Source organism: Streptomyces sp. NPDC029151, from assembly GCF_055564315.1.
In genome coordinates this window covers 55,756-111,269 of the sequence record NZ_JBVHWQ010000002.1, presented here as the reverse complement: position 1 = coordinate 111,269, position 55,514 = coordinate 55,756, and the positions used below count along the sequence as shown (strand labels likewise).

The following is a 55,514-nucleotide window of genomic DNA, read 5'->3' as shown; positions in this document are numbered from 1 at the left end:
ACCACCAGGGCGGTCACATACAGCCGCGCGTTGCGGTCGCGCAGCACGCGGAACAGGGTCGGCGAAGTCGTCATGCCCGGTCATCGTGGGTCTAAGGCGGGGGCCCGCGGATCGGGCGGATGCCCTATGCGCGCGCGGTCGTCGCGTGCGGGGGAGCGAGGGGTACGAGCGATGTGACGGACGGTGGGCGGCGGGCGCGGCGGCGACAATCCGTCGGAACCTGGCACCGAGGCCCCTGGGGCGCCCGGGCCCGGAACCCTACCGTCGGCCGCATGCGCTACCTCGCCCCCCTTCTCGTCGGCCTGCTCTACGTCACCCTCATGTCCCTCGTCCCGGAACGCCACCGGCGCCGCCTCAACGCGGTCATGGTGGCCGGAGCCGGAGCCGCCTACCTCAGTGGCGGCGGCCTCGGCGGCTGGGAGTTCGCGTTCACGGCGGTCGCCACCTGCGTCGCCTACAAGGGCCTGGACTCCTGGGCGTTCATCGGCCTCGGCTGGCTGCTGCACACCGCGTGGGACGTCGTCCACCACCTCAAGGGCCATCCGATCATCCCCTTCGCGCACGACGCGTCGTTCGGCTGCGCGCTGTGCGACCCGGTGATCGCCGTCTGGTGCCTCGGCGGCGGCCGTGCGCCGTGGGAGCGGGCGCGCCGCACCGATGAGTTTCCGGGCGCCGGCCGGTCAGCCCTTGGTACGCGGAGCACGACCCCGAAGGAGTGAGCATGACCATGATCGACCTCGGCCCGCAGACCAGGATCGTGGGCCGGCTCGCCGAGTCCGTGACCGACGCGCAGCTGACGGCCGCGACACCGTGCCGGGACCAGGCGGTGCGCCAGCTGCTGGGCCATCTGCTGATGCTGTCCGTGGCCTTCCGGGACGCCGCCCGCAAGGACCTCGGCACGACGACCGACACCAGCCCGAACGTGGACGACGTCCCCTGGGAGCTCGGCCCCGGCTGGCGCGAGGAGCTACCGAAGGCGCTGGACGAGCTGGCCGACGCCTGGCGCGACCCGGCCGCCTGGACCGGCGACACCCGCGCCGGCGGAGTGGACCTTCCGGGCGCGGTCGCGGGCGCCGTCGTGGCCGACGAGCTGGTGGTCCACGGCTGGGACCTGGCCCGCGCCACCGGCCAGGCCTACACCCCGGACCCGGCCGCCCTCGACTCGGCCCTCGCCTTCCTCCGCGCCGCGGCCGACGACCCGAACCGCCGCGACGGCCTCTTCGGCCCGGTCGTCCCGGTCCCGCCGGAGGCGCCCCCGCTGGACCGGGCGGTGGCGCTGAGCGGGCGGGACCCGGAGTGGGGGGAGCGGGAGAACGCCTGAGGGGCGGGGCACGGGCGGTGCCCGGGGGCTGAGGGACTGAGGGGGCCGACGGGGCTCGGGCGGCGCCGGGAGGCCTAGGGGCCGGTGGGGGTCGGCGGCGCCTGCCTGCCCGTAGGGGGCCGGGCGGCAAGGTCCGGGTGGTGCCGGAGGGGGTGGCATGGCGGCGGGGCCCGCGCGGTGCCGGAGGGTGGGATCCGGCGGCGCCGGCGTGTGCCGGGGCGGCCCCCGGCGGCCCCCGTACGCGCCTGGTTCACCCCGGCGGGTGCCCCGGTGCCCGCGGCCGTAGGCGGGCCGGGGTCTGAGTAGCCGAGCGGCCTGCGGATGAGTAGTTCGGCCGGTGTGCCGGGCCCTCCGCCCCCGGTTCACTGGCCGTATGACGACCTCGCACATCGCGCCGCCCGCGCCCGCTCCCGGCAGGGGAGGACGGGACCCCCGGGGCTGGGTGGCCCCGGCGATCGCCACGGCCCTGATGGTTCCGCTCGGCGCCCTCGCCCTCCTCTTCGGCGGACTGTCCGTGATGGCCACGGACAGTTGCGGCCCCGACCACTGCCCGGCCGCTCTGGACACGGCGCTGGCCTGGATCGACGGCATGATGCGCATCGGCGGCCCGCTCTCCGGCGTGGCCCTGTTCACCGCGTGGCTGCTGCCCTGGACCCGCCGCTGGGCGGCGTTGCGCGTGTGGCTGGCCCTCGGTGCGCTGGTCCCGCCGCTGGCCGTGCTGTACCTGGCGCTCACGCTGCCCGCGCCCTGACCACCCCCCGGCCGAGGACCGGCCCCGTACGGCCGGACCCTGGGCCGACCGGCGGTCGCCGGGCGGCGGGAGCGGCGCATCCGGCCTACGGTGCCCCTGAGAGGGGGGCTGTCCGATCGGGTACGGAGGAGACCACCATGCAGGAGCACTACGTGTGGGTGACGACGCGCCGCCTTCAGCCGGGCACGCTCGAGGACTTCGAGAGGGCGTGGCGGCCGGAACCCGCGCCGCGGGGCCTGCAGCGGGCCTACGCCTACTGGTCCGAGGACGGACAGGAGATCACCGGGGTCTCCTTCTGGGACTCCCGGGAGGCGTGCGACGCATGGCGGACCTCCGAGCCGGAGCAGCGGCGGCGCGCGGCCATGGCCCCGTACGTCGCCGAGGAGCGCGAGGGCTTCTACCGCGGCCGTGAACTCGCCCTGCCCAGCGCCACCCGCGGGTGAACGCGGCGCCCCGGGTCACCGCGCCCACGGTGGAGACATGAGCGAGATCGTCGTCGTGTACGAGTTCGAACGGCCCGTGGCCGCACGCACCCCCGCGGACGGACCGCCCGACGCGGAACCGCTCCCCCGCAGGGTGCACGCGGCGCCCGCCGCCCCCGGCAGGCCCGACGCCGTCGGCCCGCGGACCTTGTGCGGCAAGGACACCTTCGCCATGACCCGAGCCCCCCGGCCGCCTTCCCCGCGCCCCGGCGAGCCGTGGTACCCCGGCGAGCACGCGTCCCGGGTCTGCCCGGACTGCGACGCGGTGATGGAGATCTGACCTGACCCGGGCCCCTCGCGTCGTACGCTCCTTCCCATGCCGCTCACCCTCACCGTCCTCGGCACCGCCTCACCCCACCCCGGCCCCGACCGGCCCTGCTCCGGGTATCTGCTGTCCGGCGGGGGCGCCGAGGTGTGGGTGGACGCGGGGCCGGGGACGTTCGCCGCGTTGCAGCGGCACACGGATCCGGCGCGCCTCACCGCGATCTGGATCTCCCATCTGCACGCCGACCACAGCGCCGATCTGCTCGCCGCCGCCTACGCGTTCGCCCACGGCGGGATGACCCCGCCCGCGCCGGTCCCGGTGTACGCGCCGGAGGGCTGCGCACGCCGGCTGGCCGGCTTCCTCGGCCGGGCGGACGTCGACTTCCTCAAGGGCGTCCTCGACTTCCGTGACCTGTACGACGGCCACGACGTCCGGCACTGGAACCTCCGCCTGACCGCCCGCGCCGTCGCCCACGGCACCGAGGCCTACGGGCTGCGCGCCGAATGCCAGGGCAGCGTGTTCGCGTACTCCGGGGACAGCGGCCCCTGCCCCGCGCTCACCGAACTCGCCGCCCGTGCGGACCTGTTCCTGTGCGAGGCCGACATCGACGTCCATCGCGACGGCGAACAGGTCCACCTGACACCGGAGGACGCCGGCCGCATCGCCGGCGAGGCCCGGGTGCGCGAGCTGCTCGTCACCCACGTCGGCCCCACCCTCAGCCGTGAGTCGGCCACCGCGCGCGCCGCCACCGCATCCGGCCAGCCCACGTTCGCCGCCGTCGAGGGCCACCTCCACAGCGTCTGAGTACGACCGGCTTCCTTTGTCAGAAGCATTGACGAAAGCCGGGCCCCCTCCTACCTTCAACGCGTCGTACTTCGTACGTCATATATGAGACGCGATATGTGAGATCCGAGAGGGCCGCATGACCTCTGTGCCCACCCCGATCCCCTCCCGCACGCAGTACGTGCTGGACGCGATCAAACACCGCATCCTCACCGGACAGCTGACCCCCGGCCGGCCCCTGGTCGAGGCCGAGCTGGCCGCGCAGTTCGGGGTGTCCAAGACCCCGGTGCGGGAGGCGCTGAAGACCCTCGCCGGGACCGGCCTGGTCGTGATGAGCCAGTACAAGGGCGTCACGGTGCGCATGGTGGACGCGGACATGGCGCGCGAGGTCTACGACGTACGCCTGCTGCTCGAACCCGAGGCCCTGCGCCGGGCCGTCGGGCGAGGCGCCTCCCTCGACGCCGCCCGGTCCGCGCTGGCCCGCGCCGACACCGCCACCGACACCGCCGAACGCTCCCTCGCCAACCGGGACTTCCACCGCGCCCTCTACCTGCCGTGCGGCAACCCGCTGCTCGGCCGGATGCTGGACGAGGTCCGCGACCAGGCCGCCCTCGTCGCCGCCGTCGCCTGGTCCGCCGACCCCTCCTGGGAGCGGGAGGCCGAGGAGCACCGGGAGATCCTGCGGCTCGCGCTGGACGGCGACGCGGACGGCGCCGCGAGCGCCCTGCACGCCCACATCGCGTCCTTCGTACGCCGTGCGTTCCCCGAGCCCCTCCCCGAGGAAGGCCAGTGATGAGCAGCGTGACGTTCGAGACCCAACGGGCGGCCCTGGCCGACGTGGTGGCCATCCCGGTGACCCCCTTCGCCGAGGACGGCTCCGTCGACACCGGCACCCACCGGGCCCTGCTGCGCCGCCTGCTCGACGGCGGGATCAGGACCCTCACCCCGAACGGCAACACCGGCGAGTTCTACGCCCTCACCCCCGAGGAGCGCCGCCTGGTCGCCGAGCTGACCGCCGAGGAGGCCGGCGACCGCGCCGCCCTGCTCGTCGGCGTCGGACACGACCTGCCCACCGCGATCGCCTCCGCCCGGCACGCCCGCGACGTCGGCGCCCGGATGGTGATGGTCCACCAGCCGGTGCACCCGTACGTCTCGGCGGCCGGCTGGGTCGACTACCACCGCGCCATCGCCGAGGCCGTCCCGGAGCTGGGCGTGGTGCCGTACCTGCGCAACGCCCGGCTCCCGGGCGCCCGGCTCGCCGAACTCGCCGACCACTGCCCGAACGTGATCGGCGTCAAGTACGCCGTCCCGGACGCCGCCCGGTTCGCGGCCTTCGCCCGGGACGCGGGCCTGGACCGCTTCGTCTGGGTCGCCGGCCTCGCCGAACCGTACGCACCCTCCTACTTCTCCGCCGGCGCCACCGGCTTCACCTCCGGACTCGTGAACGTCTCCCCGGCCGTCTCGCTGAACATGATCGAAGCGCTTCGATCCGGTGACTACCCGGCCGCCATGAAGGTCTGGGAGCAGATCCGCCGCTTCGAGGAGCTGCGCGCCGTGCACGGCAACGCCGACAACGTCACCGTCGTCAAGGAGGCCCTCGCCGCGCTCGGCCTGTGCCGCCGGGACGTCCGGCCGCCGAGCAGGCCGCTGCCGGAGGACGAGCGCGCCGAGGTCGCCGCCATCGCCGCCGGGTGGGCCATATGAACGCACCCCGCAGGAAGCCCGGGGAACTGCGCAGCCACCAGTGGTACGGCACCGACGGGCTCCGCTCCTTCAGCCACCGCGCCCGCACCCGCCAGCTCGGCTACCTGCCGGAGGAGCACCTCGGCAAGCCGGTCATCGCGATCCTCAACACCTGGTCCGACATCAACCCCTGCCACGTCCACCTGCGCGACCGAGCCCAGGCCGTCAAGCGCGGGGTGTGGCAGGCGGGGGGCTTCCCGCTGGAGTTCCCGGTCTCCACCCTCAGCGAGACCTTCCAGAAGCCGACCCCCATGCTCTACCGCAACCTGCTCGCCATGGAGACCGAGGAGCTGCTGCGCTCCTACCCGGTCGACGGCGCGGTGCTCATGGGCGGCTGCGACAAGTCCACGCCCGCGCTGCTGATGGGCGCCGCCTCCGTGGACCTGCCGGCCGTCTTCGTCCCGGCCGGCCCGATGCTGCCGGGCCACTGGCGCGGCGAGGTGCTCGGTTCCGGCACCGACATGTGGAAGTACTGGGACGACAAGCGGGCCGGCCTCATCGGCGACTGCGAGATGGCCGAGCTGGAGAGCGGCCTGGCCCGCTCGCCGGGCCACTGCATGACGATGGGCACGGCGTCCACGCTCACCGCCGCGGCCGAGGCGCTGGGGGTGACCGTGCCGGGAGCGTCCAGCATCCCGGCGGTGGACTCCGGGCACGATCGGATGGCGGCACGATCCGGCATGAGGATCGTTGAACAAGTCCACATGGGGCGCAGGCTCTCCGACATCCTCACCCGCGAGGCCTTCGAGGACGCCGTCACCACCGTGCTCGGCCTCGGCGGCTCCACCAACGCCGTGATCCACCTGATCGCCATGGCCGGCCGCGCGGGCGTCCGGCTCACCCTGGACGACTTCGACCGCGTCGCCCGCACGGTCCCGGTCCTCGCCAACGTCCGCCCCGGCGGCCGGACGTACCTGATGGAGGACTTCCACTTCGCCGGCGGCCTGCCCGGCTTCCTCTCCCGGATCACCGACCTGCTCCACCTGGACCGGCCGACGGTGTCGTACGACACCCTGCGCGAGCAGCTCACCGGCGCGCGGGTCCACGACGACGACGTCATCCGCACCCGGGACGACCCGGTCGCGAGCGAGGGCGGGGTCGCCGTACTGCGCGGCAACCTCTGCCCGGACGGCGCCGTCATCAAGCACATCGCCGCCGAGCCGCACCTGCTCAGGCACACCGGCCCGGCCGTCGTCTTCGACGACTACCGGACGATGCAGCGCACCATCGACGACCCCTCGCTCGGCATCACCGCCGACAGCGTGCTGGTGCTGCGCAACGCCGGCCCCAAGGGCGGCCCCGGCATGCCCGAGTACGGCATGCTGCCCATCCCCGGCCACCTGCTGAAGCAGGGTGTGCGGGACATGGTCAGGATCTCCGACGCCCGGATGAGCGGCACGAGTTACGGCGCCTGCGTGCTGCACGTCGCCCCGGAGTCGTACGTCGGCGGCCCCCTGGCACTCGTCCGCACCGGGGACCTCATCACCCTGGACGTCGAGGCCCGCAGCCTGCGGCTGCACGTGGACGACGCGGAGCTGGACCGCAGGCGTGCCGCGTGGACGCCGCCGCCCGCCCGGTACGAGCGCGGCTACGGCGCCCTCTACAACGAGCAGATCACCCAGGCCGACACCGGCTGCGACTTCGCGTTCCTGGCCCGCCCGGGCACCGTGCCGGACCCGTACGCCGGCTGAACCGCCCCCGCCCACCGGCCGCCGAAGCGCTTCAGGCATGTGGAGGGAGCAAGCGCTTCCTGTACTCGCTGTAACCGTCCGCCCGTCACCCGCCCACCGCCCCTCACGGACGCCCTGCGGGCGGCACCTGCCCACTGCGAAACGGAGAACAGTCATGGCCCGAGCCGCAGCCGTGGCGAAACCGCCCGCGCCACCCCGGCGGCGCCGTGCCTCCGCGACCCCGCGCAGGCTGCCGTACGTGCTGATCGCCCCGGCGGTCCTGCTGATGCTGGGCTTCATCGCCTACCCGGTGCTCAGCGTCTTCTACTACAGCCTGCAGCACTACAACCCCACCAAACCGTGGCGGAACGGCTTCGCGGGCCTCGACAACTTCACCCAGGTCTTCGCCCACGACCCGCAGTTCCGGGACACGCTGGCCTTCAGCGCCAAGTGGGTCGTGGTCGAGGTCGGGCTGCAACTGCTCTTCGGCCTGGCGCTGGCGCTCATCGTCAACCAGACCTTCGCCGGCCGGGCACTGGGCCGCGCGCTGGTCTTCTCGCCCTGGGCCGTCTCCGGCGTGCTGACCTCGGCGATCTGGGTGCTGCTCTACAACTCCCAGACGGGCGTCACCCGTTACCTGGCGGACGCCGGCATCGGCTCCTACGGCACCAGCTGGCTGTCGGACCCCTCGACGGTCTTCCCGGCGGCGGTGCTCGCCGACCTCTGGCGGGGCGTTCCCTTCTTCGCCATCCTCATCCTCGCCGACCTCCAGTCCGTCTCCAAGGACCTGTACGAGGCCGCCGAGGTCGACGGGGCGAGCCGGCTCAAGCGGTTCCGGCACATCACCCTGCCCCACCTGAAGGACGCCATCGTGCTCTCCACGCTGCTGCGCGCGGTGTGGGAGTTCAACAACGTCGACCTGCTCTACACGCTGACCGGCGGCGGCCCGGCCGGGGAGACCACGACCCTTCCCCTCTACATCGCCAACACCAGCGTGGACGCCCACAACTTCGGCTACGCCTCCGCCCTGACCACGGTGGCGTTCGTGATCCTTCTCTTCTGCTCGATCGTCTACCTGCGGCTGAGCAAGTTCGGAGGCGACTCCAAGTGATCACCGAGATCGCTCCCGCACCCCGGGAGGAGGCGGCCGAGCCCGCCACGACCCTCACGGGGCGCCGCGCCCGGGACGAGGTCCCGCGCTGGCAGATCTACGTCCCCCTGACGGTCTACTTCCTGTTCACCCTGGTCCCCTTCTACTGGATCCTGCTCTTCGCGCTCCGCCCGGCCGGCTCCACCTCGCTGGTCCCCTGGCCCGTGACCTCCGAGCACTTCCGGAAGGTGTGGACCGAGCGCGGCTTCGGCACCTACTTCACCAACAGCGTCTACGTCGGTCTCGCCACCCTGGTGCTGACCACCGTGGTCGCCCTGGCCGGCGGGTACGCCCTCGCCCGGTTCGACTTCCGGCTCAAGCGCGGTTTCCTGCTGGCCCTGCTGTGCTCCCAGTTCGTGCCGGGCGCGCTGCTGCTCGTGCCGCTGTTCCAGATCTTCGCCAGGCTGTCGATGATCAACTCCCTGGGCAGTGTCGTCGTCGCCGAGACCGTCTTCCAGCTGCCGCTGTCGATGATCCTGATCAGCGGGTTCATCCGGAACGTGCCGTACTCCCTGGAGGAGGCCGCCTGGGTGGACGGCTGCAACCGGTTCACCGCCTTCCGGATCGTCGTGCTGCCGCTGCTGCGGCCCGGCCTGATCGCCGTCGGCTCCTTCGCCTTCGTGCACGCCTGGAACCACTTCCTGTTCGCCCTGATGTTCCTCTCCGACCCGGGCAAGCAGACCATCCCGGTCGGTCTCAACACCCTGATGAGCGCGGACAGCGTCGACCTGGGCGCCCTGGCGGCCGGCGGCATCGTCGCGGCCGTACCCGTGGTGGTCGTGTTCGCCTTCATCCAGAAGTGGCTGATCACCGGCTTCAGCGCGGGGGCGGTGAAGGGATGAGCGTCGACGTCGTCCTCGCCGGCGCGCGCGGCCACGGCCGCCGGCACCTGGACAACCTCCGCCGGCTCCAGGGCGCGGGCCTGGTCCGGCTGGCCGGAATCTGCGAGCTGACCCCGCTGACCGGGCAGGAGATCCCGGACGGGCTCGGCACGCCCGAGCAGTCCGCCGACCTCGGCGCGCTCCTGGACTCCACCGGCGCGCGGATCGCCGTGGTCTGCACGCCGATCCCCACCCACACCGACCTGGCCCTCACCGCCGCCGCACGCGGGGTGCACCTGCTGCTGGAGAAGCCGCCGGCGCCCTCGTACGCCGAGTTCCGCCGCATGGCCGACGGGGTCGCCGGGGCCGGGGTGGCCTGCCAGATCGGTTTCCAGTCGCTCGGCTCGCACGCGGTCCCCGCGATCCGGCGGCTCGTCGCCGAGGGCGCGATCGGCGAGGTCGTCGGGGTCGGCGGGGCCGGGGCCTGGGCCCGGGACGAGGGCTACTACCGGCGGGCGCCCTGGGCGGGCCGGCGCCGGCTGAACGGGGCCGACGTGGTCGACGGGGTCCTCACCAACCCCCTCGCGCACGCCGTCGCCACCGGTCTCGCCCTGCTCGGCACGGTCCGCGCCGACGACGTCACCGGCATCGAGACCGAGCTGCTGCGCGCGAACGCCATCCAGTCCGACGACACCTCCTGCGTCCGCGTCCGCACCCCCCGCGGGCCCGTCACGGTCGCGGCGACCCTGTGCGCCGAACACCCCGGGGAGCCGTACCTGCTGGTGCACGGCAGAAGCGGCCGGATCACCTTCTGGTACAAGCAGGACCGGGTGCTGCTCCAGCGCACCGGTCACGGCCCGGAGGAGACCGAGTACGGGCGCACCGACCTGCTGGAGAACCTCGTCGGGCACCTGGAGCACGGCACGCCGCTGCTGGTCCCGCCGGACGACACCGGCGCCTTCATGAGGGTCGTCGAGGCCGTCCGCACGGCCCCCGACCCGGCACCGCTGCCCGAGCACGCCTGGCGGCTGCTGCCCGCCGAGCACCGCCGGATCGTGCCCGGCATCGACGGCCTGGTCGCCGCGGCCGCCGCCACCCTCTCCCTCTACTCCGAACTGGGCGCTCCCTGGACGCCCGACAGCCCCCCGCCGAACGAGGTGAGCACCTGATGACGTCCCCCGACAGCCTGGTCCTGCGGGCCGCGGGCCGCCCGGTCGGCCGCTACGTCACCCGGCCCGAGCTGCCCGCCCGGCTCTCCCCGCGCCCCTACCTGCACCCCGTCACCACCCTGACCGGCACGGTGGTCACCGAGGCGGGCCCCGCCGACCACGCACACCACCTCGGCGTCGGTGTCGCCGTTCCCGACGTCGAGGGGCACAACTTCTGGGGCGGCCGGACCTTCGTCCGCGACCGGGGCCCGACCGAACTGGACGACCACGGCGCCCAGCGGCACACCGCCTTCCAGCTCCGCGACCCCGACGGCTTCGTGGAGGAGCTGCGCTGGGTGGCCGCCGGAGCAGCGCTGCTGCGCGAGCGCCGTACGGTCGCGGCCACCGGGCTCACGGACACCGCCTGGGCGCTGGACTTCACCTTCTCCCTCACCAACGTGACCACCGCGCTGCTGTCGATCGGCAGCCCCGCCACCAACGGCCGGCCCGGCGCGGCCTACGGCGGCTTCTTCTGGCGGGCCCGCAAGGAGTCCCGCGCCCCGGAGGTCTTCACCGCCGACCGTGACGGCGAGGAGGAGACGCACGGCACCCGGGCCGACTGGCTCGCGCTGGCGGGCGGGGGCTGGACGCTGGTGTTCACCGGGGCCACCGAGGACACCCGCCGGGACCCGTGGTTCGTCCGGGCCGCCGAGTACCCCGGCGTGGGCTCCTCCCTCGCGCACACCGAGCGGCTGGCCGTCCCGCCCGGCGCGACCGTCGTACGCCGGGTGGTCACGGTCGTCGCCGACGGCACCCTGACCCGGGGCGAGGCCGCGGCCCTGGCCCGCACGGCGGTGAGCCGGTGACCGGCGGGAACGGCGACGCTCACCCGGTTCCGGATCGTTCCCGACGCCTGATCTCCCACGCCTCACCCCCCGTTGGATCCAGAAGAAGAGAGCCGACCATGACCACGAGCAGCATCCGCATCCGCAGAAGCAGGCGCGCCGCCCTGGCCGTCGCCCTGGGCTCCGTGCTCGCCCTGACCGCCACCGCCTGCGGCGACGACGGCAGCGGCAGCGCGGGGGAGAAGGGGGACGAGGGCTCGGGCAAGGGCACGATCACCTTCTGGGACACCAACGGCGGTGTGCGCACCGACGTCTGGAAGCGGATCATCGCCGACTTCGAGAACGCGTACCCGGACATCAAGGTCAGGTACGTCGGCATCCCGGCGGCCGGCGCCCAGTCCAAGTACGACACCGCCATCCAGGGCGGCGGCCTGCCGGACGTCGGCGGCGTGGGCACCGCGATGCTCGCCGAGGTCGCGGTCCAGGGCGCGCTGGAGCCGCTGGACGGCCGGCTGGAGAAGAGCCCGCTGAACGGGAGGCTGAGCCGGAACCTGATCGACGTGAGCAGGGCGGCGGGCGGCGGGGGCGCGCTGTACCAGGTGCCGACCTCCGCGAACAACGGCACGCTGTGGTACCGGACCGACCTGTTCAAGAAGGCCGGCCTGGACGCGCCGACCACCTGGCCGAAGTTCTACGAGGCCGCCGACAGGCTCACGGACAAGGGGAAGAACCGGTTCGGCTTCACCATCCGCGGCGGCGAGGGCGCCATCGCGCCGGCCCTCGACGCGATGTACGGCCAGACCGGCATCACGTCGTTCTGGAACGGCGACAAGACCACCGTCGACGACCCCAGGAACGTCGCCGCTCTGGAGAAGTACGTCGCGCTCTACAAGAAGGACACCCCGTCCGCCGACGTGAACAACGACTTCACCAAGATGGTCGCCCAGTGGGACAGCGGCACGATCGGCATGCTGAGCCACAACCTGGGCTCGTACCAGGACCACCTGAAGGCGCTGGGCAAGGAGAGGTTCCGGGGCGTTCCGAACCCCACGCTGGACGACGGTACCCGGGTGCAGGTCTCCAACCCGGTGGACGGACTCGGCCTGTTCAAGTCGAGCGAGAACAAGGCGGCGGCCTGGAAGTTCATCGAGTTCGCCGTCTCCGCCAAGGAGAACTCCAAGTTCAACGAGTCGGCGGGGCAGGTCCCGGCGAACACGGACGCGGCCGGGGACGCGTGGATCCGGCGGGCCGAGCCGACGAAGCTGGCGGCCGAGGCGCTGAACGGGGGCGACACGAAGATCGTGCAGCTGCCGTACTACCTGCCCGACTGGAACACGATCTCCAAGGCGGACAACGAGCCGAACTTCCAGAAGGTGCTGCTCGGGAGGATGAGCGCGAAGGAGTTCCTGGGCACCCTGGCCGACCAGCTGAACAAGGCGCAGGCCGACTGGAAGAAGAACCACTGACCGCCCGCGTGGTAGCGGTTGCGGGGGGACGGCGGGCGCCTCGTGGCCGGCCGCGCGGTTCCCCGCGCCCCTGGGCAGGCCGCGTTCTTTCGGATCGAAGAGCACAGGCCGTGTCCCGCTTCGGTCCGCCGGGCGCGATCGCCGTGGCCCGGCTCGTGGCGCAGGAGCTGCTGCGCACCCGGGTGCTCGCCCGGCACGACGTCGTACGGCTGCACGAGGACGTTCCGGCGTCCTGGACCATCTGGCCGCCCGCACCCGCATCCTGACCTTCGTCATCGAGGAGAGCCCCACCGTGCGTACACCGAAATGTCATGGACTTGTCATAGCTGCCCTGGTGGGCGGCACGGCTATCGCCGCCACCGGCACCGCTCCCGCTTCGGCTTCCGTCACGGCTCCCGTGCGGCCGTCCCACCGCACCGCCCTCGACCGGCAGGTGCTGCCCGCCGGGGACGGCTGGGCGGCGTACGGCACCGGGACGACCGGCGGGGCCGCCGCCGACTCCGCGCACGTGTACACCGTGACCACCTGGGACCAGTTCAGGGCGGCCCTGGCGGACGGCGGCAGCGCGCCGAGGATCGTCCGGGTCAAGGGCGTGATCGACGCCGACGGACCGGACTGCGCGTCCTTCGCCGCGCCCGGGTACGACTTCGACGCGTACCTGAAGACCTACGACCCGGCGGTGTGGGGCCGTACCAGGAACCTCGACGCCGAACCCGACGACAGCCCCGAGGGCCTGCGCCGCGCCTCCGCCGTCCGGCAGGACGCGTTCGTCAAGGCCGCCGTCCCGCCCGACACGACCATCGTCGGCATCGGCCGCGACGCCGGTTTCAAGGGCGCCAGCCTGCAGATCAAGGGCGTCGACAACGTCATCGTCCGCAACCTGACCCTGGAGAGCCCCCTCGACTGCTTCCCGCAGTGGGACCCGACCGATACCGCCGACGGCAACTGGAACGCCGAGTACGACAGCGCCGTCGTCCACGGCTCGACCCACGTGTGGATGGACCACGACACGTTCACCGACGGCGACCACCCGGACGGCACCCTGCCCTCGTACTACGGCCGGATCTACCAGCAGCACGACGGCGAGCTGGACATCGTCAAGGGCGCCGACCACGTCACCGTCTCGTGGAACGTCTTCGAGGACCACGACAAGACGATCCTCGTCGGCAACAGCGACAGCGCGTCCACGGCCGCCGTCGACCGCGGGCACCTGAAGGTCACCTTCCACCACAACCTGTTCCGGAACCTGGTGGAGCGCGCCCCGCGGGTCCGGTTCGGGCAGGTCGACTCGTACAACAACCACTTCGTCGCCGGTGAGGACTACTCCTACAGCTACGGCATCGGAATGGAGTCGCAACTGGTCGCCGAGCACAACGCGTTCACGCTGCCGGCGGGCGCCAAGGCCGGTGCGGTGCTGAAGAAGTGGAAGGAGGCGCCGGTCACCGCCGGCGACAACCACGTCAACGGCCGGCCCACGGACCTCATCGCCGTCCACAACGCGCAGGTGCCCGGCGAGATCCTCCGGTCCGGGGCCGGCTGGACGCCGGTCCTGCGCACCAGGGTGGACCGGCCGCAGGCCGTCCCCGCCGTCGTCGACCACCGCGCGGGCGCCGGACACCTGCGCTGACCCCCAAAGGGGGCCGGGCCCCGGCCCCCTCTCCACCCGAAGGAGTACAGCCGTGCCCCTCTCCCGACGGGGAATCCTCACCACGGGCACCGCGGCCGCCGCGCTCGCCCTGACGCCCGCCCCCGTACACGCCCTCACCGCCCGCCCGTTCGGCCGCTACGGCTCCCCGGCCCGCCGCCTCACCCCCGGCACCCTCTACGTCGACCCGTACGGCCGCGGCGACTTCACCACCGTCCAGGCCGCGGTGACCGCCGCCACCGGCAGCGGCCGGACCCTCGTGATCGCCCCCGGCCGCTACCGGGAGACGGTCACCGTCGACGCCGGCCGCACGGAGATGACCTGGATCGGTGCCTCCGAGAACCCGGAGGACGCGGTCGTCGTCCACGACCGCGCGGCCGGCACCCCCAAGCCCGGCGGCGGCACCCACGGCACCACCGGTTCGGCGACCGCCACCGTCCAGGCCGACGGGTTCACCGCCCGCTGGATCACCTTCGCCAACGACTGGCTGCGCGCCGACCACCCGGGGACCGACGGCACCCAGGCCGTCGCCCTGAAGGCGCAGGGCGACCGCGGCGCCTTCCTGCACTGCCGCTTCCTCGGCCACCAGGACACCCTGTACGCCGACTCCATGGCCCTCGGTGTCCTCGCCCGCCAGTACTACGCGCACTGCCACATCGAGGGAGACGTCGACTTCGTCTTCGGCCGGGCGACGGCGGTGTACGAACACTGCCACTTCCGCGCCCTGAACCGCACGGACCTGGCCGCGGCACCCTACGGCTTCGTCTTCGCGCCCTCCACGGCCGCCGCCGACCCGCACGGCTACCTCGTCATCCGCAGCAGGGTCGGCAGCGGGGCCCCGGACGCCTTCTACAAGCTGGCCCGCCCCTGGGTCCCCGGCTCCGACCCCACCGCCCGCCCGATGCTCACCGTCCGCGACACCCGGCTCGGCCCCGGCATCGACGCGGCCGCCCCCTACACCGACATGTCGGCCGCCCACCCCTGGCAGAACCAGCGGTTCGCCGAGTACCGCAACACCGGCCCCGGCGCGGTGATCACCGACCCCGCCGACCGCCCCCAGCTCACCCCGTCCGAGGCCGCGCGGCACACCCCGGCGGCATACCTGGGCGACTGGGCCCCCCGCTGAACCGGGCCCTCACAGGGGGTGTCACCGCACCGGCACGGTGACACGGTCCGGTTCCGGCAGTCCGGCCGGAGCGGTGTCGCCCCACCACGAGAACTCCAGGGCCGAGAGTCCGCCGTCGCTCACCCAGACGAGCAGTTCGCCGACCATGTCCCCGGCATCGTCCGTGACCGTGCCGGTGGCCGGGACGACGCCGTCCTCGACGTGTGCCTCCCGGACACCGCGTGGCACCTCCAGATCGACGCTCGGGGACTCGGGGCCCCAGTGGCGAGGACGCGCTGTTCGAGGGGGAGAGCGGTCTGGCCGCCGGCCCGGTCGCGACGGCCGCCGTCAGTAGTAGTCCTCCGGTTTCCGCACATGCCCCGTGGGCTCGATCTCGTCGCGCAGGAATGTGTACACCTCCTCCGCTCCGTCGAGCATCACGGCGTAGGCGGCGGGAGCCGCTCGGCCGGGCGGTTCCGAGACACCGAGGACGCACCCGAGTCTCCCCGCCGGCCCGGGGTGGCCGGAGGCACGGAGCACCCGCACCTCCGCGAAGAAGGGCAGCCCGGGCGCCGGGTCCGCGAGGGGGCGGAACGCGGCGAGGGCTGCGGCCAGGTCGGACCGGACCGGGTCCTTCGGAGGGAGGGCGCGACCCAGGTCCTCCGCCGCGCGGAGCACCGCGGAGGCGAATTCCGCGGCCGTCGTCCGGCCGACGGCTCCTTCCTCGCCGGCGACCGACAGCCCGTCCTCCGTCCGTCGTACGACAAGACGGAACGAGCTGTCGGCACCGGTGAAGCGGAACACGCGGTCGGCGCTTCGCAGAAAGTCACCCAGGCCGTCCAGCAACTGCACGGCCGACAGGTGGATCATCATCCCCTGGTCGGGGACGTGACCGGCCGAGTCGGCCACCCCCAGGTCCCCGGTGACGGCCATGTCGCCCAGGTCGAAACCGCCGGCGTCGCCCTGGCCGGGCCGTACGGTGAACCGCACGGTGATCACGGCCGCCTCGCAGCGCGGCCCGGGCTTGCCCACACGGCCTGCAGATCCTCACACCGGACGGTGATCGACGCGTCGGTGAGCGCGATCTCGTGCAGGCAGCCGCCGTCGGGGCCGGGGAGGATCTCGTCGAGGAGCACGGTGTCCACGCCCATCCAGTCGATGGAGTGTTCGTAGTCGACGGAGAAGTGCGTCACGCGCGAGTAGCCGATGCGCAGGCCGGCGTCGTGCTTGAACGCGTTGGGCGCGAAGTCCAGGACCAGTCCGCCGCTCTTGTCCGCGGCGAGGTGGATGCCGGCCAGTTCGAGATCCTTCACACAGCGGGTGGCGCCCGCGATGTCGTAGTGGCCGGGGTCGGTGGCGAAGGAACGGGCGCCCGGGGGCAGAGCCGCGCGCAGACGCGGCAGTTCGGCCAGATAGGCGGTGGGATCCACCAGGAACCCGACCTCGTCCCAGACGGCCGTGACGTACTTCATTCCCCCGCCTTCGGTACCTGACTTCCGGGGCATCGATGCCGTCCTCATTGAACCAGCCCGGAGGTCCGGGCCGTCGCGTCAAGCGGACGCCGGGCGGAGGCACTTGGAGGGCGCTGCTCCGGGCCGGGGTGCCGCACGACGTGCGTATCGATCGGATAACGGGGCTCGCCCTGCGTGTGTGATGCGCGTAGACAATCTGTGACCTGCTACCTCACTCTCATCCACCAGATCCGGAGAACTTATGCGGAAGTCCCTCAAGGCGGTCGCGACCGGTGCCGCCTGCCTCGTCGCCGGCGGCGCGCTGTACGGCGCGGGCGCGGCCACGGCCGGTCAGTCGACGGCGAACTCCACCCACGAGCCGTACAACATAGGCGTCCTGGTGAAGGACATCGACACCTACTACGGCACCACCGCCGACGGCAACGGCGTCTACCAGGCGTCGCCGGACAGCCCGTACGCCGAGGACCTGGCGCGCATCGACGCCGACGCCAGGCGCTACATCGACAAGGCGGCCCGCAAGGCGCACCGGCACGGCGAGAAGCCGGCCGTCGTCTTCGACATCGACGACACGCTGCTGCTCAGCCTGGACTACGAGAAGCGCACCAACTACACGTACAACGGCACCACGTGGAACGACTACGTGAACAAGGCCGACCGCCCCGCCGTCTTCGGCAGCCCCGAGCTGGTCCGGTACGCCGAGTCCAAGGGCGTCGAGGTCTTCTACAACTCCGGTCTGAGCGAGGCGCAGCGCGCCGCCGCGGTCGCCAACCTGAAGAAGGTCGGCGCCGACGTGAACCTCGACGCCGACCACATGTTCCTGAAGGACAAGGCCAACCCGCCGGCCTACCTGAAGGACTGCGCCACCGCGGCCGCCTGGAACTGCACGACGGTGCAGTACAAGTCCGGGACGCGCCGGCACATCGAGGACGACCTGGGCTACGAGGTCATCGCCAACTTCGGCGACCAGTACTCGGACCTGGACGGCGGGTACGCCGACCGCACGTACAAGCTGCCCAACCCGACGTACTTCGTCGGCTGAACCCCGTCCGTACGTCCTGAGCAGCCGCTCGTACGCGGCCCCCGTCACCGGCAGCACCGTGCCGTGGCGGGGGCTCGCCGGCAGCGCGTGGTCCGAGGAGGGGGGCCACTTCCCGGACGCGGGCCCCGTCCGCGGACCTACGAGTCCCCGGCCGAGCCGCCTCGCGCGTGCACGGCGAAGTCTCCGGTCACCGCGTACGTACGGCCCCCGGCCTTCCCGGTCATGACGTACCGGTCGTCTCCCGCGTCGCGGCCCCCACGCGCATGGTCGTACTGCCCCGCGAACACCCACTCGCCCGCCGGTACCGTACGCCCCTCCTTCAGCGTCCACGTGTAGACGACGAACCCGTCCTTCTCCGTGACGTTCTGGTCGAAGTCCCCCTCCGGCAGCGAACGCCACCCCCCCGTCGACCTGACCCCGCCGGTCTGGGCGACCTTCAGCTCGACGGTCAGGGAGGACAGCGGCTGGGAGGTCTTCAGGGTCAGATCGCTCTGCGCCCAGTAGTCGTTGCTGTGCGGGTCCACCGAGCCGTCCGACCACAGGGGGCCGTCCTGCTCGGTGCGCGCCGCCGGCGGCTCGGCCGGGGCGGTGGTCTCCGGGGTGCCGGACGGGGAGGGACCGGGCGTGCGGGACGGCCGGCCGGCACCCCCCTTGGTGGGCGCCGGATCCGCGGAGTGAGCGGGGGGACGCGTCGTCGGCGCGGACGGCCCGGAGGGCGTCGGCGACACCGCCACCGTCTCCCGGGCCGGCGGGTCGTCCTGCCGCACCGCGGACGCCACCGCGTAACCCCCGACCGCGAGCACACCGGCCACCGCGGCCGTCGCGGTGACCACCCGGATCCAGCCGGACACCGGCGGGCGTCCGGCCCGGTGGCCGGCGCGGGAGCCCGCCGTCATGCCGCGCTCCACCCGGGCCAGGATGCGCGCGCGGTCGGGTTCGTGGGCGTCGGCCGCCTCGTGCAGCCGGGCGCGCAGCTCGTCGTGCACGTCCTGCTGCCTCATCGGTTCCTTCCTCCGCTCTCGCCGGCCCGGGCCGCCATCGCCGCGTGCACCCGCCTCGGGTCGCCCTGCGGGCCGAGCAGCCGCTGCAGTTCGGCCATGCCCTTGGACGTCTGGCTCTTCACCGTACCCACCGAGATCCCGAGCGCGAGCGCGGTGTCCTTCTCCGACAGGTCGAACGCGTGCCGGAGCACCACGCACGCCCGTTTCCGGAACGGCAGTCGGCGCAGCGCCTCCTGGACGTCCACCGCGCCGGCGACGTCCGGGCCCTCGGTCCGCTCCTCGCCCCGCGACCAGAACAGCGCGATGCGCCGCCGCTCGCGCACCGCGCTGCGGATCCGGGTGCGGGCCAGGTTGGCGACCACGCCCCGTGCGTACGCCACCGGGTGGTCGGCCGCGCGCACCCGGTCCCAGCGGTGCCACAGGGCCAGCAGGGCGTCCGCCGCCAGGTCGTCGGCGGCGTCCGGCTCGCCGGTCAGCAGGTGGGCGAGGCGGGCGAGTTCGGCGTAGTGCCGTTCGAAGAAGGCATGGAACTCCACGGAGGCTGCGTCGTCGACGACTGTGCCCACGGGTGACCTCTTCCCGATACACGCTCTGTGAGTGTCATGTAAATGACATGCGAGGGTCCGGGGGAGGGCCCGGACGGAGATCCGGAAGCGTAGCAGTGATCGTTTCGTGCCCTCGTCCGGGGGGTCGGACGTCGTATGGCGGACCGAACCCCGCGCGGACGCGTTCGCCGGCGCCCGGGACGTGCCCGGCGCGGGGATGCCCTACTTCAGCGCCGCCTGCATCATCGCCTTGGCCACCGGTGCCGCCAGGCCGTTGCCGCTCACCTCCGAGCGGGCCGCGTCCGACTGCTCCACCATCACCGCGACCGCCACCTCCTTGCCGTTGCTGTCGGACTTGGCGTAGGAGGTGAACCAGGCGTACGGCGTCTTGCTGTTGTTCTCGCCGTGCTGGGCGGTACCGGTCTTGCCGCCGACGGTCGCGCCGTCGATCAGCGCGTTCGTGCCGGTGCCGTCCTTCACCACCGTCCGCATCGCCGACTGGAGCTGCTCGGCGGTGGTGGAGCTGACGACCTCCTCGGTGTCCGTGTCGTCGTCGTAGTCCTTCAGCACGTCACCGCCGCTGTCGGTGATCTGCGCCACCATGTGCGGCGACACCTGCTTGCCGCCGTTGGCGATGGTCGCGGACACCAGGGCCATTTGCAGGGGCGTGGCCGTGACGTCGAACTGGCCGATGCCGGTCAGGGCGGTCTGCGCCTTGTCCATGCCGGACGGGTACACGCTGGGGTAGGCCCGCACCGGCACGTCCTGTGCCGCGTCGTTGAAGCCGAACTTCTCGGCCATGGCCTTCACCTTGTCCTGGCCGAGGTCGACGGCCATCTTGCCGAATACGTTGTTGCAGGAGTACTGGAGGCCCACGCGGATCGAGGCGTTCTCGCAGGGCGCGGACTTGTTCTCGTTGGACAGCGGGCGCACCGTGCCGGGCAGGGTGTACGGGTCGGGACTGTCGGTGTGCTGGTCCACGTCGTGGTACAGCCCGTCCTCCAGCGCGGCGGCCGCGACGACCAGCTTGAACGTCGAGCCCGGCGGCAGCGGCTGGCGCAGCGCGCGGTTGGTGAGCGGCTTGTCCTCGTCCGCGTTGAGTGACTTCCAGGCCTTGCCCGCCGTGTTGGCGTCGGTGAGCGAGGACGGGTCGTACGACGGCGTCGACACCGCCGCGAGGATCCTGCCGGTCTTCGGGTCGATCGCGATGGCGCCGCCCTTCTTGTCACCCAGCGCGCGGTAGGCCGCCTTCTGCACGGCCGGGTCGAGCGTGGTGAGCACGTTGCCCGGTTCGGCGCGCTCCCCGGTGACCGTGTCCATCACGGTCTTCAGCCGGTTGTCCGTGCCGTTCAGCAGGTCCTTGTAGATGCCCTCCAGCTGGGTGGGGGCGTAGGCCTGCGAGGCGTAGCCCGTCACCGCGGCGTACAGCTCGCCGTCCCTGTACGTCCGCTTGTACGCGAGGTCGCTTCCCTTCGTCCGGGCGGAGCCGGTGACGGCGTCTCCGGCCACGATGATGTTCCCGAGGGGCCGCGAGTAGGTCGCGATCGCGTTCCGCCGGTTGTCGTTGTCGTCCGCGAGGGCCTTGCCGTCGTAGTACTGCAGCCATGTCGCCCTGACCAGCAGGGAGAGCACCAGCAACAGCGCGAAGACGGACGCCCGCCTGATCGTCTTGTTCATCCCGCCGGGAAGACGAGCGGGAGCGGGGCAATCGTTCCCGTACGACCGGATTTCTCATCCGGGGTTCATCTCGTCCGGTGTCTCACCAAGCCTCCAGGATCAGCACGACCTCCTCGATCTCCCGGCCCCGCGCGCCGGCGTACCCGTGCGCCCGGGCCGTCTCGCGGAAACCGCACTTGTCCAGGACGCGCAGCGAACCGGCGTTGTCGGCCGCCGCCCTCGCGTACAGCGGCCGTTCGGGCACCTCGGCGAGCAGGGCCCCCAGCGCGGCCGTCGCCACGCCCCGCCCCCAGTACGCGCGGTCGATCCAGTACGTCACCTCGCGCTCGCCGGCCACGCCGTAGACGGACGCGGTGCCGACCACCTCCCCGTCGGCGAGCACCGTGCGCAGCACCGTGGAGCACTCCCGCAGGCGCCGCCAGTGGGTCGCGAAGGCCTCCGGGTCGTACGGGTCCTCCGGGCCGAACGCGGCCATCCGCGTGGCCTCCGGGTCGGTCATCAGCCGGTGGAACACCGGCAGGTCACTGTCCCGTACGGCCCGCAGCGCGATCTCCATGGAGCCGAGCCTACGGCCCCGGGTCTCAGAGCCGGCGGGTGGCGAGCGTCAGCCGGTCCCGCGCGTCGAACAGCGCGTCCTTGATCATCTGCTCGTGGGCGGGGGTCAGCCGGGCCACCGGCACCGAGCAGCTGATGGCGTCACGCGCCGGCGTGCGGTACGGGACCGCCACGCCGAAGCAGCGCAGGCCGAGGGTGTTCTCCTCGCGGTCGACCGCGAAACCCTGTTCCCGGATCCGGTGCAGCTCCTCGATGAGCAGCTCCCGGTCGGTGAGGGTGTTCTCGGTGAGCGCGGGCAGCGTCTCCGGCAGGAGCCCCCGGACCTGCTCGTCGGTGTAGGTGGCGAGGATCGCCTTGCCGAGGGAGGTGGAGTGGGCCGGGAGGCGGCGGCCGACGCGGGTGAAGGGGCGCAGGTAGTGCTGGGACTGGCGGGTGGCCAGGTAGACCACGTTGGTGCCGTCGAGCCGGGCCAGGTGGATGGTTTCCGTGGTGTCGTCGGAGAGCCGGTCCAGGGTCGGGCGGGCGGCGGCCACCACCTCGTCGCCGTCGATGTAGGAGGTGCCGACCAGCAGCGCCCGCACCCCGATGCCGTACCGCGTGCCCGTCGCGTCCGTCTCCACCCAGCCCAGCTCCACGAGCGTGCGCAACAGCATGTACAGGCTGGACTTGGGATATCCCACGGCCTCCTGGACGGCCGCGAGGGAGTGCATACCGGGCCGGCCGGCGAAGTATTCCAGCAGCTCAACGGTCCGTACCGCGGACTTGACCTGCGCCCCGCCCCCTGTGTCGCCTGCCGTCATCGCCCTTGACCCCTTCGTTCGACGAGGACCGAGTTATATAGTCTCCGAACAGCGAATTCATCATCAGAGACAGTGTTCAGTATATCGAACGCGGCTGATGGGTGAGCCTGGAACGTCGTAGTTGATGCGGCCTTTACTGGGAGGGACCCGCGGTGGCAGCAGCACCAGTCTGGAGTGTCGACCCGCGCACCGGGAAGCAGCGCGAACAGGTCGCGGTGGAGGCCACGGCCCAGGAGGTGGACGCGGCCGTCCGGGCGGCCCACGCCGCCCGCGGCTCCCTCGCCGACCGCGCGGTCCGCGCCGCCTTCCTGCGCTCCGCCGCCGCGGGCCTGGACGCGGCCGGGGACGGCCTGGTCGGGACCGCCGACGCGGAGACCGCGCTCGGCCCGGCCCGGCTGACCGGCGAACTGGCCCGCACCTGCTACCAGTTGCGGGCCTTCGCCGACATCGTCGACGAGGGCGCCTTCCTCGACGTCATCATCGACCACCCCGACGACACCGCCACCCCGCCCGTCCCGGACCTGCGCCGCTACAAGGTGCCCCTCGGCGTCGTCGCCGTCTACTCCGCCTCCAACTTCCCCTTCGCCTTCTCCGTCGCCGGCGGTGACACCGCGAGCGCGCTCGCCGCGGGCTGCCCGGTCGTCGTCAAGGCCCACCCCGACCACCCGGCCCTGTCCGAACTGGTCGCCGAGGTGCTGCGCCGGGCCGCCGCCGAACACGGCGTCCCCGAAGGCGTCGTTGGTCTCGTGCACGGCTTCGAGGCGGGCGTCGAGCTGATCAAGCACCCGCTGGTCGCCGCGGCCGGCTTCACCGGATCGGTACGGGGCGGCCGGGCGCTCTTCGACGCCGCCGCCGCGCGTCCGGTGCCGATCCCGTTCCACGGCGAGCTGGGTTCGCTCAACCCCGTCCTGGTCACCGAGGCCGCCGCGGCCGAGCGGGCCGAGGAGATCGGCGGCGGGCTCGCCGGCTCGATGACCCTCGGCGTCGGCCAGTTCTGCGTCAAGCCCGGCCTGGTGCTGGTGCCGTCCGGAGCCGCCGGTGACCGGCTGGTGAAGTCCCTGACCGACGCCGTCGGCGACACCGAGGCCGGGGTGCTGCTCGACCACCGCATGCGCGACAACTTCCTCGCCGGGGTGGCCGAGCGCACCCGGCTCCCCGACGTGGACGCGCCGGTCACCCCCGGCGCGGGCGGCGAACACTCGGTCAGCGCCGGGTTCCTCACCGTGCCGGCCGGGAGGCTGGCCGAGGAGGGGGCGTACGACCTGCTGCTGGAGGAGTGCTTCGGGCCGGTCACCGTGGTCGCCCGCTACGCCTCCGAGGCCGAGGCCACGGCCGTGCTGTCGCGGCTGCCGGGCAACCTCACGGCGACCGTCCAGGTGTCCTCCGAGGAGGCGGCCGGACGCGGGCGGGGGCCGGAGCTGCTCGCCGGGCTGACGCCGCTGGCCGGGCGCGTGCTGGTCAACGGCTGGCCGACCGGGGTCGCGGTGGCGCCCGCGCAGCACCACGGGGGGCCCTACCCGGCCACGACGTCCACGTCCACCTCGGTGGGCGGGACCGCCGTCGAGCGCTGGCTGCGGCCGGTCGTCTACCAGAACGCGCCGGAGGCGTTGCTGCCGGACGAGCTGAAGGACGCCAACCCCCTGGGGCTTCCCCGGAGGTTCAACGGGGTGCTGGAGCGGTAGCGCCGATGGAGTGGGCACTTCCCGGGCTGCCTTTCCCCCTGCGGGCCTACGGACCGGACGGCGACTGGTCGTACGAGGACGGCGTGCTCACCGGGCGGGCCGGATCCCGGCAGGACCGGTTCGTGCCGCCCACCGGGGAGGCGCTGGAGCCCGCCTCCGACGCACCCCGCCTGCTCGGGGCACCCGAAGGGGACTTCCGGTTGGCCGCGCGGGTCCGTGTGGGGTTCCGTGACGCCTTCGACGCCGGGGCCCTGTACGTCCACGTGGGCGAGCGGGCCTGGGCCAAGCTCTGTCTGGAGTACTCCCCGGACGTGCCCACCGTCTGCACGGTGGTCACCCGGGGGCACTCCGACGACGCCAACTCCTTCACGGTGGACGGGGAGTCGGTGTGGCTGCGGGTCAGCCGCACCGGGCGGGCCTTCGCCTTCCACGCCTCCCCGGACGGTGAGCGGTGGACCTTCGTGCGGTTCTTCACCCTGGGCGGGGAGAAGGAGACCGGGGCCGCGCTGGTCGGGTTCATGGCCCAGTCGCCGGTGGGGGAGGGGTGCGCGGTGGCGTACGACCGCATCAGGTTTTGGGCCGGCGCGCCGAGCGACCTGCGGGACGGCAGCTGAGGGTTTCCGCGCCCGCCCCGGCCCGCCGGTTCCGCTCCGCGCCCGCCCGGCCCGCCGCGCCGCCTCACCCCGAGCGCGTGCCGCCGCCCGGTTCGGCCGGCCCGGAACCGGGCGGCGGACGGCCGCGTCCTCCGCTGCATGATCAGTGACCGCGCCGACGGCGCCCTCGTGATCCGGACCGCCCTGCCCGCCGAGGCGCAGACCATCGCAGACCTGCACTTCCGGGCCCGTTCCACGTACTATCCGGACGGCGTTCCCCAGGCTGACGTCGACTGGACCGAGGCCTGGCTCGGCTCCATCGAGCGCCCCGACGGCCAGGTGCTGTGCGCCGTCTGGCGGGGCCGGATCGCCGGCATCGCCTCCTTCCGCACCCCGGACGGCGCCCCCGCGGAAACGGTCAAGCTCTTCCAGTTCCACGTCGACCCCGACCGCTGGCGCTCCGGCATCGGCACGGCCCTGCACACGGCCTGCGTGGAGCAGTGGCGCGCCGACGGCAGGCGCTCGGCCGTCCTCGACGTCCACGTGGACAACCTGCGCGCCCAGGCCTTCTACGCCCGCCAGGGCTGGGTCCCCGACCCCGGCAACCCGCCCGCGGACGGCGACCACCACCTCTTCCTGCGCTTCTCCGTGCCGGCCGGGGAAAGCGGGGGTATCCGGGGAATCCAAGGGTCCGGGGAATGACCACGGCTGTTTGAACGTTCACGTACCGGGTGGGGAGAGTCCCCGTGCCCGTACGACCCGGAGAGAGCCGAAGACATGCGCGTCGAGATCTGGAGCGACATCGCCTGCCCCTGGTGCTACGTGGGCAAGGCCCGCTTCGAGAAGGCGCTGGCTGCCTTCCCGCACCGTGACGAGGTCGAGGTGGTGCACCGCTCCTTCGAGCTGGACCCGGGCCGCGCCAAGGGCGATGTGCAGCCGGTCGTCACCATGCTGACCGGGAAGTACGGCATGAGCGAGGCGCAGGCCCAGGCCGGCGAGGACAACCTGGGCGCCCAGGCCGCCGCCGAGGGCCTGGACTACCGCACCCGGGACCGCGACCACGGCAACACCTTCGACATGCACCGCCTGCTGCACCTCGCCAAGGAGCACGGCAGGCAGGACCGGCTCATCCAGATCCTGTACCGGGCCAACTTCGCCGAGGAGCGGTCCGTCTTCACCGAGGGCGACGAACGGCTCGTGGAGCTGGCCGTGGAGGCCGGTCTGGACGCCGAGGCCGTGCGCGCGGTGCTCGCCGACCCGTCCGCGTACGCCGACGAGGTCCGCGCCGACGAGCGGGAGGCGGCCCAGCTCGGCGCCACCGGTGTGCCGTTCTTCGTCCTCGACCGGAAGTACGGCGTCTCCGGCGCCCAGCCCGCCGAGGTCTTCACCCAGGCGCTGGCCCAGGCCTGGGGCGAGCGCGCCCCGCTGAAGCCGGTCGGCCAGGGCGGCCACGGGGACGCGGCGGCCTGCGGTCCGGACGGGTGCGCGGTCCCGCAGCACTGAGAAACACGCAGGTCGGAGCCGTCGTATAAGGGCCGCTAAGAGCATCCACGGAAAAGTTCGCAATGGACGGGCAGTTCCGTGGGACGCAGAGTGGACCCATGGAGACCACGGAGACCACGGAGACGTTCGACCGCCTCGTCCGCGCCGAGTTCCGTCCGAAGACCAGCTACCTCAACACCGCGAGCAGCGGCCTGCTGCCCGCCCGCACCGTCACCGCCCTCCAGGAGGCCGCCCTGCTGCGGGCGGAGGGCCGGCCGCTGCTGCCGCTGTACGAGGAGGTGGAGGTGTGCCGGGCCGCGTTCGCCCGGCTCGCCGGTGTCCCGGCCGGCCGGGTCGCGGCGGGCGCCTCGGTCGCCGCGCACACCGGAGTGATCGCCGCCTCGCTCCCGGCGGGCGCCGAAGTCCTCACCGCCGAGGACGATTTCACCTCCGTCCTCACCCCCTTCCACGTCCGCGGCGACCTCAAGGTCCGCACGGTCCCGCTGGAGCGGATCGCCGAGTCCGTCCGGCCGGGCACCGCGCTCGTCGCGGTCAGCGCCGCCCAGTCCGCCGACGGGCGGGTCGCCGACCTGGCCGCCCTGCGCGAGGCCGCCCGCGCCCACGGCGCCCGCACCTACGTCGACTTCTCGCAGGCCGCCGGCTGGCTGCCGCTGGAGGCGGACGCCTACGACTTCACGGCCAGCGTCTCCTTCAAGTGGCTGATGGGCCCGCACGGCGCAGCCTTCCTCACCGTCCCGGAGGACCTCGGCGGACTGACGCCGGTGCTCGCGGGCTGGGTCGCGGCCGAACACCCGTGGGACAGCTGCTACGGCCCGGTGGCCGAACTGGCCCGCTCCGCCCGGCGGTTCGACCTCACCCACGCCCTGTTCACCTTCGCCGGCCTGCGCCGCTCCCTCGAACTGATCGAGGAGCTCGGCGTGGCGGCGATCCACGCCCACGACCTCGCCCTCGCCGACCGCTTCCGCGCCGGTCTCGCCCGCCTCGGCCACGAGCCCCTGCCCGCCCCCGGCTCGGCGATCGTCTCGGTGCCCGGACTCGGCTCCCGGCAGCCCGCGCTGAGCGAGGCCGGCATCGAGGTCTCGGACCGCGCGGGCAACCTGCGCGTGGCCTTCCACCTCTACAACACCGCCGCGGAGGTGGACCGGCTGCTGGACGCGCTGTCCGGCTGACACGACATGACATGACCGGGCCGGGCCTCCCGTCCCACACGAGGAGGCCCGGCCCGGTGGTCCCACCAGGGGCGCGCTACGTCACCGGAGCGGAGCGGCGGCCGCTGGACCGCGGCTCACCGGACCGGCGTGAAGTCACGCGCCCCGATGAACTCGGGCCGGCGCACGGGGGCCGCGAACGGCTCGACCGCGGTGTTCTCCACGCTGTTGAACACGATGAACACGTTGCTGCGGGGGAACGGGGTGATGTTGTCGCCCGAACCGTGCATGCAGTTGCAGTCGAACCAGGTCGCCGAGCCGGCCTTCCCGGTGAACAGCCGGATGCCGTGCTCGCTCGCCAGCGAGGTCAGCGCCTCGTCCGACGGCGTGCCCGCGTCCTGCATCTGCAGGGACTTCTTGTAGTTGTCCTTCGGCGTGGCGCCCGCACAGCCCAGGAAGGTCCTGTGCGAACCGGGCATGATCATGAGCCCGCCGTTGGTGTCGTGGTTCTCGGTCAGCGCGATCGAGACGGACACCGTGCGCATGTTCGGCAGGCCGTCCTCGGCGTGCCAGGTCTCGAAGTCGGAGTGCCAGTAGAAGCCGCTCGCGCCGAAGCCGGGCTTGACGTTGATGCGGGACTGGTGGACGTACACGTCGGAGCCGAGGATCTGCCGGGCCCGGCCGACGACCCGCTCGTCCCGCACCAGGTTCGCGAACACCTCGCTGATCCGGTGCACCTCGAAGACCGAGCGGATCTCCTTCGACCGCGGCTCCACGATGGACCGCTCGTCGGCGCGGATCGCCGGGTCGGTCACCAGCCGGTCCAGCTCGCGCTTGTAGACCGCGACCTCGTCCGGGGTGATGAGCTGGTCGACGGCGAGGAAGCCGTCCCGCTCGTACCGCTGGAGATCGGTCGCGGCGATCGGGCCCGGGGTGTCCGGGGCGCCCCAGACGACGGGGTCCTGGCGGGGGACGGTCACCTCGGCGGTGCCGCGGGTGGGGTAGAGGTCCTTCACGGTGACGGTGGTCATGGCTCTCAGACCTCCTCGGGCTCGGTGAGCAGCGGGTAGACGCCGTTCTCGTCGTGGTCCTCCCGTCCGGTGACCGGCGGGTTGAACACGCAGATGCAGTGGAAGTCCTCCTTGACGCGCAGCGTGTGCCGCTCGTGCCCGTCGAGGAGGTACATGGTGCCGGGGGTGATCGTGTACGTCTTCCCGGCCTCGTGGTCGGTCAGTTCGGCCTCGCCCCGGGTGCAGACGACGGCCTCGACGTGGTTGGCGTACCACATCGACGTCTCCGTCCCGGCGTACAGGATCGTCTCGTGCAGGGAGAAGCCGACCCGCTCCTTGGCGAGGACGATCCTCTTGCTCTCCCAGGTGCCGGACGCCGCCTTCACATGACGGTCGGTGCCTTCGATGTCCTTGAACGATCGGACGATCACGGGGTGCGATTCCTCCTAGCTGGTCAGGCGGTTTCCCGGACGGCGCGGGCGAGGACGCTGAGGCCCTCGTCCAGCTCGTCGGGGGTGATGGTGAGGGCGGGCAGCAGCTTGACGACCTCGCTCTCGGGGCCGGACGTCTCGACGAGCAGCCCGAGTTCGAAGGCGCGCCGCGCGACCCGGGAGGCCCGGTCCTTGGCGTGGAACTCCAGGCCCCACACCAGTCCGCGTCCGCGGTACTCCTTGACGTCGGCGAGGTTCTCCTCGGTGATGGAGATCAGCGCCTGCTCGACCTGCTCCCCGCGGGTGCGGGTCTGCTTCTCCATCGCGGAGCCGTCGGTCCAGTACGTTTCCAGGGCGGCGGTGGCGGTGACGAAGGCGGGGTTGTTGCCGCGGAAGGTGCCGTTGTGCTCGCCCGGCTCCCACACGTCGAGCTCCGGCTTGAACAGGCACAGGGACATGGGGAGTCCGTAGCCGCTGATCGACTTCGACACGGTGACGATGTCCGGGACGACGCCGGCCTCCTCGAAGGAGAAGAAGGCGCCGGTACGGCCGCAGCCCATCTGGATGTCGTCGACGATCAGCAGCATGTCCTGCCGTTCGCACAGCTCCTTCAGCGCCCGCAGCCACTCGGGCCGGGCGACGTTGATCCCGCCCTCGCCCTGCACGGTCTCCACGATCACCGCGGCCGGCTTGTTCAGCCCCGAGCCCTGGTCCTCCAGCAGCCGCTCGAACCACAGGAAGTCCGGGACGGTGCCGTCGAAGTAGTTGTCGAACGGCATCGGCGTGCCGTGCACCAGCGGGACGCCGGCACCGGCCCGCTTGAAGGCGTTGCCGGTCACCGCCAGCGACCCCAGCGACATGCCGTGGAAGGCGTTGGTGAACGACACGATCGCCTCGCGTCCCTTCACCTTCCGCGCCAGCTTCAGCGCCGACTCCACGGCGTTGGTGCCGGTCGGACCCGGGAACATCACCTTGTACGGCAGGTCACGCGGGCGCAGCACCAGGTCCTGGAAGGTCCGCAGGAACGACCGCTTGGCCGTGGTCGACATGTCCAGGCCGTGGGTGACGCCGTCCCGTTCCAGATAGTCGATCAACGCCCGTTTCAGGACCGGGTTGTTGTGGCCGTAGTTGAGCGAGCCGGCGCCCGCGAAGAAGTCGAGGTACGCACGGCCGTCCTCGTCGTACATCCGGCTGCCCTGCGCGCGGTCGAAGACGGCGGGCCAGCTGCGGCAGTAGCTGCGCACCTCGGACTCCACGGTCTCGAAGACGCTGAGGTCGGGCTGGGTGATGGTCACGTGAATCGCTCCTCAGTGGGGGGTGGAGGCGGTCAGCGGGCCGATGCGGTGGAGGACTTCGGGGTCGTGCGGGCCGTCCGGGAACAGGTCGGCGGGGAACAGCAGCTCGCGGCTCACCCGTGCGCCGTGCCGCTCGGCGAACGCGGTGAACAGCCGCTCCGAGGCGGTGTTGCCGGGCGTGATCGTGGTCTCCAGCTCGGTGATCCCGCGTTCGGCGGTGAGCCGGGCGGCCAGCCCGTCCAGCAGCCTGGCGGCGATGCCGCGGCCCCGGTGGGCGGGGTCCACGGCCACCTGCCAGACGAGCAGGGTGCGGGGCCGGTCCGGCCGCAGGTATCCGGTGACGAAGCCGACCGGCTCCCCGTCCGCTCCGCGCGCCACGGCCGAGGTGGCGGCGAAGTCCCGGCACCACAGCACATAGCTGTAGGACGAGTTCAGGTCGAGGGTTTTCGAGTCCTTGGCGAGACGCCAGAGCGCGGCTCCGTCGGTCGGCGCCGGTCGTTCGATGAGCAGGTCTGCGGATGCGGCAGTCATGCGGCACGAATTTAGCGAGGCGAATTCGAAAATGCACGGGAGTGACTCCCGGCGCCGTCGGCCGCCTCGGTGGAATGTCGGAAATGTCCCGTTGCAAACCAGGGCATAACGCCCTGGTTGTGGATTGAGTCACAGCGTGGAAACCACCGGAAACCCGCCTGCAAAGTCCCCTGTTTAGCTCTGCAAAAAGAGGGCAGAAGAAGACGGGAAGCTATCGTCCGGGGAATTGGCGGGAATTGTGAAAGCGAATTGAATTCGAGGGGGAATCGTGGGGGATTCGAAGGGGAGGCCCGCCGGGGGCGACTACTGCCAGGCCTTCTCCACCGCCCGGCGGGCGGCGTTCGGGTCCACCGGCAGGCCCTGCTCCGCGAGCGCCGCGCCCAGCGCCGCCAGGCAGCTGTGCACCACGCCCGGGGCCGCGTCGGGGCCGTAGTGGTTGACGCGGATCATCTCCCTCGCCAGCGCGCCGCCGCCGGCCGCCAGCGGCAGCGTCGGATCCGTCGCCAGGGCGCGGGCCACCAGCTCCGAGGCCACCACCCCGGACGGCACCCGCAGGGTCGTGGCGACCGGCGCCGCGTCCCGCTCCTCGTACACGTACGGCTCCAGGCCCCCGCCCAGCGCCACCGCCCCGGCCCGCGACGCCAGCGCGGCGCGCCGGTGCCGGGCCATCACCGTCTCCAGGCCGTCCGACTCGATCCGCTCCAGACAGGCCTCGAGCGCGAGCATCTCCAGCTGCGCCGGAGCGTGCGGCAGCGCCGTGCGGCCGGCGTCGATCCAGCGCTCCTTCCAGTCCAGCAGGGAGAGGTAGGAGCGGCGCGGGGCGTTCGGGTTGGCGGCCATCCGGGCCCACGCCCGCTCGCTCACCGAGATCGCCGACACCCCCGCCGGGCCGCCCATCGCCTTCTGTGCCCCGATCACGCACAGGTCCACGCCCCAGGCGTCCGGCAGCACCGGCTCGGCGCCCACCGAGGCCACCGCGTCCAGGTAGAAGAGGGCGCCCTGCTCCCGGACCGCCTCGCCGATCTCCGCGACCGGGTTGGTGTTGCCGGTCGCCGCCTCGGCGTGCACCAGCGACACGAAGTCGATCTCCGGGTGCGCGGCGAACGCCTCCCGGACCTGACCGGCGGTCACCGCCGTGTGGAAGGGGACGGGGAGGTCGTACACCGTGGCGCCGGCGTCCCGCAGCCAGTTGCCGAAGGTCTGGCCGTACGGGCCGGTGATCACGTTCAGGGCCACGGTGCCCGGACCGGCCGCCGCGCGGATCGCGCCCTCCAGCGGCAGCAGCGCCTCGCCCTGGGTGATCAGGACGTCCTGCCGGGTGTCCAGCAGCCGGGCCACGCCGTCCTCGATGGCGGCGAAGCGCGCGGCACTCAGCGGGGGCAGGTCGAGGAAGGGGTGGGTCACGGCGGTGCTCTCTTCGCTCTCGGGGGTAGGTCTGGGACGTCGACTCCATCGATCTTAGGTCGAAAGCCTTCGTCACCATGGGTTTGATTTGAGAGACTCAAACCCTTCCTTATAATCGGAAGCCACCGTTCCCCACAGGAGATCTCCCCATGAAAACGCTCGCAGGGCGCCGGACCCGCCTCCTGGCCGCCACCGCCGCGACCGCCGCACTCGCGCTCGCCGTGGCCGGCTGCTCCTCCAGCGACTCGGGGAGCGGCAAGACCACGGTCAAGGGCGTCCACCTGGCCAAGGCCGGCCGGCTCACCACCTGCACCCACCTGCCCTACCCGCCGTTCCAGTCGGAGATCGACGGCAAGGTGCAGGGCTTCGACGTCTCCCTGATCGACCTCGTGGCCAAGGACCTCGGCGTCAAGCAGCAGATCCTCGACACGCCCTTCGAGAACTTCAAGACCGGCGCCTTCCTGAACTCCGGCGAGTGCGACCTGGCCGCCGCCGGCATGACCATCACCGACGAGCGCAAGAAGAACGTCGACTTCTCCGACCCGTACTTCGAGGCCACCCAGGCCGTCCTGGTCGCCAAGAGCAGCGGCCTCACCTCGCTCGCCGACGTCAAGGCCAAGGGCAAGAAGCTCGGCGCCCAGGCGCAGACCACCGGCGAGGACTACGTCAAGGGCAAGGGATACGACCCGATCTCCTTCGAGTCCTCCGACGCCGTCCTCAACGGCCTGCGCACCGGCCAGGTCCAGGCGGTCGTCATCGACTACCCCGTGGTCCAGGGCTGGCTGAAGGACAAGGCCAACGCGGACAAGTTCAAGGTCGTCGACAACCTCAAGACCGGTGAGCAGTACGGCTTCACCGTCAAGAAGGGCAACAAGGCGCTGCTCGACGCCGTCAACAAGGCGATCCGGACCGCCAAGTCCGACGGCACCTACAAGAAGATCTACGAGCAGTGGATCGGCCCCTACGACGCCTCCGTCGCCTCTCCCGCCGCCTCATGACCGATACGGACACAGCTCTCCAGCCGAAGAAAAAGGGACTGACCCGGCGTCGGAAGCGCAGCCTCTCGCGCGGCATCCAGTACGCCGTCTTCGCCGCCGCCGTGATCGCCTTCGCGGTCACGGCGGACTGGGGCCGGCTGCGGAACCAGTTCGCCCAGGCGGACATCGCCAGGCAGATGTTCCCCGACGTCATCACGCTGGCGCTGAAGAACACCGTCCTCTACACGCTGTCCGGCTTCGTCGTCGGCCTCGTCCTCGGCATGGTCATCGCGCTGATGCGGCTGTCCTCCGTGGGCCCCTACCGCTGGCTGGCCGGCGTGTACATCGAGATCTTCCGGGGCCTGCCCGCCCTGCTGATCTTCATCTTCGTCGGCGTGGCCGTCCCGCTCGCCTTCCCCGGCACGGAGATCCCCGGCGGCACCTACGGCAAGGTCGCCCTCGCGCTCGGCCTGGTCTCGGCCGCGTACATGGCGGAGACCATCCGCGCCGGCATCCAGGCGGTGCCCAAGGGACAGATGGAGGCGGCCCGCTCGCTCGGCTTCTCGCCCGCGAAGGCCATGGTCTCCATCATCGTCCCGCAGGCCTTCCGGATCATCCTGCCGCCGCTCACCAACGAACTCGTCTTGCTCTTCAAGGACTCCTCGCTGGTGCTGTTCCTCGGCGTCACCCTGGAGGAGCGGGAACTGTCCAAGTTCGGCCGCGACCTCGCCAGCACCACCGCCAACTCCACGCCGATCCTGGTCGCCGGCCTGTGCTACCTGCTGGTCACCATCCCGCTCAGCTTCGTCGTCCGCCGTATGGAATCCAAGGCCCAGGAGGCGATCCGGTGAGCCGCCCGGAGATCGAGGTCCGCGGACTGCACAAGTCCTTCGGCGACAACGAGGTGCTGCGCGGCATCGACCTGGAGATCGGCCAGGGCGAGGTGGTCTGCGTCATCGGCCCCTCCGGCTCCGGCAAGTCGACGCTGCTGCGCTGCGTGAACCTGCTGGAGGAGCCCACCCGGGGCCAGGTCTTCGTCGGCGGCACCGAGGTGACCGACCCCGACGTCGACATCGACGCCGTACGCCGCCGCATCGGCATGGTCTTCCAGCAGTTCAACCTCTTCCCGCACCTGAACGTCACCGAGAACCTCACGCTGCCGCAGCGCCGGGTCCTCGGGCGGGACAAGGAGACGGCCGCGCGCGTCGCCGCCGAGAACCTCGCCCGCGTCGGCCTCTCCGAGAAGGCGGACGCCTACCCGTCCTCCCTCTCCGGCGGCCAGCAGCAGCGCGTCGCCATCGCCCGCGCGCTCGCCATGGGCCCCGAGGTGATGCTCTTCGACGAGCCGACCTCCGCGCTCGACCCGGAGCTGGTCGGCGACGTCCTCGCCGTCATGCGCCGGCTCGCGCGGGAGGGCATGACGATGATGGTCGTCACCCACGAGATGACCTTCGCCCGCGAGGTCGCCGACCGGGTCGTCTTCATGGACGGCGGCGTGATCGTCGAGGACGGCAGCCCGGAGCGGGTGATCGGCGATCCGCAGCACGAGCGCACCCGGCACTTCCTGTCCCGTCTGCTCGACCCGGCGATGGCCGAGGTGGAGGAGGAGATCTCCGACCAGGTGGGGAAGTTGGAGCCGTAGGTCGTTAAGGTGCGGTGCATGAGCGATGGTGCCGTGCTGCACGTGAAGGGCCGGGTCCTGGCGGGGCCGGACGACGTCCGCGACGAGCTGTGGGTCGTCGGGGGCCGGATCTCCTACGACCGCCCCGCCGGCGCCCGTGACGTGCGGACCGTCACGGGCTGGGCGCTGCCCGGCCTGGTCGACGCGCACTGCCATGTCGGCCTCGACGCGCACGGCCCGGTCGACGCGGGCACCGCCGAGAAGCAGGCGCTCACCGACCGGGACGCGGGCACCCTGCTGATCCGCGACGCGGGCTCGCCTTCGGACACCCGCTGGATCGACGACCGGGCCGACCTGCCGAAGATCATCCGGGCGGGCCGGCACATCGCCCGCACCCGCCGCTACATCCGCAACTACGCCTGGGAGGTCGAGCCGGAGGACCTGGTCGCCTACGTCCGCCAGGAGGCCCGGCGCGGTGACGGCTGGGTCAAGCTGGTCGGCGACTGGATCGACCGCGACCTCGGCGACCTGGCGCCCTGCTGGCCCCGCGAGGCGGTGGAGGCGGCCATCGCCGAGGCCCACCGGCTCGGCGCCCGGGTCACCGCCCACTGCTTCGCCGAGAACTCCCTGCGCGACCTGGTCGAGGCCGGCATCGACTGCATCGAGCACGCGACCGGCCTCACCGAGGACCTGGTCCCGCTGTTCGCCGAGCGGGGTGTCGCGATCGTCCCGACCCTCGTCAACATCGCCACCTTCCCCCAGCTCGCCGACGGCGGCGACAAGAAGTTCCCGCGGTGGTCCGCCCACATGCGCCGGCTGCACGAACGGCGCTACGACACCGTCCGCGCCGCCCACGACGCCGGCATCCCGGTCTTCGTCGGCACGGACGCCGGCGGCTCACTGGCCCACGGGCTCGTCGCCGAGGAGGTCGCCGAGCTGGTCACCGCCGGCATCCCGCCGGTCGAGGCCCTCGCCGCCGGCAGCTGGGCCGCCCGCGCCTGGCTCGGCCGGCCCGGCCTGGAGGAGGGCGCCCCGGCCGACCTCGTGGTGTACGAGGCCGATCCGCGGGCCGACGTACGGGTGCTCGCGGCGCCGCGCCGGGTGGTGCTGAACGGCCGGGTCGTCGAGTAGGTGTGCGCGCCGCACGCCCCCCATTCGAATCGGCGAGCGAGGGATCCACGTTTGGGTGAAGTGGCCCTGGATCGCTGACCGTTCACCCACACCGGGGACAAGGTTGACGGGTCCCAAGCTTGTCCCGTCTGGGGGTCCCACCGCCTTGAACAGCAACAGCTTCCGCATGCCCGCACGCCGTCTCGCCGCGCTCGCGACCGCGACGGCCCTCGCCTCGGCGCCCGTGCTCCTGGGGGGCGCGGGCGCCGCGCACGCGACCGACGCGCACGGTCGCGCCTCCGCCGTCGTGCTCCGCACCGGCCTCGACGTGTCCCTGCTCGACAAGACCGTGAACGTCCCGCTCGCGGTCTCCCTCAACGAGGTCCAGGCCCCTCGGAGCGCCGACCGGACGGCCCTGTCCGCCCGGCTCGACGGCGTCGACGGCGGCCGGCCGTTCACCGTGCTCGGCGCGGACGTCGCCGAGGCGAAGGCCACGGTAACCGCGCGGCGCGCCGAGGGCTCGGTCCGCGTCGCCCACGCCAGGCTGCACGTCCCCGGCCTGCCCCTGCTGTCCCTGATCGAGGCCGACGCGATCACCGCCAGGGCGACCTGCGAGGTCGGCAGGGCACCGGCCGCCTCCGCGAGCGTCCCCGGCGCCGTCACCGTCCTCGGCAAGCGCGTCACCCTGACCGCGGGCGGCCCGACCGAGGTGAAGGTCCCCGGCGTCGGCGAGGTCCGCCTCGACCTCTCCCAGCGGCGCACCACGACCCGCACGGCCGCCGCGACCGCCCTCGAACTCAAGGTCTCCGTCAACCCGTCGAAGCTCAACGTGGCCGACGTGGAGGGCACGCTCACCCTGGCCAAGGCCACCTGCGAGTCGCCGGTGGCCCCGCCCACCGGAAAGCCGGTCCCCGGCCACGACCCGGCCGCCCCCCGCCCCCAGGGCGGAACCACCGCGGCCGGCCTCGCCGAGACGGGCGGCAACCCGGCCACCCCGTACCTCGCGGGCGGCGCACTCGTGCTGCTGCTGGCCGGCGGGGGAGCGGTGGCGGTGGCCCGCCGCCGGAAGAACTGACCGGCCCCCGGCCGCTCCCCGCCCCGCGGGTCACCCCGGGTGGGGAGCGGCCTCCCGGCCCGCTCCGGCGGTGTCGGCGAGCGCGGCCGACAGCGCCGTGAGGAAGCCGTTCGTCGTCGCCCGGTCCCGCACCGCGACCCGCACCCACTCCTCGCCGAGCCCGGGGAACGTGTCCCCCCGCCGCACCGCGTAGCCGAGGTCGCGCAACCGGCGCCGCACCCCGGCCGCCCCCGGCATCCGCACCAGCACGAACGGAGCCTCCGCGGGCTGCGCCACCCCGACCCCGAGGGAGGCGAGCGAGGCCAGCCCGGCCACCAGATGCGCCCGGTCCGCCGCGATGCGATGCGCCGCGTGCCCCGCCTCCGCCAGCGCGCGGGGCGCCACGCAGGCCCGCGCGGCCGCCAGCGCCGGCGTCGACACCGGCCACAGCGGCTGGGCCCGCTCCAGCTCGGCGACGATCTCCGGGGGAGCCAGCACATAGCCGATGCGCAGCCCGGCCAGCCCCCAGGTCTTGGTGAGGCTGCGCAACACCACGAGCCCCGGTACGTCGGTCCGCCCGGCCAGCGTCTGACGCTCACCGGGCACCGCGTCCATGAACGCCTCGTCCACCACCAGCGTCCGGCCCGGGCGGGCGAGGCGGACGATCGCCTCCGCCGGGTGCAGCACCGACGTCGGATTGGTGGGATTGCCGATCACCACCAGGTCGGCGCCCTCCGGCACGGCCGCCGGATCCAGCCGGAACCCGTCCTCCGCCCGCAGCAGCACCCGGTCCACGCTGTGCCCGGCGTCGCGCAGCGCGGCCTCCGGCTCCGTGAACTGCGGGTGGACCACGACCGGCCGGCGGACCTTCAGCGCGCGGGCGAGCAGCACGAACGCCTCCGCCGCCCCCGCCGTCAGCAGCACCCGCTCCACCGGCAGCCCGTGCCGCCGCGCCACCGCCGCCCGCGCGGCCCGCCCGTCCGGGTAGGCCGCGAGGGACGACAGCGAGCCGGCGATCTCCTCCCGCAGCCACCCCGGAGGCGTGTCCGCGCGGACGTTGACGGCGAGGTCGACCAACCCGGCGCCGTCGTCCCGCACCTCGGCGTCCCCGTGGTGCCGCAGATCGGGCCCCGTCCCACCGGACCGCTCAGTGCGCATGGCTGTGCGAGTGCCCGCCGTGGTGGTGATGCCCGTGCCCGTGGTGGTGGCCGTCGTCGTCCGGATGGAAGTGCGGCTGCTGCGGCAGCCCCACCTTGTCCTCGAAGCCCGGCAGCGCGATCCGGTACACGCACGAGTCGCAGTTCATGCGGAGATCACCCTTGACGGCCTCCTCGTACCGCTCCATCACCAGGTCCAGCAGCTCCGGCTCCGGTCCGATGACGTCCGCCGACCGCACGTCCAGGTCCGGGTGCGCCGCCGCCCACTCCCCGGTCTGCTGCCGCACCCGGTCCGGCAGGATGCCGGTGAACAGGAAGTAGGGAAGCACGACGATGCTCCGCGCCCCCAGCGCCGCGCACCGGTCCAGGCCGCTCGGCACGTCCGGCGCCGCGAGCGACACGAACGCCGTCTCCACCCCGCCGTACCCGCGGCCCTCCCACAGCAGCCGCGCCGCCTTGAACACCTCGGCGTTGGCGTCGGGGTCGGTCGAGCCGCGCCCGACCAGCAGCACCGTCACCTCCGAGCGGTCCGTGTCGCCCAGCACCTCCTCCAGCCGCCGCTCCAGCACGTTCAGCAGCGCCGGGTGCGGGCCCAGCGGGCGGCCGTAGGTGTACGAGATGCCCGGGTGCCGCTCCTTCTCGCGGGCCAGCGCGGCCGGGATGTCGCCCTTGGCGTGCCCGGCGGACACCAGCATCAGCGGCACCGCGGCGAACCGGCGTACGCCCTGCTCGACCAGTTCGGCGACGGCCTCGCCCAGCGGCGGCGGGGACAGTTCGATGAAGCCGCCGGCGACGGGCAGCCCGGGGTGGCGGCGTCCCAGCTCCCGGACGAAGTCGCGGAACGCCTCGGCGCCGGCGTCGTCACGGGTGCCGTGTCCGGCGATGAGCAGGGCGGGCGGGGTGGTCACGAGGTCTCCTAGGAGTGCGGAACGGGGTGGTACAGCAGGGCGTTGAGCGCGGCCGACGCGACCGCCGACCCGCCCTTCTCGGACACGTTGCTCACGGCGGGCAGTCCGCTCTCGCGCAGCGCGGCCTTGGACTCGACCGCGCCGACGAAGCCGACGGGCAGGCCGATGACGAGCGCCGGGGCGGCGTCCAGGGTCAGCAGCTCCTCCAGCGCGGTCGGCGCGTTGCCGATCACCCAGAGGGCGCCGGGACCGACCTGCTCGTAGGCGAGCCGGATCGCGTGCGCCGACCGGGTCAGACCCGGACCGGCCACGGCGTCCCGCAGCCGGCAGACGGTCTCCCGCCGGGTGATCCCGGCGGCCACCATCTCGACGTCCACGACCACCGGCGCCCCGGAGTGCAGCGCCGCGTGCGCCGTCTCCAGCTCGCCCTCGTCCATGACGAGGTCGGTCGCGTACTCCAGGTCGGCGGCGGAGTGGATGACCCGCTCCACCACCGCCCGGGTCAGCGGCGGGAAGTGCGAGGTGTCCAGGCGGGCGCGCAGCCGCCGGTAGGACTCCTGCTCGATCGGGTGGACGACGCGGTTCACTGCGCCCCCTCCCGCGATGCCTGCCAGCGGTAGCCACGCGGTGTCACCATGCGCCCGGCGATCTCGCGGGTCGCCGTGTTGCCCACCGTCACGACCGTCATCATGTCGACCGTCGCCGGGTCCAGCGCGGCGAGCGTGGTGACCCGCGCGGACTCGTCCGGCCGGGAGGCGTTGCGGACGACGCCGACGGGTGTCGTCGGCTCCCGGTGCCCGGCGAGGATCGCGAGCGCCTTGGGCAGCTGCCAGTCCCGGCCGCGCGAGCGCGGGTTGTAGAAGGTGACGACGAGGTCCGCCTCGGCCGCCGCGCGCACCCGGCGCTCGATGACCTCCCACGGCGTGTGCAGGTCGGACAGGCTGATGGACACGTGGTCGTGCCCCAGCGGCGCCCCCAGGATCGCCCCGGCGGCCAGCGCGGCCGTCACCCCGGGCACCCCGACCACGTCGATGTCGTCGGACGCCTCGGCCAGCGCCGGGGAGGCCATGGCGTACACGCCCGCGTCCCCGCTGCCGATCAGCGCGACCGCCTGCCCCTTGCGGGCCTCCGCGACCGCCGTACGGGCCCGCTCCTCCTCCGCGCCGAGCCCCGACTCCAGCACCCGGGTGCCGGGCCGCAGCAGGTCGCGGACCTGGTCCACGTACTGGTCGAGCCCGACCAGCACCGAGGCCCGCCGCAGCTCGGCCGCCGCCCGCGGGGTGAGCAGGTCCCGGGCACCGGGCCCGAGCCCGACCACCGCGAGCCGGCCGCGTCCGGGCCGCCGTACCACGGCACAGGTCGCCATGGCCGGCCGTGCCGCCGACTTCCGCTTGGGCACGAGGAGTTCACCGCCCCCCACCAGCGCGGCGGCCTCCGCCACCGACGGGGTGCCGACGGCGGCGAGCGGCGCGTCCGACGGGTTGGGCACCTCGACCGCCGCCAGCTCCTCGGCGGCGTACGTCACCAGGGGCACCCCGAGCCGCTCGGCGGCGGCCAGGATGCCCGGCTCCGCGGCCTTGGCGTCCACGGTGGCCAGCTCGGCGACCGACGCCGGGGACAGCCCCGCCTCCCGCAGCGCCTCCTCGACCAGCGCGAGGACCTCCTCGGCGGGCGCCCCCTTCGACGCGCCCACCCCGACCACCAGCGACGGCGGCCTGAGCAGCACCTCCCGCTCGCCCGCCGGGACGGCGCGGTCGGTGACCCGGATCGTGTACGCCCCCCGCGCCGCGACCGGCAGCGGCGGCAGCGGCCACGCCACCTCCGCCTCCAGCGCCACCGGCTCGCCGTCCAGCAGCGCCCGGGACACCGCGGCGACCGCGCCCTCGCAGGGCAGGCCCAGCGTGTCCAGCCCGGGCAGCCCCACCGAGTCCGTGGCGGTCGTCACCACCGGCTCGGCACCGAGGACCTCGCCGACCTCACGGGCCAGCTCGTTGGCGCCGCCGCCGTGCCCGCCGAGCAGCGACACCGCGAACCGGCCGGCCTCGTCCACGCACACCACGCCCGGGTCGGCCGCCTTGCCGCCGAGCAGCGGCGCCAGCAGCCGTACCACCGCCCCCGTCGCCAGGAAGCACACCACCTGCTCGCACTCGGCGAACGCGGCCCGCACGGCCTCCCCGACGGGACCCTCGTACACCCGCGTACGCTCCGGCCAGGCCGCGGCCAGCCGGTCCCGCGCCGCCGCCCCCGCCGCGGTGGCGGAAATCAGGCCGATCACTGGACTACTCCTTCACTAGGCGCCGGGGTTCTCACGCCCCACAGCAGAAACACAGGATTGGTGGCCGCGAGCCGGGTCACGTCCCCCGGCAGCGGCGTCAGCCGCGAGGCCTGCAACAGCACCCCGTCGCAGGCGAACCCGGCACCGGTCAGCGCCGCGCGGGCCGCCGGCACCCGGTCCAGCGCGGCCATGGCCACCACGACCGTCCGCCGCGCCCGCCGGGCACACGCGGCCACCACGGCGGGCAGCTCCCGGCCCCCGCCGCCGACGAACACCGCGTCCGGATCGCCGGCCAGGCCCTCCAGGGCCCCGGGTGCCGACCCGTGCACCACGTCCACGTCGACGCCGTGGGCGCGCGCGTTGGCCCGGATCCGCCCGACCCCGTCGGCAGCCTTCTCCACGGCGACGACGGCCGCGCCGAGCCGCGCGCACTCCACCGCGACCGAGCCCGAGCCGGCACCCACGTCCCACACCAGGTCCCCGAGGCGCGGCCCCAGCCGGGCCAGGGCGAGCGCCCGCACCTCGAACTTGGTGATCATCGAGTCCCGGTGGGCGAAGGCGTCCTCCGCCAGCGCCCACCCGGCCGGCGCCCCGGGCACCCCGGCGACCGTCCGCACCGCACCGAGCGCCCGCGCCTCGTCCAGGCACAGCACCACGCTCACCGCCGTACCCCAGTCCCGGGCCGCCGCCTCCGCGGGCGTCACCCGCTCCACGCGCTCCCGCTCCGGGTCGCCGAGGGCGCTCGCCACCACCAGCACCCGGTCCCGCGGCACCGCGGCCCCCAGCTCGGCGGGCCCGGCGCCCGGACCGGTCAGCACCGCCACCTTCGGCCGGGCCCGGCACACGTTCACCGCCGTGCGCAGCTCCCGGCCGTGCGCGCTGACCACGACCGCGTCGTCCCAGGGCAGCCCGATCCGGGCGAAGGCGGCGGCCACCGAGGACACCCCCGGCCGCACGTCCAGCAGCCCGGAACCGAACCGTTCGGCCAGCACCCGCACGATCCCGAAGAACCCCGGGTCCCCGGAGGCCAGCACGACCACCGGCAGCTCCTTGCCGACGTACTCGGCCACCGTGTCCAGGGCGGGGGCCAGCGGCCCGAGCACCACCCGCTCCGCCCCGTCCGGCAGCCGCACGGCGTCCAGGTGCCGCCGTCCGCCGACCACCAGCGCGGCCCCGGCGAGGACGTCCGCGGGCACCGGCGCCCCCGTCCCCGTACCGACGACCGTGATCAACTCTTCGCCCTCTGCTCGCGCAGCGCCCGCCGCGCCTCGGGGTCGGCCTTGCGGTAGCCGTGGAAGTGACCGGGGTGGTACAGGTGCGAGCGCGTCCCGTGGGCGTCCAGCGCCGGGCCGACCAGGAACAGCGTGTGCTTCCAGAGCCGGTGCTCCTTGACCGTCTCCTCCAGCGTGCCGATCGTGCACTTCACGACCAGCTCCTCCGGCCAGGTCGCCTGGTACGCGACGACGACCGGCGTGTTCGTGGGGTAGCCGCCCTCCAGCAGCTCCCGCACCAGCTGCCCGCTGCGCGCCGCCGACAGGAAGACCGCCATGGTGGTGCCGTGGCGGGCGAACTCGCGCACCTCCTCACCGGGCGGCATCGGCGTCTTGCCGCCGCCCAGCCGGGTCAGCACCACCGACTGCGCGACCTCCGGAATCGTCAGCTCGCGCTGCGCCAGCGCGGCCACCGCGGAGAACGAGGACACCCCGGGCACGACCTCGGTCGCGATGCCGATCTCCCGGCAGCGGTCCAGCTGCTCCTGCGTGCCGCCCCACAGCGCCGGGTCACCGGAGTGGATCCGGGCCACCCGCAGCCCCTCCTCGGAGGCGCGCCGGTACACCGCGACGACGTCCTCCAGCGACATCGTCGCCGAGTCCAGGACCTCGGCGTCCTCGCGCGCGTGGTCGAGGACCTCGGCCTGGACCAGGCTCGCGGCCCAGATCACGACGTCGGCCTCGGCGATGGCCCGCGCGGCACGGAACGTCAGCAGGTCGGCGGCGCCGGGGCCGGCACCGACGAAGGTCACCTTGCCGGTGGTGGCATCGGCCATGGGAATCGGTCCTCTCCTACGAGTACTGCGGTTGTGGCTGTCGGACGTGCGGGAACGCGGGTGGATCCGATAGCAAGGGGCTATGGCGGTCTTCGTCGCGCTCGGCGCGTTCCTCATGACGCTGGCCGGCGGCTGGACGGCACAGCGCGTGACCGACCGCCGCCACCTGGTGCTGGGCCTGGCCGGCGGGCTGATGCTGGGCGTGGTCGGCCTGGACCTGCTGCCGGAGGCCCTCCGGGCAGCGGGCACCGAGGTCTACGGCGTCCCGGCCGCGCTCCTGCTGTTCGTGGCCGGCTTCCTCCTCGCCCATCTGGTGGAACGCCTGCTGGCGGCCCGCCGCGCCGCGCACGGCGCCGCCGAACACGACCACAGGGCCCCGGAGGTGGGTCTGACGGCGGCCGCGGCGATGGTGGGGCACAGCCTGATGGACGGCGTGGCGATCGGCGCGTCCTTCCAGGTGGGCGGCGGCATGGGCACCGCGGTCGCGCTCGCCGTCATCGCCCACGACTTCGCGGACGGCTTCAACACCTTCACCCTCACCAGCCTCTACGGCAACGACCGCCGCAAGGCCCTCGCCATGCTCCTCGCGGACGCCGTCGCCCCCGTCGCCGGAGCCGCCGCGTCCGCGTTCCTCACCGTCCCCGAGGGCCTCCTCGGCGGCTATCTCGGCCTCTTCGGCGGCGCCCTGCTCTACCTCGCCGCGGCCGAGATCCTCCCCGAGGCCCACCACGACCACCCCGCCCGCTCCACCCTGCTGTGCACGGTCGCGGGCGCGGCGTTCATCTGGCTGGTGGTGGGCGTCACCGGCTGACCCGGGCGCAGTCACAGCTTCCCGCCCCGTCCGCCGTCGCGCCGCGGGGGCGCGATCAGCGTCGACAGGTACGGCAGGGCCGCCCCGTCCAGCTCGGCGGCCGGCCGCACCGACTCCTCCGGCAGCCCGAGCGCCGACCCCCACACGGCGTCCCCGAGCCGCCCCGTCTCCCGCAGCGCCTGAGCCACCTCGGCGGCCTGCCGCCCGAACTTGTACGCCACGACCGTCCCCGGCCCGGCCAGCGCCTCCTTCAGCACCGCCGACCCGGCGGTCACCGGTACGAGGGTGAGCGGCTCGGTCCCCTCGGTCAGCACGGCACCCGAACGCGCCGCGAGATCCTGCATGGCGGTGATCCCCGGCACCGTCTCCACGACGACACCCGGCACCAGCTCCCCGATGGTCTGCGCGAGATAGGTGAACGTCGAGTACACGTTGGGATCGCCGATGGTGGCGAAGGCGACCGTGCCGTGCTCCCGCAGCAGCCCGGCGACCCGCTCGCCCGCCGCGTCCCAGGCGGCCTCCCGCCGCGCCCGGTCCGTCCGCTCGTTCAGCGCGAACACCACCCGGACGACCTTGTCCCCGGGCACGTAGTGCGACACGGTCGCCTCGGCCCGGCCCCGCTCACCGGTGTCCATCACGGGTACGACGACGACATCGGCGGCCCGCAGCGCGTTGACCCCCTTGACGGTCACCAGCTCCGGATCCCCGGGACCGACCCCTACCCCGATCAGCCTGCTGCTCATGACGTCCGGCACCTCTCGACGAACCGACGGGCGACACCGGGCCGGGACGCCCAGTGCGTGTGCAGATAGCTCGCGTGCACGCCCTGCTGTACAAAACCTTCGACCCGCCGGGCCGGGCCCCGCACACCCCAGGCGGGAGCGGCACCGGCACCCGGCTCGACGACGGTGCGATGGAACTCGTGCCCCCGCATCCGCGTCCCGGCCTCCGCCAGCACACTGTCGCCGACGGCCACGGCGTCCCGGTAGCCGAGGGTCAGCCGATCGGACATCCGCGCGGTCGCGTCCAGCACCCCGCACATGGGCTGCCCGTCCAGCTCGCGGCAGAGGTAGAGCAGCCCGGCGCACTCGGCGGCGACCGGCGCACCGGAGCCGGCCAGTTCGGCGACGGCCCTGCGCAGGGGCTCGTTGGCGGACAGCTCCTGGACGTACACCTCCGGGAACCCGCCCCCGACGACCAGCCCCGCCGTCCCCTCGGGCAGCCGCTCGTCCCGGAGCGGATCGAAGGTGACGACCTCGGCCCCGGCGGCGGTGAGCAGCTCGGTGTGCTCGGCGTAGGAGAAGGTGAAGGCGGACCCGCCGGCGACGGCGACCACCTCACGGGTCGTCGCCGCGGTGACGGGCGGTTCCCAGGCGGCGCACGACAGCGTTCCCGCGCTCCGCGCCAGTGCGAGCAGAGCTTCCAGGTCGCATCCGCGCTCCACCTGCGCGGCCATCTCCGCCACCGCGTCCACGGCGTCGGACCGCCGCTCGGCCACCGGCACCAGCCCCAGGTGCCGGGACGGCGTGTCCACCCGGGGAACCCTGCGCAGCGCGCCCAGCACCGGCACCCCGGCCGAGTCCAGTGCCTCCCGCAGCAGCTCCTCGTGCCGGTCCGAGGCGACCTTGTTCAGGATCACGCCCCCGACCCGCACCCGCGGGTCCCAGGAAGCGAACCCGTGCACCAGCGCGGCCACCGACCGCGACTGCGAGGACGCGTCCACGACGAGCACGACCGGAGCCCCCAGCAGCTTGGCGACGTGCGCGGTGGACGCCAGCTCGCCCTCGCCGGCGGCCCCGTCGTACAGCCCCATCACACCCTCGACCACGGCGAGGTCGCACCCCCGCGCCCCGTGCAGGAACAGCGGAGCGATCAGCTCCGGTCCGCACAGGTACGCGTCCAGGTTGCGTCCCGTCCGCCCGGTCGCGAGGGCGTGGTACCCGGGGTCGATGTAGTCCGGCCCGACCTTGTGCGGGGACACGGCGAGCCCCCGCGCGGCGAACGCGGCCATCAGCCCCGTGGCGACGGTGGTCTTGCCGCTGCCCGAGGAGGGCGCGGCGACGACCAGCCGGGGGACGGAGGTCACCACTCGATGCCCTTCTGGCCCTTCTGCCCCACGTCCATGGGGTGCTTGACCTTGGACATGTCGGTGACGAGGTCGGCGAGGTCCACCAGCTTCTCCGGCGCGTTCCGCCCGGTGATCACCACGTGCTGGGTACCGGGCCGGTTCCGCAGCACCTCCACGACCTCGTCGGTGTTGACCCAGCCCCAGTGCATCGGGTACGCGAACTCGTCCAGCACGTACAGCCGGTACGTCTCGGCGGCCAGGTCACGCTTGACCTGCTCCCAGCCCTCGCGGGCCTTCTCCTCGTTGTCCATCTGCGCGTCACGCTGGACCCACGACCAGCCCTCGCCCATCTTGTGCCAGTCGACGGTGCCGCCCTCGCCGGAGGCGCCGAGCACCCGCAGCGCGTTCTCCTCGCCGACCTTCCACTTCGCCGACTTGACGAACTGGAACACCCCGATGGGCCACCCCTGGTTCCAGGCGCGCAGCGCGAGTCCGAACGCGGCGGTGGACTTGCCCTTGCCGACGCCCGTGTGCACGACGACCAGCGGACGGTTGCGGCGCTGACGGGTCGTCAGGCCGTCGTCCGGTACGACACTCGGCTGTCCCTGCGGCATTACGCGGCCCTCCTGCTCTGCATCCCCTTCACGAGCCCGGCGATCGAGTCCGCACGCAGCTCGTCCAGCGTCACGGCCGTCCCGCCCAGCTCACCCGCGAGCTTCCCGGCCAGCCCCAGCCGCACCGGCCCCGACTCGCAGTCCACGACCACGGAGGCGACCCCCTCGGCCGCGAACAGCCCGGCGGCCCGGGAGGCGAGCAGCAGCGGCTCCGGACCACCGGTGGCCCGCCCGTCCGTCACCACGACCACCAGCGGCCGCCGCGCCGGGTCCCGCAGCCGCTCGACTCGCAGCACCTCGTGCGCCCTGAGCAGCCCGGCCGCGAGCGGCGTACGCCCCCCGGTCGGCAGCGACTCCAGCCGTACGGCGGCGGCGTCGACGGACGAGGTCGGCGGCAGCGCGACCTCGGCCGCCGCCCCCCGGAACGTCACGAGCCCCACCTTGTCCCGCCGCTGGTACGCGTCCAGCAGCAGCGACAGCACGGCCCCCTTGACGGCGCTCATCCGCTGCCGTGCGGCCATCGACCCGGAGGCGTCCACGACGAACAGCACGAGGTTCCCCTCGCGCCCCTCCCGGGTGGCCTGCCGCAGATCGTCCCGGCGCACGACCAGTCCCGGTCCGGACCGGCCGCGCGCCCGCTGGTGCGGCGCGGCGGCCTGCACGGTCGCCGCCAGGTGCAGCTTGGTCAGCGCCCCCTGCGGCCGGCGGGCCCCCGTGGTCCGCCCGTGCTCGGTCCGGGCCCGGGACCGCCGGCCGGCCGCGCCCTCACCGATGCCGGGCACGCTCAGCACCCTGGTCCGGAACGGCTCGGCGGACCGCACGGCCGACTGCTCCTGCCCGCCGGACGCCTGCGGCCGGCCGCCCTCACCGGCCTCGGGCCGGGCGGCATCGCCCCCGTCGCCCTGCGGGCCGGGGTCGGGCTGCGGCCGTCCACCGCCGCCGCCGGGACCGTCCGGGTCGGGATCCTCGTCGCCGTCCCCGTCGTCGCCGCCGTCCCCGTCGTTCCCGCGGTCCTCGTCGTCCCCGGCGAACTGCTCCAGCGTCTCGTCCAGCTTGTCCTCATCCAGACCCGGCGCGTCGAACGGGTTCCGCCGCCGCCGGTGCGGCAGCGCCAGCAGCGCCGCCTGCCGCACGTCCTCGGCGAGCACATCGGTCCGCCCGGCCCACGCGGCCAGCGCGGTGGCGGTCCGCGCCATGACGATGTCGGCGCGCATGCCGTCCACCTCGAAGGCCGCACAGGTCGCCGCGATCTGCTTCAGCGCACCGTCGCCCAGCCGCACCGAGGGCAGCAACGCCCGTGCGGCGACGATCCGCTGCCGCACGGCGGCCTCCTCGTCGGCCCAGCGGGCGGCGAAGGCGGTGGGGTCGTCGTCGTACGCCAGCCGGCGCCGGACGACCTCCACCCGCTGCTCCGGCTCCCGCGAGGCCGCGACCTCCACGGTGAGCCCGAACCGGTCCAGCAACTGCGGCCGCAGCTCGCCCTCTTCCGGGTTCATGGTGCCGACGAGCAGGAACTTCGAGGCGTGCCGCACGGACACCCCCTCGCGCTCCACGTACGAGGCCCCCATCGCCGCCGCGTCCAGCAGCAGGTCCACCAGGTGGTCGTGGAGGAGGTTGACCTCGTCGACGTAGAGGATCCCGCGGTGCGCGTCGGCCAGCAGGCCCGGTTCGAAGGCCTTCACGCCCTCCGCGAGCGCCCGCTCGATGTCCAGCGCGCCGACCAGCCGGTCCTCGGAGGCGCCGACGGGCAGTTCGACCATCCGCGCGGGCCGCTCGGTGCCGTTGCCCGCCTCGTGCGGGCCGTCCGGGCACGAGGGATCGGGCGAGGCCGGGTCGCACGAGAACCGGCACCCGGGCACGACGGCCACCGGGGGCAGCAGCGCCGAGAGCGCCCGCACCGCCGTCGACTTGGCGGTGCCCTTCTCACCGCGCACCAGCACGCCGCCGACCGCCGGCGACACGGCGTTCAGCAGCAGCGCGAGCCGCAGGTCGTCCTGGCCGACGACGGCCGTGAACGGGAACGGGGTGGTCACTGGTCGCCCTCCAAGTCGCCTTCCAGTTCCAGGTAGGTGGCGCGCAGCCGCTCCAGCGTGTCCGCGTCCGGCTCCGCCCACAGCCCGCGGTCCGCCGCCTCCAGCAGGCGCTCGGTGATGCCGCGCAGCGCCCACGGGTTGGACTTCTTCATGAAGTCCCGGTTCTCCGGGTCGAAGACGTACTCCGCGCTCAGCTTCTCGTACATCCAGTCGTCGACCACGCCCGCCGTCGCGTCGTAGCCGAACAGGTAGTCCACGGTCGCCGCCATCTCGAAGGCGCCCTTGTAGCCGTGCCGGCGCATGGCCGCCATCCAGCGCGGGTTGACCACGCGGGCCCGGAACACCCGGTGGGTCTCCTCGCCCAGCGTCCGGGTCCTCACCTGGTCCGGCACGGCCGAGTCGCCCACGTACGCCTCAGGGTTGGCGCCCGTCAGGTGCCGCACCATGGCGACCATGCCACCGTGGTACTGGAAGTAGTCGTCGGCGTCGACCAGGTCGTGCTCACGCGTGTCGACGTTCTTCGCCGCCACCGCGATCCGCCGGAACGCCGTCTCCATGTCCCCGCGCGCCGCCCGCCCGTCGAGTCCGCGCCCGTAGGCGTAGCCGCCCCAGACGGCGTACACCTCGGCCAGGTCGGCGTCGCTGCGCCAGTTCCGGGCGTCGATCAGCGGCAGCAGACCCGCGCCGTACGCCCCCGGCTTCGAGCCGAAGATACGGGCCGTCGCGCGCCGCCGGTCACCGTGCTCGGCCGCGTCCTCGTCCACGTGCGCACGCACGTAGTTGGACTCGGCAGGCTCCTCCAGCTCCGCCACCGCCCGTACCGCGTCGTCGATCAGCCCGACCACGTGCGGGAACGCGTCCCGGAAGAATCCGGAGATGCGGACGGTGACGTCGATGCGCGGGCGCCCCAGCTCCGCCAGGGGAACCACCTCGAAGCCCGTCACCCGCCGCGAGGCCTCGTCCCACACCGGGCGGCAGCCCAGCAACGCGAGGATCTCGGCGATGTCGTCGCCCTGGGTGCGCATCGCGGACGTGCCCCAGACCGTCAGGCCCACGGACTTCGGGTACGCGCCGGTGTCCTGGAGGTAGCGTGCGACCAGCGAGTCCGCCAGCGACTGGCCGACCTCCCAGCTCAGCCGGGACGGAATGGCCTTGGGGTCGACCGAGTAGAAGTTCCGGCCCGTCGGCAGGACGTTGACCAGACCGCGGGTCGGGGAACCCGACGGGCCGGCCGGGACGTAGCCGCCGTCCAGGGCCCGCAGGATGTGCCCGATCTCGTCCGTGGTCCGCGCCAGACGCGGTACGACCTCCTCGCACGCGAACTCCAGCACCGCGACCGCCTCGGGGAGTTCAGCGCCGAGCGCGCCCCGCAGGACCGCCGGGACGACCGCGCGGTCCCACGCCCGCGCCTCCATCTCCTCGGCGATCCGCCGGCACAGCTGCTCCAGCAGGTCGATCGCGTCGGACGCGGTCCGCGCGGGACCGTCGACCAGGTCCGTCAGCTCCACCGGCACCTTCACCGGGGCACCCGGCTCGGCCAGCAGCTCCTTCTCCACCAGCCCGAAGTGGGCCGCCAGCGAGGCCCGCAGGCCGGGGAGCGCGTTCGCCCGGCCGCCCCACACCTGCGAGGCGCGCAGCACGGCCAGGACCAGGTTGACCCGTGGTTCGCCGGCCGGGCCGCCGCCCAGGATGTGCAGCCCGTCGCGGATCTGCACGTCCTTGATCTCGCACAGGTAGCCGTCGATATGCATGACGAACTCGTCGAACGCGTCGTCGTCCGGCTGCTCGTCCACGTGCAGGTCGTGGTGCAGCTCGGCCGCCTTCACCAGCGTCCAGATCTGGGCGCGGACGGCCGGCGCCTTCGCCGGATCCAGGTCGGAGACGAGCGCGTACTCGTCCAGCAGCTGCTCCAGCTTGGCCAGGTCGCCGTAGGTGTCGGCGCGCGCCATCGGCGGCACCAGGTGGTCGACCACCGTGGCGTGCCCGCGCCGCTTGGCCTGGGTGCCCTCGCCGGGGTCGTTGACGATGAACGGGTAGATCAGCGGCAGGTCGCCGAGGACGGCGTCCGGCGCGCAGCCGGCGCCCAGTCCGAGGCCCTTGCCCGGCAGCCACTCCATCGTGCCGTGCTTGCCCATGTGCACGATCGCGTCGGCGCCGAAGGAGTGGTCCAGCCACCGGTACGCCGCCATGTAGTGGTGCGACGGCGGCATGTCCGGGTCGTGGTAGATCGCGATCGGGTTCTCGCCGAAACCGCGCGGCGGCTGGATCATCACGACGACGTTCCCGAACCGGAGGCTGGCCAGCACGATGTCGTCGCCGTCCACGTAGAGGCCGCCCGGCGGCTCGCCCCACGCCTCGGTCATCGCGTCCCGCAGCCCGGGGTCGAGTTTCTCGAACCAGGCCCGGTAGTCGGCCAGCGGCACCCGCGCGGGCGCGGCGGCCAGCTGGTCCTCCGTCAGCCACTCGACGTCGTGGCCGCCGGCCTCGATGAGGCGGTGGATCAGCTCGTCGCCGCCGGACGGGTACTCGGTGAGCCCGTACCCGGCGTCCCGCAGCGCGTCCAGCACCCGTACCGCCGACGCGGGCGTGTCCAGGCCGACCGCGTTGCCGACCCGGGAGTGCTTGGTGGGGTACGCGGTGAAGACCAGGGCGACCTTCTTCTCGGCGTTCGGCTTGTGGCGCAGCCGGGCGTGCCTGACGGCGATCCCGGCCACGCGGGCGGCCCGCTCGGGGTCGGCGACGTACACCGGCACGTCGTCGGGGCCCTGCTCCTTGAAGGAGAACGGCACGGTGATCAGCCGGCCGTCGAACTCCGGGATCGCCACCTGCATCGCCGCGTCCATCGGGGACAGGGCCGCGTCGGACTCCTCCCACGCGGCCCGCGAGGAGGTGAGGCAGAGCCCCTGCAGCACGGGGACGTCCAGGTCGGCGAGCGCGCCGACGTCCCAGGACTCCTCGTCGCCGCCCGCCGACGCCTGCGAGGCGTGCGTGCCGCCGGCCGCCAGCACGGTGGCCACCAGCGCGTCGGCACGGCCCAGCAGCTCGTACAGCCCGGCGTCCGCGCCGCGCAGCGAACCGCAGTACACCGCGAGGGCGTTGGCGCCCTGCGCCTCGATCGCCTCGCACAGGGTGTCCACGAAGGCGGTGTTGCCGCTCAGTTCGTGCGCCCGGTAGAACAGCACGCCCACGGTCGGCCGGCCGTCGACGACGGTACGGTCGCCGTGGACGCCGAACTCCGGCATCTTCCGCGGCTCCTCGAAGCCCTCACCCGTCAGCAGCACGGTGTCCGACAGGAACCGGGACAGCTCCAGCAGGTTCGCGGGACCGCCCTCGACCAGGTACTTCAGCGCCTCCGCGACCACACCGGCCGGCACCGACGACTCCGCCATCAGCTCGGCGTCCGGCACGGTCTCGCCGCCCAGCAGCACGGTCGGGATGCCGGACGCCTTCAGCGCGGCCAGCCCGTCCTCCCAGGCCCGCTTGCCGCCCAGCAGCCGTACGACGGCCAGGTCCGCGCCCTCGATCAGGCCCGGCAGCTCTCCGGCGACGTCGACCCGGGTGGGGTTGCCGATGCGGTAGCCGGCGCCGGAGGCCCGGGCCGCCAGCAGATCCGTGTCGGCGGTCGACAACAACAACACTGTGCTCATGCGGGCGCTCCCGGTGGAATGAAAGGCAGTCCTTGCGGCGCGCCCGACTCGATGAGCCGCCACAGCGCGTCCGTGTCCGCGTGCTGTTCGATGAGGTCGCCGAGCCGGTCGAGCTGCTCCTCGCGCAGCGCGGCGAAGGAGGTGTCCGGCGCGGGCACGAAACGGCGGCCCGCGGCGGCGGCCACCTCGCGCAGGAAGGCCCGGCGGAACCCGTCCGACTCCAGCGAGCCGTGCCAGTGCGTGCCCCAGGTCTGGCCGACCCGGCAGCCGTCCAGGAAGGGTTCGCCGCCCTCGACGGTGGCCACCCCGTGGTGGATCTCGTAGCCGTCGACCCGCTCGCCGAGGGCCTCGCCGCTGGGCCGGGTGAGGGTCTTCTCGCGGGCGAAGCGCACCCGGACCGGCAGCACGCCGAGACCCGGGACGGCTCCGGCGCGGGACTCGACCTCGTCCTCGATGTGCTCGCCGAGGATCTGGAAGCCGCCGCAGACCCCGAGGACGGGACGCTGTTCGGCGGCCCGCCGTACCAGCGCGTCCGCGAGCCCGCGCTCGCGCAGCCACTCCAGCGCCCGTACGGTCCCGCGCGTGCCCGGGACCACGACGAGGTCGGCGTCCGCCAGCTCCTCCGGCCGGTCCACGAACCGCACCACGACCCCCGGTTCGGCGGCCAGCGCGTCCACGTCGGTGAAGTTGGACATCAGCGGGATCGCGCACACGGCGACCCGCAGCACGTCCTCGCCGACGGGCGGGGTCACGGTGGACTCCCGGACGGTGCCGCGCAGGGAGACGCGCAGACCGTCCTCCTCGTCGATGCCGAGCCCGTGCCGGAAGGGCAGTACCCCGTAGGTCCGCCGCCCGGTCAGGTCCCGGAGCATGTCCAGCCCCGGCTCCAGCAGGGAGACATCGCCCCGGAACTTGTTCACCAGGAACCCGGCGACCAGTTCCTGGTCCTCGGGGGAGAGCAGGGCGACGGTACCGAAGAAGGAGGCGAACACGCCCCCGCGGTCGATGTCGCCGACGACGAGCACGGGCAGCCGCGCGTTGCGTGCGACGCCCATGTTGACGATGTCCGTCCGCCGGAGGTTGATCTCGGCCGGACTGCCCGCCCCCTCACAGATCACCGCGTCATACGTGCCCCGCAACTCGGCCAGGCAGTCCAGCACCGTGCCCAGCAGCCGCTGCTGGCGCCCGCCGTGGTACCCGCGTGCGCTCAGCTCGCCCACCGGCTTGCCCAGCAGCACCACCTGGCTGCTCTGCTCGCCGCCGGGCTTGAGCAGCACCGGGTTCATCAGCGCGGTCGGCTCGATCCGGCAGGCCTGCGCCTGCATCGCCTGCGCCCGGCCGATCTCGGCGCCCTCGCGCGTGACGAACGAGTTCAACGACATGTTCTGCGCCTTGAACGGCGCGACCTTCACCCCCTGGCGTACCAGCCAGCGGCAGATGCCGGCCGTCACGACGCTCTTGCCGGCGTCGGAGGTGGTGCCGGCGACGAGGAGACCACCGTTCACTTCCCGCGTCCTTTCAGCAGCCGGCGTGCGGCGAGCGTGCCGGCGAGGGCGAGCAGGCCGACGCGGCGGGAGAGCCGTACGGCCCGGTCGATGTCGCAGACCTGGACCGGCCGCCCGCCGGCGCCGTTGAGGACGGGCCGGTGCTCGACCCGCCCTCCGTAGGAGAGCGTCCCGCCCAGGCGTACGCCGAGGGCGCCCGCGAAGGAGGCCTCCACGGGACCGGCGTTGGGGCTCGGGTGCCGGCGCGCGTCGGCCTTCCAGGCGCGCAGCGCACCCCGCGGATCGGGTCCGGCCGCGGCGGCGAGTACGGCGGTCAGCCGGGCCCCCGGCCAGCCGGCGACGTCGTCGAGGCGGGCGGAGGCCCAGCCGAAGCGCCGCAGGCGGGGGGACTTGTGGCCGACCATCGCGTCCAGGGTGTTGACCGCCCGGAACCCGAGGAGCCCCGGGACCCCCGCGACGGCACCCCAGACGAGGGCGCCGACGACGGCGTCCGAGGTGTTCTCGGCGACCGACTCGACCACGGCCCGGGCGACACCGTCGGCGTCCAGCGCCTGCGGGTCCCGGCCGCACAGGTGGGGCAGCCGGGCCCGGGCGGCGTCGATGTCCCCGGCCTCCAGGGCGCGCCCGATGGCGCGGGCCTCGCGGGCGAGCGAGGTGCCGCCGACGACGGCCCAGGTGGCGGCGGCGGTCAGCGCGACGGAGGCGGTGGGGGAGGGGCGTACGGCGCGTGCGGCGAGTGCGCCGAGCGCGACGGCGCCACCGGCGCACACCGTGGTGTGCAGGGCGCCCCAGCCGCGGTGGTCGTGCCACAACGCGCCTTCCACGGCCCCGGCCGCCCGTCCGAAAGCAGCGACCGGATGTCCGCGGCGGGGATCGCCGAGGAGCAGGTCGCCGAGGACGCCGGCGGCGGCGCCGTACGCGTACGTGCGATCGGCACCCATCGGCTCAGCCGGCCGTGGGCACAGGAACGGGCCCGACAGGCCTGGTGCTGGTCCTCGATCGGCAGCCGAGCATGGCGATATGTGTCCTCACTCAGGGTGTCCGCGCCCTGGTTCGACGTGAATCGGCGGTGAGAGTTCCTGGCTCCCGGGGGTTCTTCCCCGGTGACAGTGGCGGGACCGCGCCGGATTCGCACCGGCTTCCTCTCCTGCCGCCGTTGATGGCCTGGGCAGTCCACCACGCGCCCGGAACGGCCGTCAACTTGCCTTTGACCTGCGTGGGGACAGTGTGCTGATCCCCACACCGCGGGGCGTGCGGGGTCTGCCGGGGTACGACGAAGGCTCCCCGCACGGCGTGTGCGGGGAGCCTTTCGGTGGTGTGGTCAGGCCTTGGCCACGATCAGGTTGATGCCGTACGCCACCGCCGCCGCGCAGGCGGCGAAGCAGAGGTAGGCGCCGGTGACGGCGAGGGCGGCGGAGCCCCCCTGTGCCGTGGCCTTCTCGCGCCGGTTCAGGCCCGCGATGCCGAGCGTGAACAGGGTCACCAGGCCCACGGTGGCCACGAGACTGACGCCGAACACGGAGCCCAGGGCTGCCCAGTCGATCTTCATAGTGCTTCCTTCGGTAACCGGGTGCTCGGGGTCAGACCGCGGCGGCCGGCGGGGCGGCCGGGGCCGGTTCGGCGGACGCGGTGGCCTGCTGCGGGAACGTGAGGTCCACCTCGGCGGCGACCGTGCCGGTGGGCGGCGGGATCACGGCGGCGATGGCGGTGGTGACCACACCGGCCGGCTCCTCGGTCTCCTCCACCACGTTGGTGTGGTCGACGACCTCGCGGCGGGAGATCTTCCAGATCGCGGCGGACGCGGCG

57 protein-coding genes, 1 pseudogene and 1 riboswitch (2 of these 59 only partly in view) are annotated in these 55,514 nt (G+C 73.3%); of the genes and pseudogenes, 29 read left to right on the top strand and 29 right to left on the bottom strand.

From position 1 onward, the window contains the following. Nucleotides 1–74, bottom strand: partial view of an MFS transporter gene (locus ACZ4VF_RS08270; protein WP_467923915.1) — the 5' end (the start) only. Its footprint begins 1,159 nt before the window's first position; the window shows 74 of its 1,233 coding nt (coding positions 1–74); the start codon lies at nt 72–74; its stop codon lies off the left edge, out of view. 198 nt (nt 75–272) lie between these two features. On the opposite strand from ACZ4VF_RS08270, the gene ACZ4VF_RS08265 reads away from it, so the two are divergent. The 17 genes and pseudogenes from ACZ4VF_RS08265 to ACZ4VF_RS08185 all read left to right on the top strand — a co-directional run bounded on the left by ACZ4VF_RS08265 (nt 273) and on the right by ACZ4VF_RS08185 (nt 15,216). Continuing rightward, entirely contained in the window at nt 273–719 is a 447-nt protein-coding gene (locus ACZ4VF_RS08265; protein ID WP_467923913.1) for a DUF6010 family protein, read from the top strand. A 2-nt stretch (nt 720–721) separates the two neighbouring features. Continuing rightward, complete coding sequence (locus ACZ4VF_RS08260; protein ID WP_467923911.1) at nt 722–1,321, top strand: TIGR03086 family metal-binding protein; 600 nt, start codon at nt 722–724, stop codon at nt 1,319–1,321. Between the two features lie 373 nt (nt 1,322–1,694). Further along, the gene (locus ACZ4VF_RS08255; protein ID WP_467923909.1) at nt 1,695–2,072 is read left to right on the top strand and encodes a hypothetical protein; all 378 of its coding nucleotides are present in this window, start codon (nt 1,695–1,697) and stop codon (nt 2,070–2,072) included. A 137-nt stretch (nt 2,073–2,209) separates the two neighbouring features. Further along, nucleotides 2,210–2,515, top strand: a complete 306-nt coding sequence (locus ACZ4VF_RS08250; RefSeq protein WP_467923907.1) for a hypothetical protein — start codon at nt 2,210–2,212, stop codon at nt 2,513–2,515. A gap of 37 nt (nt 2,516–2,552) precedes the next feature. Continuing rightward, nucleotides 2,553–2,834 carry a hypothetical protein gene (locus ACZ4VF_RS08245; protein ID WP_467923905.1) on the top strand — a complete coding sequence of 94 codons (282 nt, stop codon included), beginning with the start codon at nt 2,553–2,555 and terminating at the stop codon, nt 2,832–2,834. Nucleotides 2,835–2,870: 36 nt separating this feature from the next. After that, nucleotides 2,871–3,623 carry an MBL fold metallo-hydrolase gene (locus ACZ4VF_RS08240; protein ID WP_467923903.1) on the top strand — a complete coding sequence of 251 codons (753 nt, stop codon included), beginning with the start codon at nt 2,871–2,873 and terminating at the stop codon, nt 3,621–3,623. A gap of 118 nt (nt 3,624–3,741) precedes the next feature. Beyond that, complete coding sequence (locus ACZ4VF_RS08235; protein WP_467923901.1) at nt 3,742–4,395, top strand: GntR family transcriptional regulator; 654 nt, start codon at nt 3,742–3,744, stop codon at nt 4,393–4,395. Continuing rightward, nucleotides 4,395–5,306: a dihydrodipicolinate synthase family protein gene (locus tag ACZ4VF_RS08230; protein WP_467923899.1), complete on the top strand. Its 912-nt coding sequence runs from the start codon at nt 4,395–4,397 to the stop codon at nt 5,304–5,306. The genes ACZ4VF_RS08235 and ACZ4VF_RS08230 overlap by 1 nt, the downstream gene beginning before the upstream one ends. Next, complete coding sequence (araD, locus tag ACZ4VF_RS08225) at nt 5,303–7,036, top strand: L-arabinonate dehydratase (protein ID WP_467923897.1); 1,734 nt, start codon at nt 5,303–5,305, stop codon at nt 7,034–7,036. Before ACZ4VF_RS08230 ends, araD begins: the two co-directional genes overlap by 4 nt. 154 nt (nt 7,037–7,190) lie before the next feature. Then, the gene (locus tag ACZ4VF_RS08220) at nt 7,191–8,126 is read left to right on the top strand and encodes a carbohydrate ABC transporter permease (RefSeq protein WP_467923895.1); all 936 of its coding nucleotides are present in this window, start codon (nt 7,191–7,193) and stop codon (nt 8,124–8,126) included. Then, nucleotides 8,123–9,007 (top strand): carbohydrate ABC transporter permease, encoded by an 885-nt coding sequence (locus ACZ4VF_RS08215; RefSeq protein WP_467923893.1) that lies wholly within the window; start codon nt 8,123–8,125, stop codon nt 9,005–9,007. Before ACZ4VF_RS08220 ends, ACZ4VF_RS08215 begins: the two co-directional genes overlap by 4 nt. Continuing rightward, entirely contained in the window at nt 9,004–10,155 is a 1,152-nt protein-coding gene (locus ACZ4VF_RS08210; RefSeq protein ID WP_467923891.1) for a Gfo/Idh/MocA family protein, read from the top strand. Before ACZ4VF_RS08215 ends, ACZ4VF_RS08210 begins: the two co-directional genes overlap by 4 nt. Beyond that, on the top strand, nt 10,155–11,000 hold the full coding sequence (locus ACZ4VF_RS08205) for a DUF6807 domain-containing protein (protein ID WP_467923889.1): 846 nt from the start codon (nt 10,155–10,157) through the stop codon (nt 10,998–11,000). Before ACZ4VF_RS08210 ends, ACZ4VF_RS08205 begins: the two co-directional genes overlap by 1 nt. Nucleotides 11,001–11,098: 98 nt before the next feature. After that, a complete protein-coding gene (locus ACZ4VF_RS08200) occupies nt 11,099–12,445 on the top strand; it encodes an ABC transporter substrate-binding protein (RefSeq protein WP_467923887.1) in 1,347 nt (448 codons plus the stop codon). Between the two features lie 113 nt (nt 12,446–12,558). After that, nucleotides 12,559–12,711 (top strand): annotated as a pseudogene (locus ACZ4VF_RS08195) (rhamnogalacturonan acetylesterase); the annotation flags it as partial. A 26-nt stretch (nt 12,712–12,737) separates the two neighbouring features. Beyond that, nucleotides 12,738–14,072: a pectate lyase family protein gene (locus ACZ4VF_RS08190; protein ID WP_467923885.1), complete on the top strand. Its 1,335-nt coding sequence runs from the start codon at nt 12,738–12,740 to the stop codon at nt 14,070–14,072. A gap of 52 nt (nt 14,073–14,124) precedes the next feature. Next, nucleotides 14,125–15,216 carry a pectinesterase family protein gene (locus ACZ4VF_RS08185; protein ID WP_467923883.1) on the top strand — a complete coding sequence of 364 codons (1,092 nt, stop codon included), beginning with the start codon at nt 14,125–14,127 and terminating at the stop codon, nt 15,214–15,216. Nucleotides 15,217–15,237: 21 nt separating this feature from the next. Here the strand turns inward: ACZ4VF_RS08185 and ACZ4VF_RS08180 are convergent, their stop codons facing one another. The 3 genes from ACZ4VF_RS08180 to ACZ4VF_RS08170 form a co-directional block, all read right to left on the bottom strand. Further along, nucleotides 15,238–15,444, bottom strand: a complete 207-nt coding sequence (locus tag ACZ4VF_RS08180) for a hypothetical protein (RefSeq protein WP_467923881.1) — start codon at nt 15,442–15,444, stop codon at nt 15,238–15,240. 99 nt (nt 15,445–15,543) lie between these two features. Beyond that, nucleotides 15,544–16,227: a hypothetical protein gene (locus tag ACZ4VF_RS08175; RefSeq protein ID WP_467923880.1), complete on the bottom strand. Its 684-nt coding sequence runs from the start codon at nt 16,225–16,227 to the stop codon at nt 15,544–15,546. After that, the gene (locus ACZ4VF_RS08170) at nt 16,191–16,667 is read right to left on the bottom strand and encodes a hypothetical protein (RefSeq protein ID WP_467923879.1); all 477 of its coding nucleotides are present in this window, start codon (nt 16,665–16,667) and stop codon (nt 16,191–16,193) included. Before ACZ4VF_RS08170 ends, ACZ4VF_RS08175 begins: the two co-directional genes overlap by 37 nt. Before the next feature lie 241 nt (nt 16,668–16,908). On the opposite strand from ACZ4VF_RS08170, the gene ACZ4VF_RS08165 reads away from it, so the two are divergent. Beyond that, a complete protein-coding gene (locus tag ACZ4VF_RS08165) occupies nt 16,909–17,706 on the top strand; it encodes an HAD family acid phosphatase (RefSeq protein ID WP_467923878.1) in 798 nt (265 codons plus the stop codon). Between the two features lie 137 nt (nt 17,707–17,843). Here the strand turns inward: ACZ4VF_RS08165 and ACZ4VF_RS08160 are convergent, their stop codons facing one another. From ACZ4VF_RS08160 to ACZ4VF_RS08140, 5 genes are all read right to left on the bottom strand, one after another. Then, nucleotides 17,844–18,707, bottom strand: a complete 864-nt coding sequence (locus ACZ4VF_RS08160) for a hypothetical protein (protein ID WP_467923877.1) — start codon at nt 18,705–18,707, stop codon at nt 17,844–17,846. Further along, nucleotides 18,704–19,273: a SigE family RNA polymerase sigma factor gene (locus tag ACZ4VF_RS08155; RefSeq protein ID WP_467923876.1), complete on the bottom strand. Its 570-nt coding sequence runs from the start codon at nt 19,271–19,273 to the stop codon at nt 18,704–18,706. The genes ACZ4VF_RS08160 and ACZ4VF_RS08155 overlap by 4 nt, the downstream gene beginning before the upstream one ends. A 201-nt stretch (nt 19,274–19,474) precedes the next feature. Then, nucleotides 19,475–20,929: a peptidoglycan D,D-transpeptidase FtsI family protein gene (locus ACZ4VF_RS08150; protein ID WP_467923875.1), complete on the bottom strand. Its 1,455-nt coding sequence runs from the start codon at nt 20,927–20,929 to the stop codon at nt 19,475–19,477. Nucleotides 20,930–21,011: 82 nt separating this feature from the next. Next, nucleotides 21,012–21,485: a GNAT family N-acetyltransferase gene (locus tag ACZ4VF_RS08145; RefSeq protein ID WP_467923874.1), complete on the bottom strand. Its 474-nt coding sequence runs from the start codon at nt 21,483–21,485 to the stop codon at nt 21,012–21,014. A 25-nt stretch (nt 21,486–21,510) separates the two neighbouring features. Next, nucleotides 21,511–22,284: an IclR family transcriptional regulator gene (locus ACZ4VF_RS08140; protein ID WP_467923873.1), complete on the bottom strand. Its 774-nt coding sequence runs from the start codon at nt 22,282–22,284 to the stop codon at nt 21,511–21,513. Nucleotides 22,285–22,436: 152 nt separating this feature from the next. On the opposite strand from ACZ4VF_RS08140, the gene ACZ4VF_RS08135 reads away from it, so the two are divergent. From ACZ4VF_RS08135 to ACZ4VF_RS08115, 5 genes are all read left to right on the top strand, one after another. Beyond that, the gene (locus ACZ4VF_RS08135) at nt 22,437–23,966 is read left to right on the top strand and encodes an aldehyde dehydrogenase (NADP(+)) (protein WP_467923872.1); all 1,530 of its coding nucleotides are present in this window, start codon (nt 22,437–22,439) and stop codon (nt 23,964–23,966) included. A 5-nt stretch (nt 23,967–23,971) separates the two neighbouring features. Beyond that, nucleotides 23,972–24,580, top strand: coding sequence for a DUF1349 domain-containing protein (locus ACZ4VF_RS08130; RefSeq protein ID WP_467923871.1), 609 nt, complete (start codon nt 23,972–23,974; stop codon nt 24,578–24,580). 138 nt (nt 24,581–24,718) lie between these two features. After that, entirely contained in the window at nt 24,719–25,261 is a 543-nt protein-coding gene (locus tag ACZ4VF_RS08125) for a GNAT family N-acetyltransferase (RefSeq protein WP_467923870.1), read from the top strand. 75 nt (nt 25,262–25,336) lie between these two features. Next, nucleotides 25,337–26,062: a DsbA family oxidoreductase gene (locus tag ACZ4VF_RS08120; RefSeq protein WP_467923869.1), complete on the top strand. Its 726-nt coding sequence runs from the start codon at nt 25,337–25,339 to the stop codon at nt 26,060–26,062. 62 nt (nt 26,063–26,124) lie between these two features. Further along, on the top strand, nt 26,125–27,231 hold the full coding sequence (locus ACZ4VF_RS08115; protein WP_467923868.1) for an aminotransferase class V-fold PLP-dependent enzyme: 1,107 nt from the start codon (nt 26,125–26,127) through the stop codon (nt 27,229–27,231). A 116-nt stretch (nt 27,232–27,347) separates the two neighbouring features. On the opposite strand, the gene thpD is transcribed toward ACZ4VF_RS08115, so the two are convergent. The 5 genes from thpD to ACZ4VF_RS08090 form a co-directional block, all read right to left on the bottom strand. Then, nucleotides 27,348–28,241 (bottom strand): ectoine hydroxylase, encoded by an 894-nt coding sequence (thpD, locus tag ACZ4VF_RS08110; protein ID WP_467923867.1) that lies wholly within the window; start codon nt 28,239–28,241, stop codon nt 27,348–27,350. Between the two features lie 5 nt (nt 28,242–28,246). Beyond that, nucleotides 28,247–28,651, bottom strand: coding sequence for an ectoine synthase (locus ACZ4VF_RS08105; RefSeq protein WP_467923866.1), 405 nt, complete (start codon nt 28,649–28,651; stop codon nt 28,247–28,249). A 23-nt stretch (nt 28,652–28,674) separates the two neighbouring features. Continuing rightward, the gene (gene ectB / locus ACZ4VF_RS08100; protein ID WP_467923865.1) at nt 28,675–29,946 is read right to left on the bottom strand and encodes a diaminobutyrate--2-oxoglutarate transaminase; all 1,272 of its coding nucleotides are present in this window, start codon (nt 29,944–29,946) and stop codon (nt 28,675–28,677) included. Between the two features lie 12 nt (nt 29,947–29,958). Then, nucleotides 29,959–30,477 (bottom strand): diaminobutyrate acetyltransferase, encoded by a 519-nt coding sequence (ectA, locus tag ACZ4VF_RS08095; RefSeq protein ID WP_467923864.1) that lies wholly within the window; start codon nt 30,475–30,477, stop codon nt 29,959–29,961. A gap of 303 nt (nt 30,478–30,780) precedes the next feature. Continuing rightward, on the bottom strand, nt 30,781–31,881 hold the full coding sequence (locus tag ACZ4VF_RS08090; protein ID WP_467923863.1) for a pyridoxal-phosphate-dependent aminotransferase family protein: 1,101 nt from the start codon (nt 31,879–31,881) through the stop codon (nt 30,781–30,783). A 149-nt stretch (nt 31,882–32,030) separates the two neighbouring features. On the opposite strand from ACZ4VF_RS08090, the gene ACZ4VF_RS08085 reads away from it, so the two are divergent. The 5 genes from ACZ4VF_RS08085 to ACZ4VF_RS08065 all read left to right on the top strand — a co-directional run bounded on the left by ACZ4VF_RS08085 (nt 32,031) and on the right by ACZ4VF_RS08065 (nt 36,664). Further along, entirely contained in the window at nt 32,031–32,879 is an 849-nt protein-coding gene (locus tag ACZ4VF_RS08085) for a transporter substrate-binding domain-containing protein (protein WP_467923862.1), read from the top strand. Continuing rightward, entirely contained in the window at nt 32,876–33,709 is an 834-nt protein-coding gene (locus tag ACZ4VF_RS08080) for an amino acid ABC transporter permease (RefSeq protein WP_467923861.1), read from the top strand. Before ACZ4VF_RS08085 ends, ACZ4VF_RS08080 begins: the two co-directional genes overlap by 4 nt. Beyond that, nucleotides 33,706–34,500, top strand: a complete 795-nt coding sequence (locus ACZ4VF_RS08075; protein ID WP_467923860.1) for an amino acid ABC transporter ATP-binding protein — start codon at nt 33,706–33,708, stop codon at nt 34,498–34,500. Before ACZ4VF_RS08080 ends, ACZ4VF_RS08075 begins: the two co-directional genes overlap by 4 nt. A gap of 18 nt (nt 34,501–34,518) precedes the next feature. After that, nucleotides 34,519–35,610, top strand: a complete 1,092-nt coding sequence (locus ACZ4VF_RS08070) for an amidohydrolase family protein (protein WP_467923859.1) — start codon at nt 34,519–34,521, stop codon at nt 35,608–35,610. Between the two features lie 145 nt (nt 35,611–35,755). Then, entirely contained in the window at nt 35,756–36,664 is a 909-nt protein-coding gene (locus ACZ4VF_RS08065) for an SCO1860 family LAETG-anchored protein (protein WP_467923858.1), read from the top strand. Nucleotides 36,665–36,694: 30 nt separating this feature from the next. Here ACZ4VF_RS08065 and cobC read toward each other — a convergent pair whose 3' ends face one another. Genes cobC through cobM form a run of 6 tightly spaced genes read right to left on the bottom strand, consistent with a single transcriptional unit; the run spans nt 36,695 to nt 43,030 of the window. Then, a complete protein-coding gene (gene cobC / locus ACZ4VF_RS08060) occupies nt 36,695–37,801 on the bottom strand; it encodes an Rv2231c family pyridoxal phosphate-dependent protein CobC (RefSeq protein ID WP_467923857.1) in 1,107 nt (368 codons plus the stop codon). Beyond that, nucleotides 37,791–38,708: a sirohydrochlorin chelatase gene (locus tag ACZ4VF_RS08055; protein WP_467923856.1), complete on the bottom strand. Its 918-nt coding sequence runs from the start codon at nt 38,706–38,708 to the stop codon at nt 37,791–37,793. Before ACZ4VF_RS08055 ends, cobC begins: the two co-directional genes overlap by 11 nt. A gap of 8 nt (nt 38,709–38,716) precedes the next feature. Then, nucleotides 38,717–39,295: a precorrin-8X methylmutase gene (locus tag ACZ4VF_RS08050; RefSeq protein WP_467923855.1), complete on the bottom strand. Its 579-nt coding sequence runs from the start codon at nt 39,293–39,295 to the stop codon at nt 38,717–38,719. After that, entirely contained in the window at nt 39,292–40,983 is a 1,692-nt protein-coding gene (gene cobJ / locus ACZ4VF_RS08045) for a precorrin-3B C(17)-methyltransferase (RefSeq protein WP_467923854.1), read from the bottom strand. Before cobJ ends, ACZ4VF_RS08050 begins: the two co-directional genes overlap by 4 nt. Then, a complete protein-coding gene (cbiE, locus tag ACZ4VF_RS08040; protein ID WP_467923853.1) occupies nt 40,980–42,215 on the bottom strand; it encodes a precorrin-6y C5,15-methyltransferase (decarboxylating) subunit CbiE in 1,236 nt (411 codons plus the stop codon). The genes cobJ and cbiE overlap by 4 nt, the downstream gene beginning before the upstream one ends. Beyond that, complete coding sequence (cobM, locus tag ACZ4VF_RS08035) at nt 42,212–43,030, bottom strand: precorrin-4 C(11)-methyltransferase (RefSeq protein WP_467923852.1); 819 nt, start codon at nt 43,028–43,030, stop codon at nt 42,212–42,214. Before cobM ends, cbiE begins: the two co-directional genes overlap by 4 nt. Nucleotides 43,031–43,112: 82 nt before the next feature. On the opposite strand from cobM, the gene ACZ4VF_RS08030 reads away from it, so the two are divergent. Then, nucleotides 43,113–43,841 carry a ZIP family metal transporter gene (locus tag ACZ4VF_RS08030; protein ID WP_467923851.1) on the top strand — a complete coding sequence of 243 codons (729 nt, stop codon included), beginning with the start codon at nt 43,113–43,115 and terminating at the stop codon, nt 43,839–43,841. Nucleotides 43,842–43,852: 11 nt separating this feature from the next. On the opposite strand, the gene cobI is transcribed toward ACZ4VF_RS08030, so the two are convergent. From cobI to ACZ4VF_RS07985, 9 genes are all read right to left on the bottom strand, one after another. After that, on the bottom strand, nt 43,853–44,584 hold the full coding sequence (gene cobI / locus ACZ4VF_RS08025; protein WP_467923850.1) for a precorrin-2 C(20)-methyltransferase: 732 nt from the start codon (nt 44,582–44,584) through the stop codon (nt 43,853–43,855). Beyond that, nucleotides 44,581–45,930 (bottom strand): cobyrinate a,c-diamide synthase, encoded by a 1,350-nt coding sequence (locus tag ACZ4VF_RS08020; protein WP_467923849.1) that lies wholly within the window; start codon nt 45,928–45,930, stop codon nt 44,581–44,583. The genes cobI and ACZ4VF_RS08020 overlap by 4 nt, the downstream gene beginning before the upstream one ends. Continuing rightward, entirely contained in the window at nt 45,924–46,523 is a 600-nt protein-coding gene (gene cobO / locus ACZ4VF_RS08015) for a cob(I)yrinic acid a,c-diamide adenosyltransferase (RefSeq protein ID WP_467923848.1), read from the bottom strand. The genes ACZ4VF_RS08020 and cobO overlap by 7 nt, the downstream gene beginning before the upstream one ends. Then, complete coding sequence (locus ACZ4VF_RS08010) at nt 46,523–48,556, bottom strand: putative cobaltochelatase (RefSeq protein WP_467923847.1); 2,034 nt, start codon at nt 48,554–48,556, stop codon at nt 46,523–46,525. The genes cobO and ACZ4VF_RS08010 overlap by 1 nt, the downstream gene beginning before the upstream one ends. After that, nucleotides 48,553–52,203: a cobaltochelatase subunit CobN gene (gene cobN / locus ACZ4VF_RS08005; RefSeq protein WP_467923846.1), complete on the bottom strand. Its 3,651-nt coding sequence runs from the start codon at nt 52,201–52,203 to the stop codon at nt 48,553–48,555. Before cobN ends, ACZ4VF_RS08010 begins: the two co-directional genes overlap by 4 nt. Beyond that, on the bottom strand, nt 52,200–53,708 hold the full coding sequence (locus tag ACZ4VF_RS08000) for a cobyric acid synthase (RefSeq protein ID WP_467923845.1): 1,509 nt from the start codon (nt 53,706–53,708) through the stop codon (nt 52,200–52,202). Before ACZ4VF_RS08000 ends, cobN begins: the two co-directional genes overlap by 4 nt. Further along, nucleotides 53,705–54,649, bottom strand: a complete 945-nt coding sequence (locus ACZ4VF_RS07995; RefSeq protein ID WP_467923844.1) for a cobalamin biosynthesis protein — start codon at nt 54,647–54,649, stop codon at nt 53,705–53,707. The genes ACZ4VF_RS08000 and ACZ4VF_RS07995 overlap by 4 nt, the downstream gene beginning before the upstream one ends. A gap of 112 nt (nt 54,650–54,761) precedes the next feature. Continuing rightward, nucleotides 54,762–54,902, bottom strand: a riboswitch (cobalamin riboswitch). A gap of 127 nt (nt 54,903–55,029) precedes the next feature. Then, nucleotides 55,030–55,257 carry a hypothetical protein gene (locus ACZ4VF_RS07990; RefSeq protein WP_467923843.1) on the bottom strand — a complete coding sequence of 76 codons (228 nt, stop codon included), beginning with the start codon at nt 55,255–55,257 and terminating at the stop codon, nt 55,030–55,032. Between the two features lie 31 nt (nt 55,258–55,288). Next, a protein-coding gene (locus tag ACZ4VF_RS07985; protein ID WP_467923842.1) for an inorganic phosphate transporter crosses the window boundary here: on the bottom strand, nt 55,289–55,514 show its 3' end. The gene runs 1,028 nt beyond the window's last position; 226 of the gene's 1,254 nt are visible here — the last part of the coding sequence; the start codon falls outside the window, past its right edge — the gene reads right to left on this strand; the stop codon is at nt 55,289–55,291.

Excerpts from the sequence above, each read along its gene's own strand:
- ACZ4VF_RS08140 (WP_467923873.1), bottom strand. The coding sequence starts at position 22,284 with ATGACGGCAGGCGACACAGGGGGCGGGGCGCAGGTCAAGTCCGCGGTA.
- cobO (WP_467923848.1), bottom strand. The coding sequence starts at position 46,523 with ATGCCGCAGGGACAGCCGAGTGTCGTACCGGACGACGGCCTGACGACC.
- ACZ4VF_RS07990 (WP_467923843.1), bottom strand. The coding sequence starts at position 55,257 with ATGAAGATCGACTGGGCAGCCCTGGGCTCCGTGTTCGGCGTCAGTCTC.
- ectA (WP_467923864.1), bottom strand. The coding sequence starts at position 30,477 with ATGACTGCCGCATCCGCAGACCTGCTCATCGAACGACCGGCGCCGACC.
- ACZ4VF_RS08260 (WP_467923911.1), top strand. The coding sequence starts at position 722 with ATGACCATGATCGACCTCGGCCCGCAGACCAGGATCGTGGGCCGGCTC.
- thpD (WP_467923867.1), bottom strand. The coding sequence starts at position 28,241 with ATGACCACCGTCACCGTGAAGGACCTCTACCCCACCCGCGGCACCGCC.
- ACZ4VF_RS08210 (WP_467923891.1), top strand. The coding sequence starts at position 9,004 with ATGAGCGTCGACGTCGTCCTCGCCGGCGCGCGCGGCCACGGCCGCCGG.
- ACZ4VF_RS08115 (WP_467923868.1), top strand. The coding sequence starts at position 26,125 with ATGGACGGGCAGTTCCGTGGGACGCAGAGTGGACCCATGGAGACCACG.
- cobN (WP_467923846.1), bottom strand. The coding sequence starts at position 52,203 with ATGAGCACAGTGTTGTTGTTGTCGACCGCCGACACGGATCTGCTGGCG.
- ACZ4VF_RS08220 (WP_467923895.1), top strand. The coding sequence starts at position 7,191 with ATGGCCCGAGCCGCAGCCGTGGCGAAACCGCCCGCGCCACCCCGGCGG.
- ACZ4VF_RS08265 (WP_467923913.1), top strand. The coding sequence starts at position 273 with ATGCGCTACCTCGCCCCCCTTCTCGTCGGCCTGCTCTACGTCACCCTC.
- ACZ4VF_RS08240 (WP_467923903.1), top strand. The coding sequence starts at position 2,871 with ATGCCGCTCACCCTCACCGTCCTCGGCACCGCCTCACCCCACCCCGGC.
- ACZ4VF_RS08080 (WP_467923861.1), top strand. The coding sequence starts at position 32,876 with ATGACCGATACGGACACAGCTCTCCAGCCGAAGAAAAAGGGACTGACC.
- cobI (WP_467923850.1), bottom strand. The coding sequence starts at position 44,584 with ATGAGCAGCAGGCTGATCGGGGTAGGGGTCGGTCCCGGGGATCCGGAG.
- ACZ4VF_RS08255 (WP_467923909.1), top strand. The coding sequence starts at position 1,695 with ATGACGACCTCGCACATCGCGCCGCCCGCGCCCGCTCCCGGCAGGGGA.
- ACZ4VF_RS07995 (WP_467923844.1), bottom strand. The coding sequence starts at position 54,649 with ATGGGTGCCGATCGCACGTACGCGTACGGCGCCGCCGCCGGCGTCCTC.
- ACZ4VF_RS08070 (WP_467923859.1), top strand. The coding sequence starts at position 34,519 with ATGAGCGATGGTGCCGTGCTGCACGTGAAGGGCCGGGTCCTGGCGGGG.
- araD (WP_467923897.1), top strand. The coding sequence starts at position 5,303 with ATGAACGCACCCCGCAGGAAGCCCGGGGAACTGCGCAGCCACCAGTGG.
- ACZ4VF_RS08120 (WP_467923869.1), top strand. The coding sequence starts at position 25,337 with ATGCGCGTCGAGATCTGGAGCGACATCGCCTGCCCCTGGTGCTACGTG.
- ACZ4VF_RS08150 (WP_467923875.1), bottom strand. The coding sequence starts at position 20,929 with ATGAACAAGACGATCAGGCGGGCGTCCGTCTTCGCGCTGTTGCTGGTG.
- ACZ4VF_RS08145 (WP_467923874.1), bottom strand. The coding sequence starts at position 21,485 with ATGGAGATCGCGCTGCGGGCCGTACGGGACAGTGACCTGCCGGTGTTC.
- cobC (WP_467923857.1), bottom strand. The coding sequence starts at position 37,801 with ATGCGCACTGAGCGGTCCGGTGGGACGGGGCCCGATCTGCGGCACCAC.
- ACZ4VF_RS08250 (WP_467923907.1), top strand. The coding sequence starts at position 2,210 with ATGCAGGAGCACTACGTGTGGGTGACGACGCGCCGCCTTCAGCCGGGC.
- ACZ4VF_RS08160 (WP_467923877.1), bottom strand. The coding sequence starts at position 18,707 with ATGAGGCAGCAGGACGTGCACGACGAGCTGCGCGCCCGGCTGCACGAG.
- ACZ4VF_RS08205 (WP_467923889.1), top strand. The coding sequence starts at position 10,155 with ATGACGTCCCCCGACAGCCTGGTCCTGCGGGCCGCGGGCCGCCCGGTC.
- ACZ4VF_RS08165 (WP_467923878.1), top strand. The coding sequence starts at position 16,909 with ATGCGGAAGTCCCTCAAGGCGGTCGCGACCGGTGCCGCCTGCCTCGTC.
- ACZ4VF_RS08230 (WP_467923899.1), top strand. The coding sequence starts at position 4,395 with ATGAGCAGCGTGACGTTCGAGACCCAACGGGCGGCCCTGGCCGACGTG.
- ACZ4VF_RS08130 (WP_467923871.1), top strand. The coding sequence starts at position 23,972 with ATGGAGTGGGCACTTCCCGGGCTGCCTTTCCCCCTGCGGGCCTACGGA.
- ACZ4VF_RS08170 (WP_467923879.1), bottom strand. The coding sequence starts at position 16,667 with ATGAAGTACGTCACGGCCGTCTGGGACGAGGTCGGGTTCCTGGTGGAT.
- cobM (WP_467923852.1), bottom strand. The coding sequence starts at position 43,030 with ATGGCCGATGCCACCACCGGCAAGGTGACCTTCGTCGGTGCCGGCCCC.
- ACZ4VF_RS08245 (WP_467923905.1), top strand. The coding sequence starts at position 2,553 with ATGAGCGAGATCGTCGTCGTGTACGAGTTCGAACGGCCCGTGGCCGCA.
- ACZ4VF_RS08235 (WP_467923901.1), top strand. The coding sequence starts at position 3,742 with ATGACCTCTGTGCCCACCCCGATCCCCTCCCGCACGCAGTACGTGCTG.
- ACZ4VF_RS08085 (WP_467923862.1), top strand. The coding sequence starts at position 32,031 with ATGAAAACGCTCGCAGGGCGCCGGACCCGCCTCCTGGCCGCCACCGCC.
- ACZ4VF_RS08125 (WP_467923870.1), top strand. The coding sequence starts at position 24,719 with ATGATCAGTGACCGCGCCGACGGCGCCCTCGTGATCCGGACCGCCCTG.
- ACZ4VF_RS08200 (WP_467923887.1), top strand. The coding sequence starts at position 11,099 with ATGACCACGAGCAGCATCCGCATCCGCAGAAGCAGGCGCGCCGCCCTG.
- ACZ4VF_RS08030 (WP_467923851.1), top strand. The coding sequence starts at position 43,113 with ATGGCGGTCTTCGTCGCGCTCGGCGCGTTCCTCATGACGCTGGCCGGC.